The sequence below is a fragment of the Aureimonas populi genome (genome assembly GCF_017815515.1).
Classification (GTDB): Bacteria; Pseudomonadota; Alphaproteobacteria; order Rhizobiales; family Rhizobiaceae; genus Aureimonas; species Aureimonas populi.
The window spans coordinates 169,635-224,806 of the sequence record NZ_CP072611.1 but is presented as its reverse complement, the minus strand read 5'-3'; the positions used below and the strand labels follow the sequence as shown (position 1 = coordinate 224,806).

Sequence of the window (55,172 nt, the reverse complement as noted above, 5' to 3'; positions counted from 1 at the left end):
GGCCGGGGCCATCCGTCATTGATTTCGATCAAGGGCCGGGCGCCCGATGGTCTAGCGCCACTGCTCGCTGAGCGCCTTGAGCACGTCCGTGCGGCTGATCTGGCCGACGAGGCGCCCGCCGCGCATCACGGGAAAGCGGCGATAGGAACTGGCGACGAAGCGCTCGGCGGCGGCCACGATGTCGAGGCCGGCATCCAGCGTTTCGAGCTGCGTGCTCATATAGTCGGCGACCGTCCCGCCCCACTGCTTGTAGTAGGAGGCGTTCAGCGCCGCCTTCAGGCAGTCGCGCTTGGACAGGACGCCCACCAGCTCGCCCGACGCGTCGAGCACGCAGGCGCCCGACACGGCGTTGCGCATCAGCACCGAGACGGCGTGGACGATCTCCATGTCGTCGGTCAGCGTCACGAGGTCGACGCGCATATGCTCCCCGACGGTGGCCAGAGTGCTCATCGGCCCCGGCCCTTGCGCTCGCAGGAGCCGCAGGCCCCGCCGCAGGCCAGCCCCCCGCAGGAGCCCTTGAGGGCGGGGCGGCCGAAGAAGAGGCCGAGGCCCAGCGCCAGCATGGCGAGGGCGACAAGAAGCGTGGCGGCGAGGATCGTCTGCATGGGGGGCTCCGTCAGGCGATGAGGCGCGCGAGGAAGAGGCCGTTGGCGGCCTCGCGCAGGCCCCCTTCCTCGCGCAGGAGGAAGAAGGCGGGAATGGCGTTGGCATCGGCGAAGGCGAGGCCCTTTTGCGGGCCCATCACCATCAGGGCGGTGGCCAGCGCGTCCGCGCGCATCGCGTCCGGCGCGATCACCGAGACCGAGGCGACGGCGTTCAGCACGGGCTCGCCCGTGGCGGGGTCGATCGTGTGGCTGTAGCGCCGGCCGTTCAGCTCATAGGCATGGATGGCGTCGCCGGAGGTCGCGAGCGCCTCGCCGGCCAGCTCCACCTTGCGCCGCGCACCGCCCGCCAGCGGGTCCTCGATGCCGAGCCGCCAGGCGCGGCCGTGCGGCCCGCGCCCGGCCGCGCGCATGTCGCCGCCGATATCGACGAGGAAGTCGCCATGGCCACGCGCGGCGAGATGGGCGGCGAGGCGATCCACCGCGTGGCCCTTTGCGATGCCGCAAAGGTCGAGCGAGAGGCCGGCCTCGGACTTGCTCAAGGCCGCCTCGCCAGCCTCGATGCCGCGATAGGAGCCGGTCATGGCGCCCTGCACCGGGCCGAAGCCGAAGCGGTGGACGGCTGGGCCGACGCTCGGGTCGAAGGCGCCGCCGGTGAGCCGTGCGATGTCGAGCGCGGCGCCCGCCACGTCGCACATGCCCGGCGATGCCTGCCGCCAGCCGGTGGCGCCGGAGCGGTTGAAGCGGGTGATCTCGCTGTCGGCCCGGAAGGGGCTCATTGAGGCGTCGACCTCCGCCAGAAGGGCGGACAGCTCGCCCGCCAGGGCGTCGTCCGCGCCTCGCGGCAGCGTCACGCGCCAGCGCGTGCCGAAGGCGCGGCCGGACAGAAGGCGCGGCTCGGCGGCCATGGCTGGCAGGGCGGCCATGGCGAGGGCCGCGCCCGCGCCGGCCAGGAATTGGCGTCTCGTGACCATGGCGTCAGATCCCGAAATCGTCGTTGAAGATGCTGGCCGGCTCCACGCCGCACTCGTCGAGCATGGCATAGACCGCCTCGATCATCAGCGGCGGGCCGCAGAGATAATATTCGCAAGTCTCGGGCGCCGGATGGTCCTTCAGATAGGCCCGGAAGGCCACATCGTGCACGAAGCCGGTCTCGCCCGTCCATTCGTCGCCGCGCGCGGGCTCCGAGAGGGCCGGCACCCAGCGGAAGTTCTCGTGGGCGGCGGCGAGCGCGTCGAACTCCTCCACGTAGAACAGCTCCATGCGGCTGCGCGCGCCGTACCAGAAGCTGATCGGGCGCCTGGTGCCGAGCCGCTCGAGCTGGTCGAAGATCATGGCGCGCAGGGGCGCCATGCCGACGCCGCCGCCGATGAACACCATTTCCTTGCCGGTCTCCTGCGCGCCGAAATGGCCGTAGGGGCCGGCGATCTCGACCTCGTCCCCCGCCTTCAGGCCGAAGAGCCAGGAGGAGACGATGCCGGGCGCGGCGTCCTTCACCGCCGGGGGCGGCACCGCGAGGCGGATGTTGAGCACGACCTTGCCCACATCGGCCGGGCGGCTCGCCACCGAATAGGCGCGAGAGACCGGCTCGTCGCTCTGCGCCACGAGGGAGCGCAGCTTCAGCTTCCGCCATTCGTCCTCGAAGGCGGCGCCGACCTCGATCTGCGCATAGGGCAGGCGGTAGGCGGGCGCCGTGACCTGAACGAAATTGCCGGCGCGGAAGTCGAAATCCGCATCCGCGGGCAGGTCGAGCACGATCTCCTTGATGAGCGGCGTCACGCTGATCGTGGAGGAGACGGTGGCGCGCATGGTCTTCACGCCCAGAACGTCGCCCGGCACGGTGACGCCGAGGTCGCCGCGCACCACCACCTGGCAGGCGAGGCGGACGCCGCCGCGCACATCGGCCGGCGAGAGGCGGGCCAGCTCCGTGGGCAGCGGCTCGCCCGCCCCTTGCACGCCCTCCACCCGGCAGAGCCCGCAGGTGCCCGCGCCCGCGCAGCCCGAGGGCACGGCCACGCCGCCCGCGTTCAATATGTCGAGAAGCTTGAAATTGGCCGCGCCGGCCACCTCGCGCTCCCCATTGACCGTGATGGTGACGGGGCGCGCGGGCAGGAGATACTCGCGCACGGCATGGAGCAGGACGGCGAGCGCGACGAGCAGGACGGTGACGAAGAGAAGCGCGAGCAGGATGTCCGTCATAGGACGCGCACTCCCACGAAGGCCGAGAAGCCCATGGACATCAGCCCCGTGACGATGAAGGCCAGCCCCAGGCCCTCCAGCCCCTTCGGCACGTCGGCATAGCGCAGCCGCTCGCGGATGGCGGCCAGCGTGACGATGGCCAGCGCCCAGCCGACGCCCGTGCCCAGGCCGAACACCGCGCTTTCCCGGAAGTCGAACTGGCGCTCCACCATGAAGAGGCTGCCGCCGATGATGGCGCAGTTGATGGCGAGCAGCGGCAGGTAGATGCCGAGCGCCCGGTAGAGGGCCGGAACGTAGCGGTCGAGCAGCATCTCGATGATCTGCACCATGGCCGCCACGATGCCGATGAAGGTGATGAGGCGCATGAAGCCGAGATCGACATCCGGCAGGCCGAGCCACGCCAGCGCGCCGGCGCTCAGGACATAGGCGTGCAGGAGATAGTTCAGCGGCACGCTGAGGCTTTGCACCACGATGAGCGCGAGGCCTACGCCGAGCGCCGTGTCCACGCGCTTGGAGACGGCCAGGAAGGTGCACATGCCCAGGAAGAAGGAGAGCGCGAGATTCTCCTCGAAGACGGAGCGCTGGAAGAGGTCGATCATGTGCGCGCCTCCCGTACCTTGTGCCGCAGCTCGAACTCGCGCGCCTCGACCTGGCGGGGGCGCCAGCTCCGCACACCCCAGACGAGCAGGCCGAGGATGATGAAGGCGCTGGGGGCGAGCAGCATCAGCCGCAGCGGCTGGTACCAGCCCCCGTCCGCCACCAGCGGCAGGATGGAGACGCCGAAGAGGCTGCCCGCGCCGAACAGCTCCCGCAGGGCGGCGACGAGCAGGAGGACGAGGCTGTAGCCCAGGCCGTTGCCCACGCCGTCCACCATGGAGGGCAGCGGCGGGTTCTTCAGCGCGAAGGCCTCGGTGCGGCCCAGCACGATGCAGTTGGTGGCGATGAGCGAGACGAAGACCGAGAGGCGCTGGCTCATTTCGTAGGCATAGGCCTGCAGGACCTGATCCGCCACGATCACCAGCGAGGCGATGATGGTGATCTGCAGGATGATGCGGATGGAGGAGGGGATTTGGTGGCGGATGAGGCTGATGATCCCCGCCGACAGCGCCAGAACCACGGTGAGGGCGATGGACATCGTCAGCGCCGTGGACATGGAGGTCGTGACCGCCAGCGCCGAGCAGATGCCGAGGATGTGGACGGTGACGGGGTTCTTGTCGACCAGCGGGTCCGACAGGGTTCGCAGCGCGGCGCTCATCGGATGCCTTCTTCGCGCAGGGTTTGCAGGAAGGGGGCAAAGCCGCGCTCGCCCATCCAGAAAAGCAGCATGTCGGAGACCGCATAGCCGGTGACGGTGGCGCCGGAGATGCCGTCCACCTCGTGCGGGCCGCTGGCGCCCGAGGGCACCACGTCGATCATCACCTCGCCCTCGTCGTAGATGCGCTTGCCGGGCCATTGCGCCTGCCAGCCCGCTTCCGCGATGCGCGCGCCGAGGCCGGGCGTTTCGCCCTGCTCGTAGACGGTGAAGGCGGCGACCGTTTCAAGGTCCGCCTCCAGCGCGAGATAGGCGCGGATGGTGGACTGGTAGCCCGCGCCGCGCACGGGCAGCACGACGAGCGCCAGCTCGCCACCCTCGCGCAGCACGTGGACGAGGGCGTGGTTCTCGCGCCGCCCGATGCCCGCCAGATCCTCCGCGCGCGAGAGCTGGGTGCTGGCTTCCGGGTCGGCGGCCGCGGCCTGCTGGTCGAAGGTCGCCGCGTCGATCTCCGGCGCGAGCGCGCCCGTATCGAGATCGACCACCAGCGTTTCCACGGAGGCGCGCTCCAGCATCTCCCCGATGCCGGGCACCCCTTCCAGCATGGCCAGCATGGTGGCGGCGCGCTGGGCCTCGATATTGGCCTGCTGCACCGGGCGCAGGGCGACGGCGGCGGTGGAGACGAGCACGCCGCAGCCCAGCGCGACGAGGAAGGCCATGCCCACCGTCTTCACGCGGTCGTCGTTCGGACGGGCGAGGAAACGCGTCCAGAGATTGTCAGCCATGCCGCTTCTCCCGCCAGCGCATGTGAAGGGCGATCGCGATCTGGTCGAGCGCCGGGGCGAAGATCGAGGCCATGAGCACGGCGAAGACCACCGAGCCGAAGGCCGGGCCCGCCTGCGCGAAGAGGCCCGCCAGAAGGCCGGCCAGCGCGCCATAGGCCCAGCGGCCCGCATTGGTGGAGGCCGAGGCCACCGGATCGGCGCAGAGGAACAGGAGCGCCACCAGCACGCTGCCCGAGGAGAGGATGGCGAGCGGATCGCCCGCCTCGCGCAGCGAGACGACGGCTGCCAGGACCGCGACGGCGGCCAGCAGGATGCGCCAGGAGGCCTGCCCGCCGAGGAGAAGGAGGATGGCGGCCGGGGCCACCGCGAGCGCCGGGATGCCTGGGTCCTGCCGATAGTCGGGGCTGGCGAAGGAGAACATCAGGAAGGTGAGCGCGACCACGGCGGGATGAACGAAACCGCGCCCGCGCCCGCCGAATACCTCGCCGCCGATGACCACGCCGAAGGTGGTGGCGAGGATGAGCTGCCAGTAGGGCGCCTCGGCCGGCACCAGAAGCGCGATCAGCGCGGCGGTGACGATGCCGCTGGGCTCCAGCCCGCGCTTGCGGATGCCGGCGAAGGCCACCTGCCAGCCGAGGGTGACGAGAAGGACGAGGGCGAGCCGCGCGGGCAGGGTCCAGCCTTCCATCAGGCCGGCGGCGAACAGCGGCACGGCCAGCGCCGCGAGCGCCAGCGGCGTGCCGCCGCCCGCCATGGCGCGATGGCGCAAGGCCGCGAGAGGGGGAATGGCCGGCGCGATCATTGCTGCGCCTCCAGCTCGTCGAGCACCCGGCGCAGGAGATCGCCGTAATCGACGCCGTCCAGATGGGAGAGAAGCGCCATGTCCTCCTCCAGAAGTTCGAGCGCGCCGAGCCGCAGGGCCGTCTGCGCATCGCCGATGCCAAGGGCCCGCAGGAAGGGCACCGGCAGGATGCGCGCGGGCGCGGCCTGTTCGTGCGCCGCGTTGGGGATGACCGCCGGCACGTCCCGGCGCAGGAAGGAATGAAGCCGGCGGAGCGGGCCGCCCCGCGCTTCTGCCGGCGGATGGTGCGGCATGGCCGAGACCTGGCAATGCCAGCGGCTCAGGAAATGTTCCTGGCGCCCGTCCAGCGGGGAACCGGACAGAAGCCGGACGCCGCCCGGCTCCAGCCGCCCGGCGCAAAGCTCGCGAAGGCTGGCGCCGGGGCGGGTGAGGACGAGGCCGGGCTTGACCATGCCCGGGCCGGCCAGCGCGACGACGCGCTCGCTCCAGATGCGGCCGGTCTCCAGGAGATGCCCGATGGCGATGACGTCCTGATAGGAGATCTGCCAGACGGTGACCCCGGGGCCGACGGGGTGGAGATGGTGGATATGCGTGCCCGCCAGGCCGGCGGGATGCGGGCCGGAAAAGGCGCTGGCCTCCACGCCGGACGGCACCGGCAGGACGGCCCCGCGCGCCTGCGCCAGATGCACCTTGCCGTCCGTCAGCAGCCGCAGGGCCTCGGCGCCCCTGGCGAACCGGTCCGCATAGGCGGCGATGACGACGGCGGGGTCGGGGCTGAGCGGGGCGGTGTCGATGGCGGTGATGAAGATCGCGGCCGGAACGGCGCCGGGCGCGGGGATGCGGCCGAAGGGGCGCGTGCGCAACGAGAGCCACTGCCCGCTGCGCAACAGAAGCGTCGTCAGGCTCTGCCGGTCGGGCGAGGCGGGCGAGGGGAAGGTTTCGCCCTCCTGCGCATCCACGGCGATGACGAGGGTGTCGAGGCTGCGACGGCGGCCGCGCGACAATTCGACGATCGTGCCGGAAACGGGCGCCACATGGGCGATCTCCGGCTGGCGGCGGTCGGAAAAGAGAAGCTGGCCGGCGCGCACCTTGTCTCCGGCCGCGACGGCCAGGGCCGGGCGCAGGCCGGGAAAGTCGCTGCCCAGAAGCGCCGCGCTCGCCACATGCGAGCCCGCCTCGATGGTCTGGTCCGGTGCGCCGGCAAAGCGCAGATCGATGCCGCTTCTGATCCTGATGTCCCGCATGTCCCCGTCAGGTCGCTTGGGCCGGGAAGCCGGCCGAATCCTTTTGGAAAGGATCGACCCTCAGGGTGAACGGTTCATTGATCCAGAACAAGGGCGGATCGTTTTCCACCCCTGCAAGAGCTTCCGGGCGGCCTTTCGTCCGCGCGGCTCAGCCGACGATCTCGCGCACCGCCTCGAAGGTGACGTCGGGATGATTCGTCGCCGCGTGGCGCAGATCCCATTCGGTTCGCGGCAGGAAGACCGGGCTTTCGTCGCGGTCGAAGGCGATGTCCAGCTTGTTCTCGCGCACGAATTTGGCGGCCGCCGCCGGATCGTCCGAGCGGATCCAGCGCGCCATCGCGTAGGGCGCGGGCTCGAAGGACACCTCCACCTTGTATTCGGCGGCCACGCGCGAGGCGAGCACGTCGAGCTGGAGCGGGCCGACGACGCCCACGATCCAGTTGGACCCGACGACGGGGCGGAAGACCTGCGTGAGGCCTTCCTCGGCCAGGTCCTCCAACGCGCGGCGAAGCTGCTTCACCTTCATCGAATCCTCCAGCCGCACGCGGCGCAGGATTTCCGGGGCGAAGGAGGGCAGGCCCGTGAAGCGGAAGCGCTCGCCCTCCGTCAGCGTGTCGCCGACGCGCAGCGTGCCGTGGTTGGGAATGCCGATCACGTCGCCGGCGAACGCCTCCTCCGTCAGCGCGCGTTCCTGCGCGAAGAAGTAGATGGGATTGGCGACCGCGATGGGCTTTCCCGAACGCACATGGTCGAGCTTCATGCCGCGCCGGAAATGGCCTGAGCAGAACCGCACGAAGGCCACGCGGTCGCGGTGCTTGGGGTCCATGTTGGCCTGCACCTTGAAGACGAAGGCCGAGACCTTCTCGCGCGCCGGGTCGATCGGCCCGGCATCGCTCGGCTGCGGGCGCGGGGAGGGGGCATGGCTGGCGATGAGCGACAGGAGCTGGTCGACGCCGAAGCTGCGCAGCGCGCTGCCGAAGACGACCGGCGTCATATGGCCGGCCCGGTACTCCGCGGCATCGAAGGTCGCGTAGCCCTCGCTGGCGAGCGCCACCTGGTCGCGGAAGTCGGAGAGGATCGCGGCGGGCACCTGCGCGTCGAGCGCCGCGTCGTTGGGGCCGCTCATGGCGCGGGCCGTGTCGCAGGCGCCGTTGCGACCCTGCGCGCTGGTGAGGTGCTCGTTCGCCTGGAGGTCGAACAGGCCGTGGAAGGTGGAGCCCTGCCCGACGGGCCAGACAACGGGGGCGACGGGAAGCGCAAGCTTCTCCTCGATCTCGTCCAGCACCTCGAACGGGTCGCGCCCCTCGCGGTCCACCTTGTTGACGAAGGTGATGATGGGGATGTCGCGCAGGCGGCAGATCTCGAAGAGCTTCAGCGTCTGCGCTTCGATGCCCTTGGCCGCGTCGATCACCATGATGGCCGAATCGACGGCGGTCAGCGTGCGGTAGGTATCCTCCGAGAAGTCGCTGTGGCCCGGCGTGTCGAGAAGGTTGAAGGTGATGCCGTCCCGCTCGAAGGTCATGACCGAGGAGGTGACGGAGATGCCGCGATTCTGCTCGATCTCCATCCAGTCCGACTTGGCGCGCCGCGTCTCGCCCTTGGCGCGCACCGCCCCGGCCATGGAGATGGCGCCGCCCGCCAGCAGCAGCTTCTCGGTCAGCGTCGTCTTGCCGGCATCCGGGTGGGAGATGATGGCGAAGGTGCGCCGGGACAGATGCGGGTGGGCGGTGCCGTCCGGCCTCGTTGCCGCCTCGCCGCTCATCGTGCCGCCTCCGCGCCGCCGGACGCCGCGGAACGAATGGCCCCGCCTGGCGCCGGCCTGCCCGCGGCGGGGCGCATGGAATGTCCTGTCACTCGATTTCCTTACGATGTCTGGCGAGGGCACGAGGGCGGGGCGCATCGCGCCTGCGGGCGCTGCGCGGGCTCCGATTGCCGGTTCGCAACGCCTATACGCGTGTCCGCCCGCCTTGTGTAGGGGCCGCCCAGGGACGCGGCTTCATGCAAGGGGCGAACTTCCCCCGCGTCCGCCATCATGCGACCATGCGAGGGCATGGAAGCAGTCAGGCCGAGGGGAGACATGTCGGAGACGGATTACCGCTATTGCATCGTGGGCGGGGGCATCGTGGGGCTGGCCTGCGCGCTGGAGATTTCCGAGCGCGAGCCGCAGGCCGGCATCGTGCTGTTGGAGAAGGAGGATGAGTTCGGCCTTCACCAGACCGGGCACAATAGCGGGGTCATCCACGCCGGCATCTACTACCAGCCCGGCTCGCTGAAGGCGCGGCTGTGCCGCGAGGGGGCAGAGGCCACGAAGCGGTTCTGCGCGGGGAACGCGATACCGTTCGAAACCTGCGGCAAGCTGCTCGTGGCCACCGACGAGGCGGAGATGGAGCGCATGGCCGCGCTGGAGGCGCGCGCCCGCGACAACGACATCGCCTACGAGCCCGTCTCGGCCGAGCGGCTGCGCCGGATCGAGCCCAATATCGCAGGCAGGGGCGCGCTCCTCATCAAGGCGACGGGCATCGTGGACTACCGGCGCATCTGCCTGGCCATGGCCGAGCGCCTGCGCGAGCGCGGGGCGCGGCTGGCCCTGCGCACGCCCGTGACCTTCATCGCCGAGGAGGACAGGCGGGTCGTGGTGGGCACGGGCGGCGGCGAGCGTTTCAGCGCCGACAGGCTGATCGCCTGCGCGGGCCTGCAATCGGACCGGATCGCCCGGCTGGCCGGGCTCGAGGCCCGCCACCGGATCGTCCCGTTCCGGGGCGAGTACTATACGCTCCCGGCGAGCAAGCGGGACATCGTCCGGCACCTGATCTACCCCATTCCCGACCCGGACCTGCCTTTCCTCGGCATCCATCTGACCCGCATGATCGACGGGCGCGTGACGGTGGGCCCCAACGCCGTGCTCGGCTTTTCGCGCGAGGGCTATGCCAAGGGCAGCGTGCGCCCGGCGGACGTGGCCTCGATGGCCGGCTTCAGGGGCTTCTGGGCCATGGCGCGCCGCAACTGGCGCTCGGGGGCGAGCGAGTTCGCCAATTCGATGTCGCGCGCCCGCTATCTGGAACAATGCCGCAAATACTGCCCGAGCCTGACGCTGGGCGACCTCGGCGCGCCCGGCGCGGGCATTCGCGCCCAGGCGATCCTCCCGGACGGCACGCTGGTCCACGATTTCCTGTTCCTGGAGAGCGAGCGAATGCTGCATGTGTGCAACGCCCCGTCGCCCGCCGCCACCTCCGCCATGCCCATCGCCGCCATGATCGTGAACAAGCTCGCAACGCTCCCGACAGCGCCCGGGTCGTCCACGTGAAGCCCAGCGTGGCCTTCTGCTTGCGATAGCGCTGAAGTTCGATCCACCAGACCGCACGCGATACAAGGCGCGGTGAGGTGCTGAGAAATTGTTCCCGCTCGCGGCGGGCCGGGCGCAATGTGTTCCGGTTCGGGGCGCGGGCGTGGGAAAATCTCTCAAGCATCAGGCGGTGCGGGGCGCTATGGTGCGTGGCGACGATCGTTTCCGATGGAGTCTGGACATGCGTTTTCGGGCAGTCACCCTCGTTTTGGCAGGCGCCTTCTGTGTGCCCGGCCCCGCCTTCGCCCACGAGATCACGCCGCTGGTCAGCGCGCAGTGGCTGGCGCAGCGTGCCGGGGACGAGGACATCGTCGTGCTCGACGTGCGCGACAATATCGAGGGCACCGATCTGGGCGACCGGCCCTATATCGCCAACTCCGTCGTCGCCCCCTATGCCTCGGCCGGCTGGCGCGTGGAGGTGGACGGCGTTCCGGCGCAGATTCCGCCTGCCGAGGAGATCGCCGCGCTGATCGGCGGGCTGGGCATCGACAGCGACGACCATGTGGTCATCGTGCCCTGGGGCACCGATTCCTCCGAGTTCGGCGGCGCGACGCGCGTGTACTGGACGTTCAAGTATCTCGGCCACGACGCCGTCTCCATCCTGGACGGCGGGTGGCGGCAGTACGACGCTGCGGGCGGAGAGCGGGCGGCCGAGCCGCTGGCGCCGGAGCCTGTAGAGTTCACCTACGAGATCCGCGATGAATTGCGCGCGACCACGGAGGATGTCGTCGCTGCGCTCGACAGCGGCGTGACGCTGGTCGACGGACGCCCGCGCGACCAGTATGAGGGCCATTCCAAGAGCCCGGTCGTGCGAACGGAAGGCACCATTCCGGGCGCGGTCAATATCGAGCATTCCGCCCTCTACAGCGCCGAATATGCCAGCTTCGCCCGGCCCGAGACCATCGCCGCGCTGGCGGAAGGCGTGGGGCTGGCGCATGATGAGCGCAACATCGCCTTCTGCAATACGGGCCATTGGGCCTCGATCGCATGGTTCGGCCTTTCGGAGGTTCTCGGCAACAAGAACACGACCATGTACGATGGATCGATGGCCGAATGGGCGGCCGATCCCGACCGGCCGATCCAGGTCCAGTAACCCCCGCGCGAAAACGCGCCGAACGCGTTCGGGACGAGCCTTGGGGGTTGCGCAGGGGTGCGCGGCCATCCAAGGCTCGTCCCGCTTCTGGAATCATAGTCGAACGGTCGATCATGAGCGCCCTTGCACCAACCGCCACGAGTTTCCTGCCCGATGCCAAGGCCGACAGGGGGCCGCTCCTCGTGGCGGGCGCCATGCTGCTGGCCGGGTTCCTGATGATCTGGAACCTGGTCGATCTGCGCCAGGGCGGCCTGTTCCTGATCGGCGGCGCGCTGGGCGCCACGCTCTATCACGGCTCCTTCGGCTTCACCGGGGGCTGGCGGCGCATGGTGGTGGAGCGGCGCGGGCGCGCCATGCGCGCGCAAATGCTGATGATCGCGGTGGCGGCGCTGGCCATGCTGCCGCTGCTGGCGGCCGGCAGCATCGGCAGCCAGCCGCTCGTCGGGGCGCTCGCGCCGGTGGGCGTCTCCGTGCTCGTGGGCGCGGCCCTGTTCGGCTTCGGCATGCAACTGGGCGGGGGCTGTGGCTCGGGAACGCTCTTCACCGTGGGCGGCGGGTCGGCGCGGATGCTGGTGACGCTGGCCTTCTTCATCATCGGCGCCGTGATCGGCACGGCGCACCTGCCCTTCTGGCTCGAGCTTCCCAGCCTTCCGCCCATGAGCATCGCGGCCGAGCTGGGGCTTGCCGGGGGGATCGCGGCGACGCTCGCGGCCCTCGGCCTCGTGGCTCTCGTCACGGCCGTGATCGAGAAACGCGCCCATGGGACGCTGGAGCGTGACGCCGGGCCGGCTCGGCCGGGCTGGAACTGGGTCTGGCGCGGTCCCTGGCCGCTCGTTGGAGCGGGGCTGATGCTGGCCGTCCTCAACGTCGCGACGCTGCTGCTCGCCGGCCATCCATGGTCCATCACCTACGGTTTCGGGCTCTGGGGCGCCAAGATCGCGCAGGCGCTGGGCATCGACGTGGGGGCCTGGGAGTTCTGGAGCTGGCCGGCGCAGGCGGCGGCCCTCAACTCGTCCGTGCTCGCCGATACGGTCTCCGTCATGGATTTCGGGCTGGTGCTCGGCGCCGCGCTGGCCGCGGCCGTCGCCGGCAAGTTCGCGCCTAGGGCGAGGCTTCCCCTCGGCTCGCTCGTGGCCGCCATCATCGGTGGGCTGCTGATGGGCTACGGCGCGCGCCTCTCCTTCGGCTGCAATATCGGCGCGCTCTTCTCGGGGATCGCCACCGGCAGCCTGCATGGCTGGCTCTGGTTCGCGGCGGCCTTCGCCGGCTCCTTCGCCGGCATCTGGGCACGCCCGGTCTTCGGCCTCGACGGGCTGGCCCGCAAATGAGCGCGCGCAACACGCTTCTGTTCGGCGCGGCGCTGGCCGCGACCACGGCCGCCATCGCCGTCGACCACCTTTCCCATCCCGTGCCCGAGCGCCCGACCGCGCAAGGCTCGGCCGCCGGCGGCAGTTCGCCCTGCGCGGCCGCCGCGCCCTGCTCGGCAGGCGCACCGCCGGCGCCCGCATCTCCCTGCGCGGCGGGGGCGCCGGGCCTTGCGCCCCCGCCCCCGCCGCCTGCGCCCGCCCCGTGCGCGGCCGGAGCGCTCGCACCGCCGCCCCCGCCGCCGGCCCGCCCGCCCGAGGCCGGGCCGGGGCTGGCGCCCCCACCCCCGCCGCCGCTTCCCCTGCCGCCGGGGCAGGAGGCGCCGGACCTCATGGTCGGAGGCGCCTCTTGAGCGAGGCGCGCGAGCACGCGCTGAGGGAGATCGCCTTCTGCGAGGCCGTTCTGGCCAAGGGCGGGCTCAACATATTGAGCGAGACCTTTGCCGGCGTTGCCTCGATCACCGCCTGGGAGCACTACCCGCCCGGAGACGTGTACGATCCGCAGAGCGGCGCGCAATGGTTCTACCATTGCCATCCGGCGACGGACGGTTCGGGCGAGCACGGCCATTTCCACTGCTTCCTGCGCCCTGCCGGGCGCGAGGGACCGGTGCATCACCTCGCCGCCATCGGCGTCGATTCCAGCGGCCGGCCCCTGCGCATCTTCACCGTCAACCAATGGGTGGTGGGGGACGACTGGGCGGATGCGGAAGCGACGGTGCCGCTTTTGTCGCGCTTCGACCTGCACATGCCGCGACCGTCCTATCTGGTGAACCGGTGGCTGACGGCGATGTTCGTGGCCCATGAGCCGCGCATCGCCGAACTGGTGCGCGAGCGGGACCGCGTTCTGGCCGCCCACACCCCGCCGCAAGGAACCGCCGTTCACCAGGACCGGGGGCTCGAGGTCGCATCCGAGCTGAGCCTGGCCGGGGCACCTTCCGCCGCCCGAGGGGCCTGAGACAGCCGCTCCCGATGCGGGCCGGAAGGGTTTCCATCGCGGACAATTGCCTTAATCTCTGCTCGTTGCCAGGCCGGCAACGTGCTTGGCAGAAGGGAGAGGGCATGTCGGTAAAAGGCTGGAAGACCGCATTCGCGCTGGCTGCAAGCTTCGCCATGACGGTTCCGGCGGCGGCGCAAACGCCGCCCGGCGTCCTCGTCGTCGGGCAGATCGCCGAGCCACAGTCGCTCGACCCGCAGCAGGTGACGGCGGCGAACGATTTCCGCATCACGACGAACATCTACGAAGGGCTGGTGCGCTATGCGACCGGCACGCTCGACCTCGAACCGGCGCTGGCCACCGCCTGGGAGATTTCGCAGGACGGGCTGACCTATACGTTCGATCTGCGGCCGGACGTGACCTTCCACGACGGCTCGCCCTTCGATGCCGAGGCGGTGAAGTTCACCTTCGACAGGATGCTGGACGAGGCCCATCCCTTCCACGAGACAGGGCCTTTCCCGCTCGCCTTCCAGTTCTCGACGGTGGAGGAGGTGAGGGTGGTGGACCCGATGACGGTCGAGTTCCGCCTGGAGGAGCCCTATGCGCCGTTCCTGAACAATCTGGCGCTGCCCGTGGGCGCCATCGTCTCGCCCGCCGGCGTGGAGGCGGCGGGGGAAGGCTTCGGCCGCCAGCCCTCCGGCACGGGCCCCTTCCGCTTCGCCGAATGGATCGCCAACCAGCGCGTGGTGCTGGCCGCCAACCCCGATTACTGGGGCGGCGCCCCGGCGCTGGAGGCGGTGGTCTTCCGGCCCGTGGCGGACGCCAACACGCGCGTTGCCGAAATGCTGTCGGGCGGCATCGACGTGCTCGTGGAGACCCCGCCCGACAACATCACGCTGTTTGCGGACGACCCGGCTTTCGAACTGCACGAGGCGGTGGGGCCGCATGTCTGGTTCCTGATCCTCAACACCCGCGAGGGCCCCTTCGCCGACCCGCGCGTACGCCAGGTGGTGAATCTGGCCGTGGACAAGCAGAGCCTCGTGGACAACGTCCTGCAGGGAACGGCATCGGTGGCGGCGGGGCCCATCCCGCCCGCCTTCGACTGGGCCTACAACCCGGATGTCGCACCCTGGCCGCACGACCCGGAGCGGGCGCGCCAGTTGCTGGCGGAGGCCGGCGCGGAGGGCGCGAGCCTGCGCTTCCTCGTCACCGAGGGGGGCTCGGGGATGCTCGACCCGGTGCCGATGGCGACGGCGATCCAGGCCGATCTGGCCGCCGTGGGGCTGAACGTCTCGATCGAAACCTATGAGTGGAACGCCTATCTCGCGCGCGTGAACGCGGGGCTGGCGGGGCAGGGCGACATGGCGCAGATGGCCTGGATGACCAACGACCCCGACACGCTTCCCTCCCTCACGCTCCATTCCGACGCGCTGCCGGAGGAGGGCGGGTTCAATTCGGGATACTACGCCAACCCGCAGCTCGACGAACTGCTGGACCGGGCGCGCGTCGTCACCGCGGAGGCGGAGCGCGGCGAGATCTATCGGCAGGTGCAGGCGCTGGTGCATGAGGAGGCGCCGTGGCTTTTCGGCGCGCACTGGCGCCAGAACGCGGTGACGAGCAGCCGCGTGTCCGGCCTCGTCCTCCAGCCGGACTTCACCCTGCAGCTTCGCTCGGTCGCCAAGAACTGACGGGCCGGCATGGTCGCCTACGCCGCCAAGCGCCTTCTCGCCGCCATCCCGGTGCTCGTCGGGCTGTCCGTGATCGTCTTTGCGATCATGGCGATGATACCGGGCGACACGGCGCTTGCGATCCTCGGCTCCTACGCCACGCCCGAGAACGTGGCGCGCCTCAACGCCGATCTCGGGCTCGACCGGTCGCTGCCCGAGCAATATCTCGCCTGGGCCGGGAATCTCGTGCAGGGCGATCTCGGCCGCTCCTATGCGCTGAACCGCCCGGTGCTGGACGAGGTGTCGGAGCGCTTCGCCGCGACGCTGATCCTCGCCGGCACCTCGCTGGTGCTGGCCTCCATCCTCGGGCTTCTGGCCGGCATCGTCTCGGCCGCGCGGCAGTTCGGCTGGGCGGACCGGATCGTCACCTTCCTCGTGCTCGTCGGCATCTCCACGCCCGCCTTCCTGCTCGGGCTCATTCTCATCCTGCTCTTCGCCGTTCGCTGGCGCCTGTTTCCCGCCTCGGGCATGTATGCGGTGTATGGCGGCGGCGACCTGGCCGACCTCCTGCACCATCTGGTCCTTCCCTCCATCACGCTCGCGGTGATCGCCGCGGGCATTATCGCGCGCCTGACGCGCGGGGCCATGCTGGAAGTGCTGAGGCAGGATTTCGTGCGCACGGCCAGGGCCAAGGGGCTGTCGGAGCGCGCCGTCATCGGCCGCCACGCGCTTCGCGCCGCGCTCGTCCAGGTGATTCCGGTGATCGGCCTTCAGGCCGGCTTCGTGCTCGGCGGCGCAGTCTATGTGGAGACGGTGTTCCAGTGGCCCGGGATCGGCGCCATGCTCGTCAACGCCGTGGCGCAGCGCGACATCCTGCTGGTGCAGGGCGGCGTGCTCGTCGTCGCCGCCTCCTATGTGCTGGTGAACCTTCTGGCGGACGTGGCGCAGGCGAGCCTCGACCCGAGGCTGAAATCGTGACGGCGCTCAGCCACCCCGCGCAGGCGGCCGCCGCGCCGCCGCGCCCCGGCTCTCTGCGGCTGCTTCTGGCCAATCGCCTGTCGGCGCTCGGTCTGCTGGTTTTCGTCCTCTTCGCCGGGGCCGCGCTCCTCGCCCCGCTGCTGCCCCTGCCGCACCCGGACGCGACGGCGCCGGCCAACCGCCTCCAGCCGCTCTTCTCGGCTGGCCATCCGCTCGGCACCGATCATCTCGGGCGCGACATGCTGGCGCGGCTTCTCCACGGCACGCGCGTCTCGCTGGCGGTCGGCATCGGGGCGACGCTTGTGGCGGCCCTTTTCGGTTCGCTGATCGGGCTTCTGGCAGGCTTTGCGGGCCGGTGGACGGACAGCGTGCTGATGCGCCTCGTCGACATGCTGATGGCGTTTCCCTACATCCTTCTCGCGCTCGCCATCGTGGCGGTGCTCGGGCCCGGCCTCGTCAACGCGCTCTACGCCATCGCCATCGTCAACATCCCCTTCTTCGCGCGGAACATCCGCGGCGCGGTGATCGGGCTGTCGCGCCAGCCTTTCGTGGATGCGGCGCGCCTGTCCGGCAAGGGGCCGGTCGCCGTGCTCTTCACCGAGATCCTGCCGGGCGTCCTGCCGGTCATCGTGGTGGCCATGTCGTCCACCGTCGGGTGGATGATCCTGGAGACGGCGGGCCTTTCCTTTCTCGGGCTCGGCGCGCAGCCGCCCGCCGCCGATCTCGGGTCGATGCTGGGCAGGCGCGGGCGCAGCTCTTCGTCGCTCCTCATGTGGCGCTGGTGCCGGGCCTTGCCATTTTCGCGCTCGTCATGAGCATCAACCTCCTGGGCGACGGCATCCGCGACGTGCTCGATCCGCGCCTGCGCTCCGGCGCGCTGACGCGCCCGCAGGCCACGACGCAGGTGCGGCGCGAGGGCGCGGTGCCGGAGGCGAAGGCGCGCGACGCGCTCCTGGACGTTGCGGGGCTTTCCGTCGGGTTCCGCTCCGGCAGGCACGTCTCGCCCGCGGTGCGGGGCGTCTCCTTCGAGCTGCGGCCGGGCGAATGCCTTGGGCTGATCGGCGAATCCGGCTCGGGCAAGAGCGTGACGGCCCTGTCGCTCGCCGGGCTCGTCGCCTCGCCGCCGGCGCTCGTCACAGGCGGCGCCGTTCGGCTGGACGGCCAGGACCTTCTCGCTTCGCCCACGCTGACGAAGGCCGTTCGCGGGCGGCGCATCGCCTATGTCTTCCAGGATCCGCTGACGACGCTGCACCCGCAGATGCCGGTCGGCCGCCAGGTGGCGGAGGCGGTGCGTCTCCACGCGGGCGGGGGCGAGAGCGCGCGGCAAAGGGCGGTGGAGCTGATGGAGCGGGTCGGCATAAGCGGCGCGGCTGATCGCTTCGACGCCTATCCGCACGAGCTTTCGGGCGGCCAGCGCCAGCGGATCGGCATCGCCATGGCGCTGGCGGGCGAGCCGGACATCCTCGTCGCCGACGAGCCCACCACCGCGCTGGACGTGACCGTGCAGGCGAAGATCCTCGACCTTCTGACGGCGCTGCGGCGCGAGCGCGATCTCGCCCTGCTTCTGATCACCCATGATTTCGGCGTGGTCGCGGGCATGTGCGACCGGGTGGCCGTGATGCGCGGCGGCGAGATCGTGGAGGCCGGCGAGACGGAGACGGTTTTGCGGACCCCCTCGCACGCCTATACGCGCCGCCTGATCGCCGCGGTGCCCCGGCTCGGCGAGGGCCGCGCCTTTCTAGACCGGGTGCGCCGGCAGCACGGAGCGCCTTCATGAACGAGCCGGGGAGGGCCATTCCCGCGATCCTCGTGGAGGACGCGCGCAAGACGTATCCGGGCAGCGGCGGCTTCCTGTCTCGCCGGCGCCCGCCGGTGGAAGCGGTGGCCGGCGTGTCGCTTACGGTCGAGCGGGGCGAGACGCTGGCGATCGTCGGCGAGTCGGGCTCGGGTAAGTCGACGCTGGCGCGCATGCTGGTGGGGCTCGTGGAGCCGACCGGCGGGCGCTTCGAGATCGAGGGGCGCGATGCTGCAAGCCTGCGCGCGGCCGGACCGCGCGCCTACGGGCGGGCGATCCAGTACGTCTTCCAGGACCCGATCGCCTCCCTGAACCCGCGCAAAACCATCCGCCGCATCCTCGGCGGTGTCCTGAAACGGGTCGCGGGGCTGGCGGAAGAGGGCGCCCGGGCCGAACGGATGGCCGAGCTGATGCGCGCGGTGGACATGGACCCGGCGGCGCTCGACCGGTTCGCGCACGAGTTCTCCGGCGGCCAGGCGCAGCGCATCGCCATCGCGCGGGCGCTGGCGGCCGAAGCCGCGGTCGTCGTCCTCGACGAGCCGGTGTCCGCGCTCGACGTCTCCGTCCAGGCGCAGGTTCTGGTTCTGCTGGACGACCTCAAGAGACGCTTCTCGCTGACCTATCTCTTCATCAGCCACGACCTCGCCGTGGTGGAGGCCGTGGCCGACCGCGTGGCGGTGATGCGGGCCGGGCGGATCGTCGAGGTGGAGGACGGCGCGACCCTCTTCCGGGCGCCGCGCGAGGCCTATACGCGTGAACTGCTCGCCAGCGCGCGGCGGCTCGACGGGTAGGCGCTCCCTCGTGGCCCGCCCTCACGGCGGGCCGAACGAGCCGCTAGTTTCCCTCGCCGCCGGGCAGCGCATAGGCGATGACGGAATCGCCCCGCCTGGTGCCGAGCGAGCCGTGCCCCCCGGCCACCACCAGCAGATACTGCCGCCCGTCGGCCCCGCTATAGGTCATGGGCGTCGACTGGCCGCCCGCCGGCAGGCGATGCTGCCAGAGCTGCTCGCCGTTCGAGACATCGTAGGCGCGGACATAGTAGTCGATCGTGCCGGAGAGGAAGGCGACGCCCCCGGCCGTGACCAGTGGGCCGCCGAGGCTGGGAACGCCCATGCGGAAGGGCAGGGGCAGCGGCGAGGCATCGCGCACGGTGCCGTTCCTGTGCATCCAGACGATCTCGCCCGTGGTGAGATCCGCCCCCGCGACATAGCCCCATGGGGGAGACTGGCACGGCAGGCCGAGCGGGGAGAGGAGCGGTCCCATCTCCACCGCGAAGGGCGCCCCGAAATTCTCGTTCAGCGCCGGGAGCGCTCCCTGCGGCGGTTCCCGGTTGGCGACGAGCGAGGTGTCGTCCTCGCGCGGGATGAGCCGCGAGGTGAAGGCGAGATAGGCCGGCGTGGTGAAGGCCATCTGCCGGACCGGGTCGATCGCCACCGAGCCCCAGTTGAAGACGCCGAAATTGCCGGGATAGATGATGGAGCCTTCTTCGGAGGGCGGCGTGTAGCGGCCTTCGTATCGATAGGAGTGGAAGGCGATGCGGCAGGCGAGCTGGTCGAACAAGGTCGCGCCCCACATGTCCTTCTCGCGAAGCGGCGGCGGGTCGAAGGAGAGTGCGGAGACGGGCTGCGTGGCGGCGGTGAAATCGCCCTCTGCCGCGCCCTGCGGCGCGGGCCTTTCGGTGACGGGAAGAATGGGCTCGCCGGTGCGCCGGTCCAGCACATAGAGCTCGCCCTGCTTGGTGGGCTGGACGAGCGCGGGAACGGTTTCTCCGCCGATCGTCAGGTCCACCAGCGAGGGCTGCGAGGGCACGTCGTAGTCCCACAGATCGTGATGCACGGTCTGGAACGCCCAGCGCGCCTCGCCTGTGGCGATGTCGAGCGCGACCACGGCGGAGGAATAGCGCTCGACGCTCTCGGAGCGGTTGCCGCCCCACTGGTCCGGCGGCTGGTTGCCCAGCGGCACGTAGACGAGGCCGAGCGTCTCGTCCACGCTCGAGATGGACCAGGAATTGGGCGAGTTCGGCGTATAGGTCTCCCCGGCCGCGAGCGGCGCGGTGGCTTCCGGATTGCCGGAGTCCCAATTCCAGACGAGGTCGCCGGTATCGATGTCGAAGGCGCGGATGACACCGGACGCCTCGTTGGTCGAGACGTTGTCGAGCACGGTTCCGCCCACGATGATGACGTTCGCGGTGACGACGACCGGAGAGGTGGAGTAATACGAGCCCGGATTGACCACCGGCATGTTCGCCCACAGGTCGATCTGGCCGTCGCCGCCGCCGAAATCGGAGCAGACAGCCCCGGCCTCGGGATCGAGCGCGATCACGCGCCCATCGGCGGTCGGCATGAAGAGCCTGCCATTGGCACAAGTGGCGAGGGCTGTCCCGCCCTGGCTGGCGACGGGCATGTCGGGCACGGGGCGCGCCAGGGTGCCGGCAACCGTCTCCGCCGGATCGGCGGCTTGCGTCTGGCCATCGGCTGCATCGGACGCGCCGTCGGGCGAGCCTTCGAACGTGGAGGGCTGCTCGCCGTTCACCGTTCCACGGGTGATCTGCGAGCCGGCGGGAGGCACGGGGACCGCCCCCGCCTCGCTCGCGCCGGGGAGGGCGGGCTGCGCGGGCGCGCTGGTGCGCTCCACGCCCGGCGCCTGGTAGGACAGGCCCCGGCACGTCAGGTGCTGGAGCGCCAGTTCGCCGCGAATCTGCGGGTCGTAGCGCCAGATTTCCTCGCCCGTCACGGCATCGAGCGCGATCACGGACTGGTGCGGCGTGCACAGGAACAGCCGCTCGCCGATCTTGAGCGGCGTGACCTGGAACGTGGTCTCCTCGGGATCGCCGGGCTCGCTGACATCGCCGGTGTGGAACTGCCAGGCGACCTCCAGGCCATCGACATTCGCCGGGGTGATCTGGGCGAGCGGGGAGTAGCGCTGTCCGTCGGACGTTCGCCCATAGGCGTGCCATTCGCCGTCCGGCACGCCGCGGGCATCGGGTGCGGCGCCCTCTGCCGCCTCGAAGCGGCCCTCCACCCGGTGCTGGTCGGAGAGCGCCGAGGCGATGGCCACGACCGCCGCCAGACCGAGCGCGCAGGCAAGAGCCAGTCCGCCGCCGCTGCGGGCGGTGGCATGGACCTTTCGCCCGTCCACGGCATCACGCAGGTCCTGGACGCCGAGGCGGCGCGTCACGACAGGCAGGAGAAGGATCGCGCCCAGCACGACCAGGAAGCCGCCGCGAGCGGCGAGCGCCCACCAGTCGAAGCCGACCTCCCACAGCGCCCACAGGAGGGTGGCGAGGAGGAAGAGCGCATAGACGAGAAGCGCCGCCTTCATGCGCCGGATGATGAGAATGCCGGTTGCGAGAAGGGCAAGGCCGGCGAGGACGTAGTAGAACGAGCCTCCGACTACGGCGAGCCAGGCCCCCGCGCCGCCAAGGCCGATGCCGAGAAGGGCGACCAGCCCGCCAAGGATGGTGGTGACCCTCCGGTGCTCGATCGACCGCATCGCCCTCATCCTTCTGCCCCGCAAAGCTCGTCATCAAGCTTTCCTGCCGCAGCATAGATAGCGCGCATCTCAACGAGAACCACCCAACCCGCCGCCCCACGGCGACCTGATTCAACCCCTCGATTCTCAACCGCCCGACGCCCTCGTCGTGGCCTTCGATTCCTTCGAACAATGAGTCCCGAGCCTGGACGCCCAGCTTGCTTCATCACAGCATCTCAGGCCGGAACAGCGAGCGTCGGCTGATGACCTGGCCGGACACCATGAAGACGCCGTCGCCGGTATAATGCAGCGTCTCGGGATGCTTCGGCGATGGCGCGACATGCGCCTTCACCACCTCGAAGATGAAGAAGTTGTAGCGCTCGACCAGTGCATCCTCGTGCAGCCGGCACTCGAAGCTCGCATGGCATTCTCCGATCAGTGGCGCATCGACCTCGGAGGCCTCTTCGGCCGTCAGCCCGAATCTCTCGAACTTGTCGATCGCCGCGCCGCTGATGTTGCCGATGCCGACCACCGTGTCGGTCAGCTTGGTCGTCGGCAGGTTGATGACGCATTCGCGGCTTTCGCGGATCATTTGGTGGCTGTGATTGCCGGCTGAGATCATCAGCCCGACGAGCGACGGAGAGAACTCCAACACCGTGTGCCAGCCCAGCGTCATGATGTTGGTCTTGTCCTGCCAGCGCGACGAGACCAGTACGATCGGGCCGGGTTCCAGATAGCGGCGAACCTGGCTGACCGGAAAGTCGCTTTTGCTGATGCGCGCCATCATGGCCTCCATTTCCTGTCCAAGATCGCTCGGCGATCGTTTGCGCAGTCGCTTTGCTGCTCTCCTGCCTCAGACGGCGGGCCCGCCGGAAGCCAGGCTATCGATGAGCAATGTCACCACCCGGCGCGCCTTCCCGGCATCACCGTCGCTCGCCTTCGTGATATCGCATCCCGCGCTTACCACGGCGAGCATTCGATCCGCGCACCGTGGGGCAACTTGACGGCCGGCTCGCCGGCGCCGAGGTCACGCTTAACGATGAATTGCGGGATGGGGTCGACGAGATCGTGCCGCCGGGTGTCGATGTGGCTCCGCTCGATGGATCGGCAATCTCGTCGGGATCGAGGTAAAGGCGAGCACAACGGTGAAGGCTTGGGATTTCGATGGTTTTGGAGCGTGGGTCGAGGCCTGCGGTGATCGGTTCGCTTTTGGGTTTGCGCTCTGTGGCAGCACCCGTGCTGTTCCATTCGGTGAGCCCCTGGCGACCGACCCGTTGTCCTTCCTGGGGGATATAAGCCATCAGCAACCTGGCGAACTGGGCGGGCAGGCTGTTGCCGCTAAGCGTGTCCTTGCGGTTGCGCCTTGGCGGTGCGTAGCGCAGCGAAGCGTATGGCGGCGGGCACGGGTTCGATCAAAGCCACGCCGAGCGTCGGGGCAAGAGCACGGGCGGCGGGTGCAAGCGGTCCCCCGCCGATCACGATGGCCTGCGCGTCGCCTTGCCGGATGGCGGCCTTGCAGGCCGCCTCCAGCGCATTCACGAGCGCGTACGGTTCGGCCATGAGCGCGACGGGATCGCCTTCGGTGAGGAACGTGCCGGCGAACAGCGCCGCATGACCGTATCGCGAGGCAGCCTTTTCGATGACACCGATCAGGCCCGGCGTCGTCGTGACCACCGCGAAGCGCCGGCCTCCAGCCGCCGCCGCCGCCATGCCGGCCTCCGCAATGCCCGTTACAGGAACGTCAAGAATGTCACGCAGGCGCGAGAGACCCGGATCGCCGAAGGCGGCGACGATCACGCCATCGCATGGAGTGCGGCGCAGCCTTGGAGCGAGCGACAAGACCGCGCGCGCGGCCTCGTCCAGGGCGTCTTCGTCGGTGATTAGTGGCGCGCCGAAGGGGGCGGTCACGCCTTCGATCGAAAGATCGCGTTCCCCGGTCTGGCGTCCGATCGCCACCATCGCATCCGTGGAAGCCTGGCTGGTGTTCGGGTTGACGAGAACGAGGCGGGTCATCGCGCGAAACCCTCCGGGACAGGGCGTGGCCGCCATCGCGGCAGGCCAAGTCCGTCGCGCCAGTGATGGGCGATCTCGTCGCGCCGTGCGAACCAGACGCCTCCGCGCTTCAGCGCATGGTCGAGAAAGAGCTCCAGCCCCCGCAGGCGCGCCGGACGACCGATGATGCGCAGATGCAGGCCCACCGACATCATCCGCGGCGCTTCGGCGCCTTCCGCATGGAGGCGCTCGAAGGCCTCGATGCAGTAGCGGGAGAAATCCTCCGCGAACACGAAACCACCGCCGTTCAGGAAACGCATGTCGTTGGTGTCGAAAGCGTAGGGGAGCACGACATGCTCGTGGCCGCCGACCTCCACCAGATAGGGCAGATCGTCGTTATAGGCGTTGGAATCGTACAGAAACCCGCCATGCTCTGCGAGAAGGTCGCGCGTGCGAACCGATGTGGCCGAGCGCGTGTGCCAGCCTATGGGGGCGCTTCCACCCGCCGCTTCTATGGCCGCCACCGCCCGGGCGATGGCGAGGCGCTCCTCCTTTTCGCTCATATGCACATGGCGCTCCCAGCGCCAGCCATGCGCGGCGATCTCGTGGCCGTCCGCCACCGCTTCCTCGGCGATCCAGGGCGAGAGGGCGAGCGCGCGCCCGTTGGCGTTCAACGTCGCTTTCACGCCTCGCTCGGCCAGCGCCTTGCGGATGCGGGGCCAGCCGGCGCGCGTGCCGTATTCGAAATGGCTTTCCATGCAAAGGTCGGGCGCGCCGTCGACGGACTCGACAGCCTCGTAGATGCTCTCGTTGCGCTCGTCGCCCATGGAGAGGGACAACTCGGCGCCCTCCTCTACGTTCACCACGATGGAAACGGCGACACGCGCGCCTTCCGGCCAGCGGATCGAGGGCGTTGCACCTCGGTAGCCCGCGAAGTCGCGGTGCGTCACGGGGGAGGGACTCTCAGGCGACGTGTTCACTTGCGCCTCCCTTTCGGCGCTGCGAACGCGGAGCGGCGGCGGGTAAGCCTTTCGCCGGCGCGGCCGCGCCCGAGCGCCGGATCTCCGTCCTCACCAACGTCTCGATGTCGATGGCCTCGCAGCGCGGACGCGTGCGAAGGCGCGTTTCCACCTGGGAGAGGTGGGAACACATCGCCTCGCGCGCGCGCATCGGCTCACGCGTCGAGAGCGCCTCGACGATGCCGCGATGCTCACGGCAGGAACACGCCGGGCCGTCGCTGGGGCCGAAGAAGAGGAGCAGCGTCGAGGTGCGGTCCACCAAAGTCCTCAGCGTCCCGACCAGAACCGGATTGTCGATGAGTTCGGCAAGGCGCATGTGCAACGCTCCGCCAAGCTCAAGAGCGCGTTCCGGATGGCCCTCGGCGATGGCGTCGCGCTCCGCGTCCTGATGGGCGAAGAGCGCATCGATCTCGGGCGTGGTGATGCGCTCGGCAAGGCTCAGCGCGATACCCCCTTCGAGGACACGCCGGGCATCATAGACGATGCGGGCGTCCGCTAGCCCGGGGTCGATGGTGCGTGCGCCCCGATTGGGCACAAGTTCAAGCTTGCCCTCGTAGCCGAGCCGCTGAAGCACACGGCGCATCCGGTCGCGTGAAATAGAGAAAATATCGGCCAGATGCTGCTCGCCGAGCTTGGAACCGGGCGCGGCGATCCCGGATGCGAGAACCCGCGTCAGGATTTGGTGGACCTGTGCTTCTTCCATCGGCCTGCGTCTTCGTGTCCCTGCGCCGATTATAGGCGGCGCATCAATCCGGGAGCCAGACGATGGGTGGAGTCTTTTTGTGCACAATCCGTATTTTTTGTGCTCATTTTCTTCTCCAAGGGCTCGTCGCTTGAGCGGAAAGCCCTTCTGGCAAAGGGTTTTGGGAGTTGGCACGCGGCTTGCAAATGTGTCCACCGAACGCCTGCAACCGGAGCCCGCAACCATGACGAAAACCATCATCATGCCCAATCGCCGCCAATTCCTCGCCGGCTCTGCCGCGGCGGCTGGAACGCTTGCCATGCCTTCCATCCTGCGCGCCCAGACGCGCGAACTGGTGGTGGGCGGTGCCGCCAGCCATCGCGAATGGGTCGAGACCATCGTGATCCCGAATTTCGAGGCCAAGTACGACGCGCGCATCCTTTATGAGGGCACCCGCTCCCTGGTGAACCTCGAGAAGATGCAGCAGAACCAGGCGCAGCAATATCTCTCCGTCGTCCAGATGGACGATCCGGTGATGATCCTCGCGCATGAGGCCGGGCTTCTGGAGCCGCTCAGCGCCGAGACCGTGCCCAACATGGCGAAACTGAAGGACGGGGCGGTCCATCTGGACGGGGCGTGGGTCAATTACCTCCAGCCCTTCCAGGCCATCGCCTACAATGAGGAGGCTTTGCCGAACGGCATCGAGTCCTGGGAAGAGCTCTGGGACGATTCCATGGCGGGCCGCGTTGTCATTCCGTCGTTGCAGAACACCGAGGGGGTCTTCCCGCTCTTCATGGCGGCCGCGCTGGAAACCGGTAAGCCGGTGGCGGAGGCGCAGTACGATATCGAAGCCGGTTTCCGGAAGATGCAGGCCCTCAAGCCCAATCTCCTGACGATCTACACGCAGATGCCGCAGGCCTTCAATCTCCTGGAGACGGGGGAAGCCTGGGCGATCGCGGGCGCGCTGTCCTCCTTCACCATGCCGCGCCGGGCGGAGGGGTCGCCGGTCAATCTGGCCGTGCCGCGCGAGGGCGCCTTCGCCGCGCCGTCCGGCGTCTGCGTGGTGCGCGGCGGCCCGAACCAGGATCTTGCCATGGCCTATGTGAACGAGCTTCTGAGTGTGGAGCTCCAGAACCAGCTCACCGCGCCCACCTTCTCCCTTCCCACGAATGTGGAGGCCGCGACGCCGTCCGACCTGCCCGAGAACATCGAGGTCCTGTCGGTGGACTGGGCCAATGTCGCAAACAACCGCGCCGACTGGGTCCAGCGCTGGGACCGCGAGATGGCGATCTGATCGATGGTGCAGATGCAAGCAGCCGGCACAGGTCCGTTTCTCGACATCGCGGGTGCGGGCAAGGTTTTCGGAACCGTCACCGTTCTCGAGGGGGTCGATCTTGGTATCGGGAGGGGCGAGTTCATCTCGCTCCTCGGCCCCTCGGGCTGTGGCAAGACGACCCTTCTTCGCATCGTGGCGGGATTGCTGGCGCCGGATGCCGGAAGGATCCGCCTCGACGGGCAGGAGATCACGCGCGTGCCGCCGCACAAGCGGGATGTCGGCGTGGTGTTCCAGAACTACGCCCTGTTTCCGCATCTGACCGTTGCCGAGAATATCGGCTTCGGCCTGAAGGCGAAGAGAGCGCCGCGCGCCGAGATCGAGGAGGCCGTGAAGCGCCTTCTCTCCCTCGTCGGGCTGGGCGCCATGGCGGATCGCTCCGTGCGGGGATTGTCCGGCGGCCAGCAGCAGCGCGTCGCGGTGGCGCGCGCTCTCGCCACCGGTCCCAAGCTCATGCTCCTCGACGAGCCCTTCTCGGCACTCGACCGCAAGCTGCGCGAGACGATGCAGATCGAATTGCGGCGCATCCTGCGCGATGTCGGCACCACGGCGATCTTCGTCACGCACGATCAGGACGAGGCGCTCGTCATGTCCGACCGCATCGCGGTGATGAATGCCGGGCGCATCGAGCACCTTGATGCACCGGAGGCCATCTATCGCCGGCCCGCGACACCCTTCACGCTGGATTTCGTCGGTCTTTCCACACGCCTCGAGGGCACGGTGCGGGGGATGGAAGGCGAGGTGGCCCTGATCGAGACCCGTTTTGGAACGGTGCGCGCGCCGGCCTCCTTCCTGCCCGGCTCGCCCGTGACGCTCGGCGTGCGGCCCGAGCGTGTCACGCCGGGCTCGGGCGGCGAGAACCGCCTTCGCGCACGGCTGGCGGACGTGATCTTCCAAGGGGCGAAGGCGCAGCTCCACTTCGCCGCCGAAGGGGACGAGCGTATCCTTGTCGAAACGCTCGACGTGCCGGAGGGCGCGCGCAAGGGCGAGGAAATGGACCTGTCCTTCGCAGTCTCCGACACGCTGGTCTATCCGCGCGAAGGCAGGGCGGCATGAGCGTCGCCCGCCGCTTCGCCGCCAATCCGGCCGTGCTCCTGCTCGCCCCGGCGCTTCTGTACCTCACCGTCTTCTATCTCGTGCCGCTGAGCTTCCTTCTCGGCCGCAGCTTCATCGGGCAGGCCGGCCTTTCGCTCCAGCCCTATGCGGCGCTGCTGGGGGACGGCTTCACCTGGCAGGTGATCGGCAACACGCTGCGCATCGCCTCGCTCGTCACCCTGTGCGCCTTCCTGATCGGCTATCCGGCGGCCATCGCGCTCTCAAGGGCGCGGGGCGCGTTGCAGATCGTGCTCCTCGTCAGCATCATCCTGCCGCTCTCGGTCGGCATCGTGGTGAAGGCCTTCGCGTGGCAGATCGTCCTGGGGAGGGGAGGCGTGGTGGGCCAGTTTCTCGTCGCCACCGGCCTCTTCGAGGAAGCACCGCGCCTGCTCTTCACCGAGTTCGGCCTCGTTCTCGGGGCGGCGAACGTCTTCCTGCCCTTCATGATCCTTCCCATCTATTCGGTGCTCAATCTCATGGACCCGCGCCTGCCGGAGGCGGCCGCCACGCTCGGCGCCTCGCCCGTCTACCGCTTCACCCGCGTCACGCTTCCCCTGACACTGCCCGGCATCATCGCGGGCTGCGCCTTCGTCTTCTCCATGTCCGTTTCGATGTACGTGATCCCGAGCCTTCTGATCGGCGACCGTTTCCAGACGCTGGCGACGCTCACGGGCCGCTCCTTCCTGTTCCTGCGCGACGAGCAGCTGGGCTCCACGACCGCGGTCGTCCTTCTTGTCCTCTCGGTGGCGATCATCCTGTCGGCAAGTGCGCTCGCCCGCCGGTTCGGAGGCGTTCGATGACCCTGATCGAACGGGCGTGCAACGCTCTTATCCTTCTCGTCGCCGCCTTCGCGGTCGTGTTCCTCCTGACGCCGCTGGTGGTGACGGTCGCTGCCTCCTTCGGTTCCTCGCCGGTCTTCACCCTGCCGCCGCCCGAATGGTCCACGCGCTGGTACGAGCGCCTGGCGACGCTGCGCGGTCTTGCCCCCGCCCTCTTCACGTCGCTCCAGATCGCAACGCTCTCCACCGCCATCGCGCTCGTTCTGGGCACGATGTGCGCCATCGCCCTGACGCGGGGCCGTGTGCCGGGTTCGGAAGGGATCATCTCCTTCCTGATCTCGCCCCTGATGCTGCCGGCGCTGGTCATCGGCATCGCGCTTTTGCAGTTCTTCCGCGAACTGGGCCTGCGCGATGCATGGACGAGCCTTCTGCTGGCCCATGTGGTGATCACGCTCCCATACGTGGCGCGCACGGTGATCGGCGCACTTTCGCTCTTCGATTACACCTTGATCGATGCGGCGCGAACGCTCGGCTGCTCCTATCCAGCGGCCGTCCGCAAGGTGCTGGTGCCCAATCTCGCCCCGGCCTTCCTGACGTCCGGCATGTTCGCTTTCCTCGCCTCGATGGACAATTATCCGATCTCGATCTTCTTCTCGGATGCCTGGACGAAGACCCTGCCGATCCAGATGCTCCAATTCGTCGAGGAGCGTCCCGATCCCACCATCGCGGCGATCTCCACGGGCCTCATTCTCCTGGCCACCCTCGCCATGATCATCGGCGACCGGCTGGTCGGCATCCGCCGCATGGCGCAGTTCTGACGAGGCAGGCCCGGTGAGAATTCTGCTCCTCAATCCCAACACCTCGGCCAGTGTCACGCAGCGCCTCGAGACGGTGGCCGCGCAGGCCGCCGCGCCCGGCACTTCCATCACCGCGCTCACCGCGCCGCGCGGCGTTCCCTACATCTCGGGGCGCGCGGAGGCGCAGATCGCAGGCGCCCTCGTTCTGGAGATGCTGGCCGAGCATCTGCCCGGGCACGACGCGGCGATCATCGCGGCCTTCGGCGATCCGGGGCTTGCGGCCGCGCGAGAATTGTTCGACCAGCCGATCGTCGGCATGGCGGAGGCAGCGATGCTCACCGCCGCGATGCTGGGGCCGCGCTTCTCCATCGTCACCTTCGCGCCGGCCTTGGGAAGCTGGTATCGCGATTGCGTGGAGGCGAGCGGCATGGGCCATCGCCTCGCCGCGATCCGCTCCGGCGACGGGCGTTTCAGCGCCATCGACACGGTCGCGAGCGAGAAGGAGGAAGCCCTCGCGACGCTCTGCAGGCGAACGGTGGAGGACGACGGCGCGGATGTCGTGATCCTGGGCGGGGCGCCGCTTGCCGGGCTGGCCGCCCGGATCGCCGGCGATGTTTGCGTGCCGCTGGTGGAGCAGGCGGCGGCGGCGCTGCTTCAGGCCGAGACGCTGGTGCGCCTCGGCACGGCGCCGGCGCGGGCCGGAGCGTTCGCCCGCCCTTCGCCGAAGCCCGCCACCGGGCTGGCTCCGAAGCTGACGGCAAGGATCTCGGGCACGGACGCCTGACGCCGACGCCCTTCAGCGCGCGTTGGGGCGGGTGTGCGGGGGCGGGAAGGGCGCGTCGAGATATCCCTCGTAGAAGGTCCGCACGTGCGGAAGGACGGCCCGTGCGAGGCTGCGTCGTTCCTCCTCCTCGGCCGTGTCGGGTCGTCCCATCGTCCGCGCGATCTCCTCCAGCGTCGCGCCGCGGTCCACGCGCGTAAAGAGGCCGTCGCGGTAGATCACCTCGCCCGCCACCATCACCGTCTCGACGCATTCGCGTCGGGCGCGGTGGACGAGAATGTCCGCGAGGGCGATGTCGGGATTCTGATAGGGGTAGGTCACGCGCTCCCAGTCGAGAAGCACGAGGTCAGCCGCCGCGCCGGGGGACAGATGCCCGATCCGCCGGCCGAACGGCGTCGTGCCCGCTCCATGCTCGGTGGCCATTTGCAGGATCTGCGCCGGCGTCGGGGCAGGACTTTCGATCCCCGGCTCGCGATGAACATGCAGCGCCAGGCGCATTTCCTGGAGCATGTCGCGATCGTCGTTGATGCCCGCCTCGTCGATGCCGAGCGCGACGGGAATGCCCTCGGCCATGAAGCGGTTGACCGGGGCGATGCCGCTCTTCAGCCGGAAGTTGGACGAGCAGTTGTGGCAGATGCGGGTGCCGGTATGTGCGCAGAGCTCGATATCGGCCTCGCTCATCCAGACGCCGTGGCCGATGGTGAGCCCCGGTCCTGCAAGGCCGAGGCTGTGGATGTATTCCAAGGCCGAGCCGCCGGTGCGCTTTTCCGCGTAAGCGCGCTGGTAGGGCGTCTCCAGAAGGTGCATGTGCATCGGCGCGCCCGTCTCGTCGGCCATCTGGGCGGCACTGGCGAGAGCGGCGTCGGAAAGCCAGTGAAGGTTCGAGGGCGCGATCTGCACCGCGATACGCTCCTCGTCCCTCGTGCGTCGGTAAAGTTCGTGGAAGACCGCCACCTGCTCACCCAGCGGCAGGGCGAAACGGGCGAAATAGGCTGCCATCGCCGGGCGAAGCCCGGCCGGGAGCCGCTGGAGAAACGCCTCGTCGGCCTCGTAGACCAGCCGGTTCTGGTCGCGGAGCGCGAAGGAGTAGGAGGCGCGCATGCCGATCTCGCGATAGGCGTCGAGCACCGCGCCCGCCGTTCGCAGCACGGCATCGCCGTCGCCCGGTGCGCGGGAGTGAAGATGCTGCACGGTGGTGACGCCCGAGGCCACCATCTCGAACGCCGAGTAGAGCGTGTCGAGGCGCGGAGGGACGTCGCGCAGGGCGAGGCGGCTGGCGAACCATAATTCCAGCGGGTGATCGGCAGAGCCGAGCTGAAAGGGTGTGAGCCCGACATGGTGATGCGCGTTGACGAGGCCTGGAATGACGACCTTGCCCCGGCCGCCGAGGTGCGGAATCTCCCGGTGCTCCCGTAGCATCGCGCGTCGCTCGCCGACCTCGCGCACCGTGCCGTCCTCGACGAGCAGCGCGGCGTCCGGGCGAATATCGGGCTCGCCGTCGGCGGCAAAACCGAGAAGGATGTGATCGGCCTCGACGAGAACAGTGTTCATGGAACTGTCCGGCAGGTGTGCGCCATCGGCCCTAGCACGGCACAGCCCTTGCGAAAGCGCGGGCGATGTCGATGCGTCGGGCGATCCACAGCCGGTCGCGTCGGCGCGTCAGCTCGTCGAGAATGGCCTGAAACGCCTTGAAGCGCCCTGGCCGGCCGATGATGCGCAGATGAAAGCCGATGTTGAGAAGGCGCGCATGGCCTCGGGCCGCTTCCGCTTCGAGCACGTCCAGCGCATCGCGCACATAGTCCACCATCTCGACCGCGCGTACGAAGCCGTTCGGATGGAAGAACTTCATGTCGTTGGTGTCGAGCGCGTAGGGAATCACGAGCAGTCCGGTCCCGGCATCGCGATAGGGAAGGTCGTCGTCGAATCCGTTGGCAGTGTAGAGATAGCCGCGCTCGGCGAGAAGGCGCCGCGTCCAGGCGCTTTCGGCGCCCCGGCAGAAAAAGCCGAGCGGCCTTTCTCCGGTCGCCGCCTCGATGGCCGCGCTCGCGCGGTCGAGATCGGCGGCCTCCCGTGCCCCGTCGTCGTAGTCAGCATGGGGGCGCCAGCGCCAGCCGTGGCAGGCCGCCTCGTGCCCGCGTTCCACCAGCATGCGGGCAAGTCGCGGCGAGCGCTCCGCCGCCCGGCCGCAGAAGAAGATCGTGGCGGGCAGGGCGGCGCGCTCGAGCGCGTCGGCCGTGCGCCACAGGCCGGCGCGCAGCCCATAGGCGAAGATCTGCTCCTGTCCGCGATCGCGGCGTCCCGGATCCACCACCGAGATCACCTCGCCGATGCGCTCGGAGTGCGCGTCGCCATCGCCCGCCTGCTCCTCGGCACCCTCCTCGAAGTTCACCACGAGGGAGACGGCAAGGCGCGCGCCGTTGGGCCAGACGATCTCCGGCCATTCGCCGCCGTAGCCGAGAAGGTCGCGCTCAGCCATTGACCCGGTCGAGCCCGATGGTGCGGGAGATCGCGAGCAGCGCCAGAAGCGCGAGCAGGATCTGCACACCGGATACGGCCGCCACGAGCGGCGTGTTCGTGGTCGATACCAGCGCGATCAGTTCGACCGGAAGAGGGCGATCGCGAAAGCCGTGGGTGAAGATCGCGACCGAGACGTTGTCGAAGCCTTCCACGAAGGTGAAGACCGAGCCGGCGAGGACGGCCGGCAGGAGCAGCGGAAAGGTGACCGTGCGCAGCGCCTGCCAGGGCGTCGCCCCCAGATTGGCGGCCGCTTCCTCCAGCTTGGGATCGAGCCTCTGGAGGCGGCTCGTCACGGTGCGAACCATGACGGCCATGACGAACGCGGTGATGGCGATGGATTGCAGCCACACGGAGGGGCCGATGCCCATATCCGCTCCCGCAAACAGCACCGCGACGCCGAGGACGATGCCCGGCACCATATGCGGCACAAGAATGAAGAGGGAGAGGGCGCCCACGCCCCGGAATTGCCCGCGCGCGCAAACGAGAGCGGTCGGAACGCCGAGAAGAATGCAGAGCCCCGTCACCGTGAGGCCGACCCGAAGGCTGACCACCATCCCGTCGACCAGCGCATCCTGCTGGAAGACCTGCCGATACCAGTCCAGCGTGAAGCCCTGCGGCGGAAAGCTCACGAAGCTGCGCGTGTCGAACGAGATCATCACCACGATCACGGCCGGCAGCAAAAGGATCAGAAGCGAGAAGACGGCGAGGGCGTAGATGATCCCGCGCCCGAGCAGGTCCGCGCCGGCGTTGTTCGCGAACCGTCTCATCGCTGCGCCTCCCTCGTCCAGCGGCAGAACAGGTTGGTGAGGATGGCGATCGTGCTCAACACCACGAGGCACGACAGCATGAGAAGCAGCGCGGAAACCGCTGCCCTGTTCCACTCCAGCGAATAGACGACCTGCTCGTAGATCATCGTCGCCGCATTGAGGTAGTTGCCGCCTCCCAGGAGCTGCGGCACCACGAAGGTCGTGTAGCTCAAAACGAAGACGAGGCCCGCGCCGGCGCCGATGGCGGGAACGCTCAGTGGCAGGATCACGTGCCACAGGGTGGCCAGCTTGCTCGCGCCGAGATTCTCGGAGGCCTCGTCGAGATACCGGTCGTAGCGGCTCATCACGGCGATCAGCGGCAGGATCATCACCGGCAGATGGATCTGCACCATGCCGATCAGCACCGCCCAATGAGTGTTCATGATCCGCAAGGGGCGGTCGATGACGCCGAGCGACAGGAGGGCCGTGTTGACGATACCGCGCGCGCCGAGGATGACCATCCAGGCATAGGTCCGCACGATGCCGCTCGTCAAAAGCGGGACGATGGTGAGGAAGAGGATCAGCTTGCGGATGCGTGGGCCGCCGGTGAGATAGAGATAGGCCACGGGGTAGCCGAGGACCACGCAGAGCGTCATGGTCGACAAAGCGAGCGTCAGCGAGCGCTGGAACGTGACGTGGTACAGCGGGTCCGCAAGGGCCGAGGTCACGAAGCCGAGGGAGAAGCTGCGCTCCACGATCCGCCCCTGCGCGACGCGGAAGTCGGCGAAGCCCAGGGAAAGGAGCAGGAAGAACGGGATCACCGCCACGACGATCAGGACGACGATGGCGGGCACCGCCGGCCAGAGCCCCTGGCCCGAGAGGAGCTTGTCGAGAATCGAGCCCCATCGGCTTCGCGGCGTGGGCAGAGGGAAGGACGAGGCCGAGACGTTCATTCTCCGGCTCCGTAGATGGGACAAAAGGCGGGGTCGATGACGCGCAGGCTCACCGCGCTGCCCTCGCTCAGCCCTGCGGCCGCTCCGATGCGCATGGATACGACCCGCAACTCGCCGCCGCCGAAACTGGCGACCGCATATTCCGTGACCGACCCGACATGCCGGCTGTGGCGGATGGTGCCCTGCCATCCGCCGGCCTCCGGGGTCGCGCCCAGTGCGATATTGTGAGGGCGCACCATGACGCGCACGGCTCCCTCCCGCTTGCTCGGCACGCACTGGCCGTCCGGCAGCACGACGCGGCCGTCGCGCGCTTCGAGGTCAAGGATGTTCGAGGCCCCGACGAAGTCGGCGACATATTCGTTGGCGGGATGGTCGTAGACCTCCTGCGGGGTGTCGACCTGTTCGATCCGGCCCCGGCGCATCACCGCGATCCGGTCGCTCAGCGTCAGCGCCTCCTCCTGATCGTGGGTCACGAAGATCGCGGTCATGCCGAGGCGCTTGATGAGTTCGCGCAATTCCATCTGCATGGAGGTGCGAAGCTTGGCGTCCAGCGCACTGAACGGCTCGTCCAGAAGCAGGATGCGCGGTTCGAGGACGAGAACCCGCGCCACGGCCACGCGCTGCTGCTGCCCGCCGGACAGATGCGCCGGATAGCGGCCGGCAAGGCTGTCGAGCGAGACGATCTGCAATGCCGCCGCCACACGGCGGTCAATCCCGGCCCTGTCCGTCCCGCGCATGCGAAGGCCGTATCCGACATTGCCGGCCACGGTCAGGTGGGGGAACAGGGCATAGCTCTGGAACACCACGCCCACGGGCCGCCGGTTGACCGGCATGGGAACGGTGTCGCGCTCGTCGATCAGGATGCGGCCCTTGTCCGGGGCGGCGAAGCCGGCGATGCACCGCAGGAGCGTGGTCTTTCCGCATCCTGATGGCCCCAGAAGCGTCAGGATCTCCCCCTCCGATACCGAGAGGGAGCATCTGTCCAGGACCGTCAGGGCGCCGAAGATCTTGGAGACGTTCTCGATCTCCAGAACCGCGCGCCCTACCCGGCCGCCGTCTTTGCCGAAAGCCATCAGCCTTACATGCCGAACATGCGATCGAAATCCTCGACCATTCGCGCTCGCAAGGGCGCGAGGGTCGGCCAATCGAGCGACTGGAGTTGCCCCAGCTCCTGAGCGTCGGGCACAAAGGGAGCGGCTTCGGGCGGCGATTCCACGCCCTCGACCACGGGTCCGAAGAAGAAGGGCGCCGCGGCCGAGAACGCCTGGCTCTCCGGAGTCAGGAGGATGTCCGCAAACTCGTGGACGAGCTCGCTGTGCCCGTTGTTGACGAACTGCACGATGTTGGTGGGCAGCATCAGAGGCCCCGGCTCGCGGGCCTTGGCGTAGGCGAAGGGAAGCCCGGTGCTGGCGGCAATCGCCGTGTTCTGGTGCCAGAGCACGCACAGGTCGATCTCGCCCCGCTCCAGCATCTGCTGCAGGAGGGGAGGGCTGCGGCCCACCAGCGGATCGAGTTCGTGCCATTTCTCGAGGCCGACCTGCATGGCGTCCTGCGAGCCGCCGTGAATCTGCGCTGCGACCGCCACGGCCGCCAGTCCCAGATTGGAGCTGGGACGAGGCATTCCGATGCGCCCGGCATATTCGGGCTTCCACAGGTCGGCCCAGGTCTGCGGGGGCGTTTCCACCGTCTCGGTGTTGTAGGCGATGCCGATGCCGTCATAGCTGACCGGCACCCCGACGTCGTAACCGAAGGGAAGAAAGGCGGGAATGATGTTCGCCGCGTTGGGAATGAGATCAAGATCGAGAGGCTCCAGAACGTCCTCATCGAGAGCGTTGAGGATCGCGGGCGAGCCCATCACGGCCAGATGATAGGGCGAATTGCCCTGTGTCGCCTTGATCTGCGCCAGCGCCTCGGAGGAGAGGCCGCCGATGACGCGCAGGGAAACGCCCGGATGGCGCCGCGCCAGCTCCTCTCCGGCGCGGATGAGCGGCTGGTCCTGAACCGTTCCGTAGCCGATCATGACGAGCTCGCGCGCCTGCGCCCTGGCGACGAAGGGCATGGAAAGCGCCCCTGTAGCGGCCATTCCGCCGAGAACGGTTCTGCGTGTGATGTCCATGTGCTGGTCCTGCCTTTCTTCGAAACGGGTCGACTGCCGGCATGCGCGCAGCGCACGGCGCCGCGTCAGGGAAATCCCTTGACTTTCACAATCTGCATTTTCGAAAATATACGCAAGACGGTAAGGTGATTTTTTTGCATGCCCGAAATTTATGCGATCACGACATCGAGCCCGGCCTCCTGAAGCGCCTCCAGGGGTGCGCCACTGACGCTTGCATCGGTGATGAGGGCAGACACTTCCGCCAGACGCGCGATCCGAACCACTCCGATATGGCCAAGCTTGCTGCCGTCGGCGAGCATGACCGTCCGGCGGGCGGCGGCCATCATCGCCTGCTTCATCTCGGTTTCCTCGATATTGGCGTTGGTGAAGCCGCGTCGCGCGTCGATCCCGGCGCAGCAGAGGAAGGCGATGTCGGCGCTGATCTTTTCAAGAAGCAGCGTGCCCATCGGCGCCACCATCGTGCGTGTGGAATTGCGTGAACTGGTGCGCATCCGTCCTCCCGTCACGAAGACGTCAACGCCGGAGTGGGGGTCGAGCGCGATGGCGATGTCGATGCTGTTCGTGACGGCGACAACGTCATGCAACGTCTTCGGCAGAGCGCGTGCGAGGGCGAGTGTCGTGGTGCCGCTGTCGAGGATGATGGTATCGCCGGACTTGATCATCGCCGCCGCCGCAAGGCCGATCCGCTCCTTCTCGTTCGCGAAGGTCTCGATCGACACCTCCTGCGGGGGTTCGAAGCGCGCAGGGCGTGCGATTCTCGCGCCGCCGCGGACGCGTCGCAGCAGTCTGCGCGCCTCCAGATCCGAAAGGTCCGAGCGGATCGTGACCTCCGAGACGCCGAGTTCCCCGGCCAGTCGCGCCACGGCCGCCTCGCCGTCGGCTTCCAGGATACGAAGGATGCTCCGGTGACGCGGTGCAAGGGCGGATTTCGCTTCGCTCATTCGTCGTCTCTTGCGTTTTTCATATAAATGAAGAATATCGAAAACAGATGCTTCCGGCCATGGCCCTGGGCCAGCGGCGCGCAGGCCTCGTTTCATAGGAGTTTCGTACATGGATTTGGAAGCCAGGCTGCATGAGATCCGACGGGAGACTTCGTCCGACGCGCCCGGCGACCCCGAACGCTTCCGTCGGGTGGAACTGACCAATCAGGAAATGATGGCGCAGGGCGCGGCGATCCGGGAGACTCTTGCCGGCAACGCGGAGCCCCTCGCGCGTATCGGCGCGGACCTCGCCGGTCGCGACATCCGGCGTGTCGTGATGGTCGGATGCGGCGATTCCTGGATTTCCGGCTTCGGCGTGCGCACCGCTCTCGAGCGCGTGCTCAAGGTGCCCTGCGAGCCCTACGAGGCCTTCGACTTCCAGCACTACGGCACTGGCGCGATCGACGAGCACTGCGTCGTGATCGGCCTGAGCTCCAGCGGGCGCACGGTGCCCGTGATGGAGGGCCTGAAGAAGTCGGCCGAGAAGGGCGCCTACACGATCGGCATGTCGAACACGGCCGGCTCTCCGCTCATGGTGGAGTTTCCCGGCGCTCTCCTGATCAAGGCGACGCGCGGCGGATGGCCGACCCAGTCCAGCACGGCGGCCATGGCGCTGAAGATCGCCATCGCGGTGGCTGTGGCGAAGGCGAAAGACGGCGGCGTAGAGATCGACGCGCTGGAGGAGGCGCTGGATCGCTTGCCGGAACAGGTCGATGCCGTTGCCCGGTCCTTCTACGGGAAGGCCAAGGCGCTCGGTGCCGAACTGGCGCGCGCCGATTTCCTGATGCTGGCGGGTGCCGGTCCGCACTACGCGGCCGCCGCCTTCGGCGCCGCCAAGCTCAAGGAACTCGCGCCCATCCACGCCGTCGCCTTTCCTCTCGAAGAGTACCACCATTATCGCACGCAAAAGGCCGGCGACTGCATCTTCCTTGTCGTCCCTGACAAGGCCAGCCACGCGCGCGCGGTGGAAACGGCGATCTCCAGCCGAGGAGCCCAGGGGCGTTGCATCGCCCTGGTGCCGGAAGGCGAGACCGAAATCGCCGAGATTGCGGATACGGCTTGGCACCTGCCGCCGGTGCGCGACGATCTCGCCGCGATCCTCTACAGCGTCCCGCTGCATCTTTTCGGCTACCACGTGACGGTGGCGCGCGATGCGCTGGGCCTCGGCGCGCCCAATCTAGGCGGCTGAGGGCCGGGCCATGGCTCCCGACCTCGTCACCGTAGGCGGGCTGACGATCGATCATGTGATCTCGGCGAGCGGCGCGTACGCCCTGTCGCAGCCGGGAGGCAACGGCGCCTACTCGGCGGTCGGGGCTCTGATGTGGTGCGAGCGCGTCGGTCTCGTGAGCCGCGCGGTCGCCACCTATCCGGCCGAGGTCCTCGAGCGGCTGGAGGCCGCGGGCATCGACATGCGCGGCGTGCATCGCTCCCCGGAGAGGCTGAGCGCCGGCAACTGGTTCGTCTATGATGATGAAGGGCACCGCAACGATCGCTATCGCAGTGTTCCCGAGGCGCTGGCGCAAGCCGGTTTCTCCGGTGGGAGGATGACCCCCGGCGAGGTCGCGCAATGGCTGGACATCCTCGCCCGGCGCGCGGCACCGGACGAGATTTCCTATTCGGAGTTCCGGCACCGTCATCCGCTGATCTCCTCGCAGGTGCCGGCCGACTATCTCTCGGCGAAGGGCGTGCATCTGGCCCCCAGCCGCATCGACGTCCTTCGCGACATGGTGGCGCTCTTTGCCCCCGCCGGCATGACGATCACGATGGACGCCGGATGGCAGTTCGCGGATCTTGCGCCTGAGGCGCTGGCCCCGCTGCTTGCGCATGTGGACGCGTTTCTGCCGAGCAGGGTGGAACTCGAAGCCCTCTATCCCGGCGCCGGCCTTGCAGATGCGCTCGCTCTCCTCGCGCCCCTCTGCCGTGGAACGGCAGCGGTCAAGCTCGGACCCCAGGGCGTCCTCGTGTGGGACCGGTGCGGTGGCCGTGCCGTGCAGGTGCCGGCGATCCCAACCGAGGCGCTCGACCCGACCGGGGCGGGCGATTCCTTCTGCGGCGGCTTTCTCGCCGGCCTCGTGGAGACGGGCGACGCCGTGGAAGCGGCCCGGTTTGGCGTGATCTCGGCCAGCCGGATCGTCGCCTGCTTCGGCGCGCAGGGCACGCTCCCCGTCGACCGCGAGGCCACGCGAGCCTCACTCGCCGATGCACACGCCGCAATCCTGAAGTCTCTTCGTTGACAACCCGGAAAAATACGATGCCCAGCCAGAAGCTCTTTCAAGAGACGCCGCAGGTGATCGCGGCGCTCCATCTCCCGGACTTCGCCCAGAACAGGCACCGCAGCCTTTCCTGGTACGAGGACTATGTCGTGGCCAATGCGACGATCTTCGCCAAGGCTGGAATCCCTTGGCTCAAGCTTCAGGATACGACACGCACGGCCGGCGGAGCGAGCCCCGAGACACTCGCCATGACGGCCGCCCTCGGTCGCCTCCTGCGCCGGGAAGTCCCGCAGATCGGCATGGGGATCATCGTGGATGCGCACGACCCCCTCGCCGCGCTCGCGATCGCTCATGCCGCAGGCGCCGACTTCGTGCGCCTTAAGGTGTTCGTCGGCGGGGCGATGACCGCCCAGGGGCCGCGCTACGGCCTCGGCGCGGAAGCCGTGCAGTATCGTGCCGTGCTGGAGCGAACCGACATAGCCATCCTGGCCGATGTCCATGACCGTACGGCGGTGCCGATGTCCTCGGAGAGCCAGGTCTTCGCGGCCGAGTGGGCCTGCAAGAGCGGCGCGGACGGGCTGATCATCACGGGCGATTCATTTCCCGATTCACTTCACCGCATCGCCGCGGTCCGGGATCGCGGTCTCGCGCGCCCGATCCTGATCGGGGGAAGCGTGACGGCGCACAATGTCGCGGAGGCGCTGACGGTCGCGGACGGCGCCATCGTCAGTACGGCGCTGATGCGCCGCGACGCCGGGGAGGGCGAGATCGTGAAGTGGGATCTCGATCTTTGCCACCGCTTCATGGAGGCAGCGAGAGGCGCTTCCAGCACCGAGAGGAAGCCTTTCCGCGCGACCGCCTGATGAAAGCGGGCGCCCTTGCCTTGCCCGATCCGTTCTGCCGTGCGGCCTTGATCGGCGGGGGCGGAAAGGCGGCGAAAGACGCTATAGGCACAGCAAGGACAGGAGGAGCTCTCGTGGTTTGTATTTCCCCGCGCCCTTTTGGCCGAGGAGTGCGCCGTCCTCGACCATGACGGGGCTGCCGAGGATGACGGTGGTGGGCCGGCCCGTTACCGCCAGTCCCTCATGGGGACTGTAGTCGGAACCGTCATGGATGCCGGGGGCCGTCTTGCGTTTTCCCGCTGCCATGGACACATCGCCTTTCACCGCGAATGTCCCGGACGTGTGGAAAGGCAGAGCCTGATCTCGCTAGCCCATTGAAAAGATTGGTGCACCCGACAGGATTCGAACCTGTGACCTCTGCCTTCGGAGGGCAGCGCTCTATCCAGCTGAGCTACGGGTGCCGGGCTGCATGAAGCATGCAGTTTTTCCGAGAGGGGCTGGGCCCTGCCGGAAGGCCGCTTCTTCCTAGCCGATCCGTTCGCGGTGGGCAAGATGAGCTTCGGCATGGCGTGGCCATGAAAAAGCCCGCGGCCATTTTGGCCGCGGGCTTTATGCTTTGCTTGCCTGGAAGCGCGAGGGCTTATTCGCCTTCGCGGTTCTTCAGGGCCGCGCTCAGGATGTCTCCGAGCGAAGCGCCGCTGTCGGTCGAGCCGTACTGGGCGACGGCCTCCTTCTCTTCCGCGATCTGCAGCGCCTTGATCGACACGCCGACGCGGTGCGCCTTCTTGTCGAACTGCGTGATGCGCGCGTCGACCTTCTGGCCGACCGAGAACTTCTCGGGGCGCTGATCGTCGCGGTCGCGGGCAAGGTCCGCGCGGCGGATGAAGGAGGTAAGGTCGGTATCGACGATCTTCACTTCCAGGCCGCCATCCGTGACGCCCGTCACCTCGCACGTGACGATCGCGCCCCGGCGAAGCTCGCCCGCCTCGGCCGCGTTGACGAACGGGTCGCCGCCCACCTGCTTCATGCCAAGCGAGATGCGCTCCTTCTCGACATCCACGTCGAGAACCTGCGCCTTGACGAGGTCGCCCTTGTTGAACTCCTCGATCACCTGCTCGCCCGGACGGTTCCAGTCGAGATCGGAGAGGTGGACCATGCCGTCCACATCGCCGTCGAGGCCGATGAACAGGCCGAACTCGGTCTTGTTCTTGACCTCGCCCTCGACCACCGAGCCCACGGGGAACTGGTCGCGGAAGGCTTCCCACGGGTTCTGGAGCGTCTGCTTGAGGCCCAGCGAGATGCGGCGCTTGACCGGATCGACCTCGAGCACGACCACTTCGACTTCCTGGGAGGTCGAGAGGATCTTGCCCGGATGGACGTTCTTCTTGGTCCAGCTCATCTCCGAGACGTGGATCAGGCCCTCGATGCCCGGCTCCAGCTCCACGAAGGCGCCGTAGTCGGTGATGTTGGTGACGCGGCCCGTGACCTTGACGCCCATCGGGTACTTGACGCCGATGCCTTCCCAGGGATCGGCCTCGAGCTGCTTCATGCCCAGCGAGATGCGGTGCGTCTCCTGGTTGATGCGGATGATCTGCACCTTCACCGTCTGGCCGATCTGGAGAATCTCGGTCGGATGGTTGACGCGGCGCCAGGCCATGTCCGTCACGTGCAGCAGGCCGTCGATGCCGCCCAGGTCCACGAAGGCGCCGTAGTCGGTGATGTTCTTGACGATGCCGTCGACGACCTGACCCTCCTCGAGGTTCTGGACGATCTCGGAGCGCTGCTCGGCCCGGCTCTCTTCCAGAACCGTGCGGCGCGAGACGACGATGTTGCCGCGGCGCTTGTCCATCTTCAGGATCTGGAAGGGCTGCGGCGTGTTCATCAGCGGGCCGACGTCGCGGATCGGACGAATGTCGACCTGGCTGCGCGGCAGGAAGGCCACGGCGCCGTCGAGGTCGACCGTGAAGCCGCCCTTGACCTGGTTGAAGATCTGGCCCTCGACCTTCTCGCCGGCGTTGAACTTGACCTCGAGCTTGACCCAGCTCTCCTCGCGGCGCGCCTTGTCGCGCGAGAGGACGGCTTCGCCGAGCGCGTTCTCGATCCGCTCGACATAGATGTCGACGACATCGCCGACCTTCAGCTCGCCGGCCGCGCCCTTGGCGCCGAATTCCTTGAGGGCGACGCGGCCCTCGACCTTCAGGCCGGCGTCGATGACGGCCATGTCCTTCTCGATCGCGACGACCGTGCCCTTGACCACGGCGCCTTCGGCGACATCGTGCTCATGGAAGGACGCCTCGAGAAGCGCGGCGAAATCGTCGCGGGTAACTGCTGCGTTGGACATTCGTTCTCCTTGGGTGCCCTTCCGCGAAGGGCGGCGCCGGTCTTGTCTTGTTGGCGTTTCGGGCTGCCGAGGGCGGTCCCGTCCCAACGCCTCGAAAAGCGATGGGACGACGGGGCGGTCATCCCGCTCCGTCCCGGCGCGGCAAGGCCCGCCGACGGCAGAAACTGTTTCAGGCATTCGCCGTGCGCAGCGCCGCGGATGGATTTCCGAGAGGGCAGGGCCCTTTCGGAGACGCGCGCGTCAGGCTCGGCGCTCCGCATCGAGGGCGCGATCGACGAGATCGCAGGCCGCACGGAACGCCGTCTCTATATCCATTTCGCTCGTATCCAGCAAGGCCGCGTCGCTTGCCGGCTTCAGCGGCGCTTCCAGGCGGCCCGCATCGCGCGCGTCACGCTCCCGCACCTCGGCGAGGATGCGCTCGTAATCCACCGCGCGCCCCTTGGCTGAAAGCTCCTCCGTGCGCCGCCGCGCGCGCACCTGCGGCGAGGCGGTGACGAAGATCTTCACCCGCGCCTGCGGGCAGATGACCGTGCCGATGTCGCGCCCGTCCAACACCGCGCCGCGCGGATCGGCCGCGAAGGCCTTCTGGAACGCCACCAGGGCCGCGCGCACCGGCGGGTGCGCGGCCACGCGCGAGGCCAGTTCGCCCGCCTCGCGCCCGCGCAGGGACGCCTCGTCGATCTCGCCCGCGTCCAGCGCGCGGGCCACCTCGCCCGTCGCCTGCGGGTCGTCCAGGTCGATGCCGCGTTCGGCGGCGCGCCGCCCTACCGCGCGATAGAGCAGGCCCGTGTCGAGGTAAGGCAGAGCGTAGTGGGCCGCCAGGCGCTTGGCCAGCGTGCCCTTGCCGGCCGCGGCCGGACCGTCGATCGCGATGGTGAGGGGCGCCATGGTGTTCCTTTCGACTGCCGGGGCTTCCTCGCCCGAGGCCACGCCGAATCGCAAGGGGTTTGCGCCCGCGTTCTGAAAATATCCCCCGAGCGCGGCGGCGACGGCAAACAGGCGGCCGAGGACGAAGGGGATTGTCAGGAAGAAGAAGATGGCGGCGAGCGAGCCGATGACATGCGCCGTGGAGAGGATGAAGGCGAGCACCGGATTCTCGCCCGCACCCCCAAGGAAGACGGCCAGCGCATAGGGGTCCGCCAGCCGCACGGCGAGGCACAGCACGAGGAGGAGGGGCAGCACCAGCCGCGAGAGGCCCACCGCCAGGCGCGCGCGGCCGGTTCTCTGCGCTTGTGCATGAATGCGCCCCGCCGCCACGCGCCCGTAGATGAAGGCGAGCGGGGAGAAGAAGAGGATCGCCAGGGCGGCGGCCAGCATCAGGCCTCCGCGCTCTCCAGCGTTCCGCCAAGGCGCTCGATCAGCCCGGTGAACTCCGGGAAGCTGGTGGAGATCATCGTGGCGTCGTCCACCGTCACGGGCGCCTCGCAGGCAAGGCCCAGCACCAGGAAGCTCATGGCGATGCGGTGGTCGAGATGGGTGGCGACCGTGCCGCCGCCGATGCCGCGCCCGTCCGGCCGCCCGGTGACGCTCAGCCAGTCCTCGCCCTCGCGGTGCTCCACCCCGTTGGCGGAAAGGCCGGCGGCGACGGCCGACAGCCGGTCGCTTTCCTTCACGCGCAACTCGTCCAGCCCCTGCATCCGCGTCGTGCCCTCGGCGAAGGCGGCCGCGACCGCGAGGATCGGATATTCGTCGATCATGGAGGGCGCGCGGTCGGCCGGTACGTCCACGCCCTTCAGCGCGCTGTGACGCACGCGCAGGTCGGCCACGGACTCGCCGCCGGAGCTGCGCTCGTTCAGCACCTCGATCGAGGCGCCCATCTCGGCCAGCGTTTCGAGAAGCCCGGTGCGGGTCGGGTTCATCAGGACGTTCTCGATGGTGACGTCCGAATCGGGCGTCACCAGTGCGGCGACGACGAGGAAGGCGGCGGAGGAAGGGTCGCCCGGCACGGCGAAGTCGGCCACGCCCTTCAGTTCGCCCTGTCCCTCCAGCCGGATGGTGCGCACGCCGTGCGCGTCCTGCTCCACCTCGATCGCGGCGCCGAAGCCCTCCAGCATCTTCTCGGTGTGGTCGCGCGTCATCACCGGTTCGATCACGGTGGTGATGCCGGGCGCGTTGAGGGCGGCGAGCAGCACGGCGGACTTCACCTGGGCGGAGGCCATGGGCACCCGGTAGGAGATGGGGGCGGCCACGCGCGGCCCGCGCAGCGAAAGGGGCAGCCTGTCGCGCGAGCGCGCCAGCACCTGCGTGCCCATCAGCCGCAGCGGGTCGAGCACGCGGCCCATGGGCCGGGCCGAGAGGGACGCGTCGCCGAGGTAGGTGGTGGTGAAGTCGTAGGTGCCGGCAAGGCCCATGGTCAGGCGCGAGCCTGTGCCCGCATTGCCGAAGTCCAGGACGCCGGCCGGCTCCAGAAGGCAGCCATTGCCGACGCCATCCACCAGGAAAGCCTCGCCGTCGCGCTCGATCCGCGCGCCCATGGCCCGCATGGCGCGGCCGGTGGCCAGCACGTCCTCGCCCTCCAGAAGGCCGGTGACGCGGGTTCGCCCGCTGGCCAGACCCCCGAAGAGGAACGCCCGGTGAGAGATCGACTTGTCGCCCGGAACGCGGACGCGGCCGGCCAAGGCGCGGCCCGCTTTTGCCCGCAGGGGCTTGAGAGCCCCGGAATGCACGCCCATCTCCTGCGTCGTCCTCTTTTCTTTCCCTTGCCCGGCGCCCGCGTTATCACGCTCGCGGCGGGCGCGACACCCTCGCGAGAGGGAAGGGGCGTAAACGCTTTGACAAGGCCCCGGTCCACGCCGTAAGGGACCACCGATTTTTCGCGCGGCGCAATGGCGATCCCGCCGCCCCTGCCGCCCCGCATATCTCAATGTCTTCGAGAGGCAATTCATGGCCAAGCCCGAACTCGGCACCAAGCGCGTCTGCCCCGAAACGGGCCGCAAGTTCTACGATCTGAACAAGGATCCGATCGTCTCGCCCTTCACGGGAAAGGAGTATCCGCTCTCCTTCTTCGAGACGATCAAGGCCGCCCCCGGCCGGCCCCGCGCCGAAAAGGTGGAGCCGGAGGAAGTCGAGGTCGTGGAAGAGGCCGAGACCGAGGACACGGTCTCCCTCTCCGAGGTGGAGGATGACGAGAACGACGACGCCAAGTCCGACCTGCCCGATGTGGACGGCGAGGACGACGAGGTCGAGATCGACGATGACGCCGACGACACCTTCCTCGAGGAGGAGGAAGACGAGGACGACGACATGGCCGACATCATCGGCGGCGGTCGCGACGACGAGGACGACGTCTAGGCTCGCCGCCGGCCTCGTTCCGGTCTCGCCCGTTTCTTTCGGGCAGCGGCTTCGAGGCGCTTGATCTCTTCGGCGGTTTGGACTACCAAGCCGCCAACGAGATCGGACCCGCCCCACACGGGTCTCCGGGGCGCTGCAAAGAGCCCTCTATCGAGTTCCGCCGGCCAAGGCCGGCGTCGGGGCCATAGCTCAGTTGGGAGAGCGCTTGAATGGCATTCAAGAGGTCGTCGGTTCGATCCCGATTGGCTCCACCAGTTTGAAACCCATGTTCGCAAGGGTTCGAAGGCCTCCCTCTCGGGGAGGCCTTTTTCGTTTCGCGCCTTCGCCGATCCTTTGGACACCGCGTGATTCGGCCGTGGCATGATGGCCCGTCGCTTTCGGGCGGGGGATTGCGACCGGCGAACGCGGGCGTGTTCAGACACACGAATCGGAAGGGACCGGGCGCTTCCGCTCGCCTGTGCGGAGAGGGTCGATCGTCGAGGAGAGGCGAATCGGGGGGGCACGGCGGTGGGGGCTGGATACCCCCGTGGCGTCAGGCGCCTTCCGCGAAGAGGCGCCAGCGCCGGGGGCGCACGTTCAGGGCGGTGCCGGGCTCGCCGCCCGCTTCGGCGGGCAGCTCCAGCTCGATCCGCTCTCCCCGGCCGGGAACGGCGAATTCGGCAAAGCGCGAGCCGCCCGAGCGCCGCGCCAGCGAGACGGTGCCGGAGATGCCCGGTACGTCGGCCGGCACCACCTCAAGGTCGTGCGGGCGCACGAACATCTGCCAGCGCCCGTCCGGCTCCTCGGTTCGGCCGAGGACCGTGCCCTCATAGGCGATCTCGCCGCCGCGCACGGTGACGGGCAGGCGGTTCGACTGGCCGATGAAGGAGAAGACGAAGGGGCTTTCGGGCCGGTCGTAGATATCATCGGCCGAGCCTACCTGCTCGATGCGGCCCTGGCTCATCACCACGACGCGGTCGGCCAGCTCCACCGCCTCCTCCTGGTCGTGTGTGACGAAGACGGTGGTGTGGCCGGTGCGCTCGTGCAGCTCGCGCAGCCAGCGGCGCAGGTCCTTGCGCACCTTGGCGTCGAGCGCGCCGAAGGGTTCGTCCAGCAATAGCACCCTCGGCTCGATGGCCAGCGCGCGCGCCAGCGCCACGCGCTGGCGCTGGCCGCCCGAGAGCTGTTGCGGGTAGCGCTTGCCGAGGCCGGGGAGCTGCACCAGCTCCAGAAGCTCCTCGGCCCGGCGCGCGATCTCCGCCCGGGACGGTCGCCCCTTCCTGCGCACCCGCAGGCCGAAGCCGATATTGTCGGAAACGCTCATGTGCTTGAACAGGGCGTAATGCTGGAAGACGAAGCCGACATTGCGCTCCTGCACGCTCTTCGTCGAGGCGTCCTCGTCGCCGAAGAGAATCTGGCCGCTGGTGGGGAATTCGAGCCCGGCGATGAGGCGCAGGAGCGTGGTCTTGCCGGAGCCCGAGGGCCCCAGAAGCGCGATCAGCTCGCCCGAGCGGATGTCGAGCGAAACGTCGTGGAGCGCTGGGTAGCGGTCGAATTCCTTGCGGACGTTGCGGGCGCGGATTTCCATGGGGACGCTCTTTCGTTCTCAATGTCCGTTGCGCGTGGCGGCGATGTCGCCGGCAAAGCGCCATTCGAGCAGGGTCTTGATGCCGAGGGTGAGGAGCGCCAGGATCGCCAGCAGCGTGGAGACGGCGAAGGCGGCCGAGAAGGCGTATTCGTTGTAGAGAATCTCCACATGCAGCGGCATGGTGTTGGTCTCGCCCCGGATCTTGCCGGAGATGACGGCGACCGCGCCGAATTCGCCCATGGCCCGCGCGTTGCACAGGAGCACGCCGTAGAGCAGGGCCCATTTCACGTTGGGCAGCGTCACCAGCCAGAAGGTCCTGAAGCCGCCTGCGCCCAGAGAGATGGCCGCCTCCTCGTCGCCCGTGCCCTGCTCCTGCATCAGCGGGATCAGCTCGCGCGCCACGAAGGGCAGGGTGACGAAGATGGTGGCGAGCACGATGCCCGGCAGCGCGAAGACGATCTGCAGCCCGGCCGATTGCACGACGGGCAGGAAATAGCCCTGTGCCCCGAACAGCAGGATGAAGACGAAGCCGGCGATGACCGGCGAGACGGAGAAGGGCAGGTCGATGAGCGTGATGAGCAGCGCCTTGCCCTTGAACTCGAACTTGGCGATGGCCCAGGCCGCCGCGATGCCGAAGACGAGGTTGAGAGGCACCGCGATGGCCGCCACCGTCAGCGTCAGGCGGATCGCGGCCAGCGCGTCCGGCTCGGTGATCGCCGCCAGATAGGCCGAGGCTCCGTTGCGCAGCGCTTCGATGAAGACCGCGACGAGCGGCAGGAAGAGGAAGAAGCCCAGGAAGGCGACCGCGATGGCGATCAGCGTCCATTTGACGGTCGAGCTTTCCGTCGTGACGGAGCGCGGGGCGCGGGGCAGACCGGACTCAGGCGCCATGGCCGTACCTCCTGCGGCTCCAGGCCTGGATGAGATTGATGACGAGCAGCATGGCGAAGGAGAGGAGGAGCATGAGGGCGGCGACGGCCGTCGCGCCCGCATAGTTGAACTCCTCCAGCCGGATGACGATCAGGAGCGGGGCGATCTCGGAGACATAGGGGATGTTGCCGGCGATGAAGATGACCGAGCCGTATTCCCCGATGGAGCGGGCCAGCGCCAGCGCGAAGCCCGTGAGCAGTGCCGGGAACACGCTCGGCAGGATCACCTGGAAAATGGTCTGGAAGCGGTTCGCGCCCAGCGTCGCGGCCGCCTGCTCCATCTCCGAATCGATCTCCTCCAGCACCGGCTGCACCGTGCGCACCACGAAGGGCAGGGAGATGAAGATGAGCGCGATGACGATGCCGATGGGCGTGTAGGCGATGCGGATGCCCTGGGGGCCGAAGAACTGGCCGATGAAGCCCGAGCCCGCGAAGGCCTGCCCGATCCAGCCGTTCGGTGCGTAGAGGGCCGTCAGCGCGATGCCGGCCACGGCCGTGGGCAGGGCGAAGGGCAGGTCGATGACGGCGTCGATGGCTCGGCGCCCGGGAAAGCGGTAGCGCACCAGCACCCAGGCGATGAGCAGCCCGAAGAAGGCGTTGATCAGCGCCGCGACGAAGGAGGCACCGAAGGAGAGGCGCAGCGCCGAGAGCACGCGCCGGTCGCTGGCCAGCGCCCAGAACTCGCCCCAGCCCAGGCCCGCGCTGCGCAGAAGCAGCGCCGCGAGCGGGATGAGCACGACGAAGCCGAGATAGGTGAGCGTGAAGCCGAGAGCGAGCCCGAAGCCGGGAATGACGCTCGGCGCGCGGAAGGAGAAGCGCGGTTTGGCGGCGATGGCGGCCATCGAGGAACCTTGTGCTGGGCCCCGTGCAAGACCGCGCCCGGCGCGATCTGGAACGGCTGCGTCCTGTCGGTCGACGCGCCGGAGTGTAGACCGGAACTCTCCCGGCGTCACACGACGAACGTCATGAAACCGGCCCTTGCCCGGACGGGCAGGGCCGGCGCAGGCTCTGCTGCCTTCAGTTGGCGGGCACGTAGATCTGGTCGAAGATGCCGCCTTCGCCGAAATGCTCGGGCTGGGCCCTCGCCCAGCCGCCGAACTGCTCGTCGTCGATGGTCACGAGCTCGACGGCCGGGAAGCGCTCGAGCTCGGCCGGGTCGGTAACGAGTTCCGGGCTGGCCGGGCGGTAATAGTGGCGGGCCGCGATGGTCTGCCCCTCGGGCGAGTAGAGATATTCCAGATAGGCCCTGGCCAAGTCCGCCGTGCCCTTGGCCTCGGCATTGGCCTGCACGACGGCAACGGGCGGCTCGGCCAGGATCGAGACGGACGGGACGATGATCTCGAACTGGTCGGGGCCCAGCTCCTCGATGGCGAGGAAGGCCTCGTTCTCCCAGGCCAGCAACACGTCGCCTATACCGCGCTGGACGAAAGTGGTGGTGGCGCCGCGCGCCGCCGTGTCCAGCACCGGAACGTTCAGGTAGATGTCCCGCACGAATTCGCGCGTCTTCTCTTGGTCGTTGCCGAAGGCCTTGTTGGCGTAGGCCCAGGCGGCCAGGTAGTTCCAGCGTGCGCCGCCGGAGGATTTCGGATTGGGCGTGATGACCTCCACATCGTCGCGGATCAGGTCGTCCCAGTCCTCGATCCCCTTGGGATTTCCGGTGCGCACCAGGAAGACGATGGTGGAGGTGTAGGGTGAGGAATTGTGCGGCAGGAGCGTGCGCCAGTTCTCCGGAATCTTGCCCGTGGCCTCGACGATGGCGTTGATGTCCGCCTCCAGCGCCAGGGTCACGACATCGGCGTCGATCCCGTCGATGACGGTGCGGGCCTGTGCCCCCGAGCCGCCATGCGACTGGCGGACCGTCACCCGTTCGTGGCCCTCTGCCTGACGGTGCGCGCTGAACGCCGCGTTGAACTCGCGATAAAGCTCGCGGGTCGGATCGTAGGAGACGTTGAGCAGTGTCTGGGACGAGGCGGGTATCGCCCAGAGGACGGCGGCGGCGAGGAAGGCGGCGCTGGCACTTTGCCGGATCATCTCGAGCTCCTATGATACAGAATTGATAGACTTATCCTTTCCGCCGCCCCCGGGGCCTGTCAATCGAGCGCCGGCGGAAAGCAAATTTATTGTCTTGCGGAGGAATTCCTTGGAACGGCCGTGTTGGAGATATGAACGCGGCATCGCTTCCATGCCCGGGATCGCCCCGGCCGGGGCGGTGGCGGAACGGCGCTCCGCCGCCCGATCGCCATGGGCAGGGGCGCCGGCAAGGGAGCCGGCAGCGCGACCATGTTGACGATGAAGGGCAAATACGGCCTGAAGGCGATGCTGCATCTGGCCGATGCCCCGGCCGGACGGCTGACCCTTTCGGCCGAGATCGCGCGGGCGCATTCCATTCCCAAGAAGTTCCTGGACGCGATCCTCGGCGAGCTGCGCCATGCCGGCTTCATCCATGCCCGCAAGGGCCGGGGCGGGGGATACGCGCTTGCGCGCGCGCCGCAAGATATTCGCGTCGGCCACGTCCTGCGCGTTCTCGACGGCCCTCTGGCGCCGATCCCCTGCGCCAGCCGCACCGCCTACCGGCGATGCGACGACTGCCGCACCGAGGAGAGCTGCCAGGTGCGCCTCGTCATGCTGGAGGTGCGCAACGCCATATCGGCCGTGCTCGACGAGAAGACGCTTGCCGAGCTTTCGCGGATGCCGGGCGAGGCTGAGCCGCTCGGCCAACTCATGCCGACCGGCTGACCGGCTGACCGGCTGACCGGGGGCAAGGGGACAGACGTTCCCCGCGCTCCGGCAAGTTCAGTATATTTTCCTTTCCGCCCCGCGCCGTTGCTTCCTACTCTTCCTGGCAGAAATCTTCGCGATGGAGCTTTGGCGATGATCGAGACCCTGATCCTGCCCGGCCTCGGCGGTTCCGGCGCGGGCCACTGGCAGAGGGAGTGGGCCAGCCGCGACGCGGCGGCGCTGGTGGTCGAGCAGGAGGACTGGCACCGGCCGGTGCTGGCCGAATGGCTCCACGAGCTGGAGGCGCAACTCATCGCCGCGCCGGGCGCGGTGCTCGTCGCCCACAGCCTCGGCTGCGCGCTCGTCGCCGCGCTGGCGGGCCGTCCTGCCGCATCGCACGTGGCCGGCGCGCTTCTGGTCGCCCCTGCCGATGTCGCCCCGCTCGCCCGGAGCCATGCCGATGTCCGGGGATTTCCCGAAGGGCCGGGCGAGCGCCTGCCCTTCCCCTCCATCCTCGTGGCCAGCCGCAACGACCCGTTCATGAGCTTCCGGCGCGCCGAGGACCATGCGCGCGCCTGGGGCTCGGCCCTCGTCGATATCGGCGAGGCCGGGCACGTCAATATCGACAGCGGCTTCGGACACTGGCCCGACGCCGTGACGCTTGCCACCGGCCTGCGGGGGCGCGAGGCGGCGCCCGGCGGCCTTTCGGCCCACCGGGAGGCCGCGCGCCGCTGGTGGACGGCCGTGCCCGGCGCGCCCGGCCCGGTCCACGACGCAGGCTTCGGCTGAGCGGGAGGCGCGGCCGGACGATTATTCCGGTTGCAACGCCCGGCGTGGAACGGGCGTTGCCGCAATGCCCGGACGGCGCACGCGCCGACCTCGCAAAGCGGGGCGCGACGGGCGACACTGGCGACACGAATTCCAGCTTTCAGGACCTTTTCCGCTTATGAAACGATCCGCACTCCTGGGCGCCGCGCTCGCCGCCCTGATCGCCACGCCGGCCCTCGCGCAGGCGCCGACCTCCATCCTGAACGCCTCCTACGACATCGCGCGCGAGCTGTTCGCGGCGGTGAACCCGGCCTTCATCGAGGCCTACCGGGCCGAGACCGGGCAGATCGTGACGGTGGACCAGAGCCATGCCGGCTCCTCGCGGCAGGCCCGTTCCATCGCGGAAGGGCTGGAGGCCGACGTCGTCACCTTCAACCAGGTGACGGATATCGATTTCCTGGAACGGAACGGCTTCATCGAGCCGGGCTGGCAAGAGGCGTTCGGCAACAACGCCTCGCCCTACTACTCGCTGCCGGCCTTCCTCGTTCGCGAGGGCAACCCCAAGGCCATCGCCAACTGGGACGATCTGGTGCGCGACGACGTGGAGGTGATCTTTCCGAACCCCAAGACCTCGGGCAATGCGCGCTACACCTATCTGGCTGCGCGCGCCTACGCGCTGGAGGCTTTCGACGGCGACGAGGCGCAGGCCGACGCGTTCATCGAGAAGCTGTTTGACAACGTGCCTGTCTTCGATACGGGCGGGCGCGGGGCGACCACGACCTTCGTGGAGCGCGAGATCGGCGACGTGCTGATCACCTTCGAGGCGGAGACGCAGGGCATCGCCCGCGAGTTCGGCGAGGACCGCTTCGACACGGTGATCCCCGAGGTGAGCCTTCTGGCCGAGTTCCCGGTCGCGGTGGTGGACCGCGTGGTGGACCGGCGCGGCTCGCGCGAGATCGCCACCGCCTATCTGGAGTTCCTCTACTCCGAGGCCGGGCAGCGCATCCTTGCCGAGAACGGCAACCGGGTGAACGACGAGACGGTGGCGGCCGAGTTTTCCGGCAGCTTCCCGCCGGTGCGGCTCCTGACCGTGGAGGACGTCTTCGGCGGTTGGGATGAGGTGCAGGCAGAGCATTTCGCTTCCGGCGCCAAGCTGGACCAGCTTTACGGCCAGCGCTGAGCGCTCTAGTTCCCTCAGCGGAACAGGGCCGGCGCGCGCGCCGGCCTTCTCGCATCCGAGAAGGGGAAGCCGTGTCGCGCCGCGTCCTGCCGGGCCTGCCTCTCACGCTCGGCATCACACTCGTCTATCTGTCGATCATCGTCTGCCTGCCGCTCGGCGCGCTTCTGTGGAAGGCGGCGAGCCTTGGGCCGGAGGCCTATTGGGCCATCGTCTCATCGCCACGCGCGGTGGCGAGCTATCGCGTCACCATGCTCTCCGCGCTGGCGGCCACGGCGGTCAACGTCGTCTTCGGCCTGGCGCTGGCCTGGGTGCTCACGCGCTACCGCTTTCCCGGCCGGCGGCTGCTCGATGCCATCGTGGACCTGCCCTTCGCCCTGCCGACGGCGGTGGCCGGCATCGCGCTCACCTCGCTGTTTGCGGCCAATGGCTGGCTCGGCGGGCCGCTCGCCGATCTCGGCATCCGCGTCGCCTACACGCCGCTCGGCATCATGGTGGCGATGACGTTCACCTCCATTCCCTTCGTGGTGCGCACCGTGCAGCCGGTGCTGGAGGACCTCGACCCCGCCCTGGAGGAAGCCGCGCTCTCGCTCGGCGCGAAGGAGGGGCGCATCTTCCGGAAGGTCATCTTGCCGCTGCTGGCGCCGTCGCTGCTTGCGGGCACCTCGCTCTCCTTCGCCCGCTCGCTGGGCGAGTTCGGCGCGGTCATCTTCATCGCCGGCAACCAGCCCTTCTCCACCGAGATCACGGCGCTGCTTACCTATATCCGGGTGGAGGAGTATGATTACGCCGCCGCCGCCGCCATCGCCTCCGTCATCCTCCTTTCGGCCTTCGTCATGCTGGCGGTGACGAACCTCCTCCAGGCCCGCGCGCTCCGCTACAAGGGAGGCGCGTGATGGCCGGCCGCACCCCGCCTCGCATCGGGGAGCGCGCGCTCTTCCGGCGCGTGCTCATCACGCTCACCCTCCTGGCCGCCGCGATCCTCATCCTCGCGCCGCTGGCGCTGATCTTCGCGCAGGCCTTCTCGCTCGGGATCGGCTATTTCGCGCAGGTCATCTCCGCCGCCGACACGCGCCATGCGATCTTCCTCACCCTGGTGACGGCGCTGATCGCGGTGCCGGTCAACACGGCCTTCGGCGTGGCGGCGGCCTGGGCGGTCACGAAGTTCGACTTCCCGGGCAAGCGGCTGCTCATCGTCGTCATCGAGATTCCCTTCTCGATCTCGCCCATCGTGGCGGGCGTGGCCTATCTCTTCGTCTACGGCCTGCAGGGGCTGTTCGGGCAGGCGCTGCAGGATGCGGAGATTCGCGTTCTCTTCGCGCTTCCCGGCATCGTGCTGGCCTCCATGTTCGTCACCGCGCCCTTCGTGGCGCGCGAGCTGATTCCGCTGATGCAGGCGCAGGGGCGCGATCTGGAGGAGGCGGCCACCTCGCTCGGCGCCAGCGGCTGGCGCACCTTCTTCAAGGTGACGCTGCCCAACGTGAAATGGGCGCTCCTCTACGGGGTGGTGCTGTGCAACGCCCGCGTGATGGGCGAGTTCGGCGCCGTCTCGGTCGTGTCCGGCAATGTGCGCGGCCAGACCAACACGCTGCCGCTCCAGATCGAGCTTCTCTACAACGATTACAACACGGTCGGCGCCTTCGCCGCCGCGTCCATCCTCACGGTCCTGGCGGTCCTGACCCTTTGCGTGAAGGTCTGGCTCGAGGGCAGGGGCGCGGGGCGCAAGGTGCCGGCCGAAACCGTCCTGCCGCCCGGAGGGCTCGCCCGATGAAGATTTCCCTGCAAGCCGTGACCAAGACGTTCGAGACCTTCCGCGCGGTCCACGACGTTTCGCTGGACATCGAATCGGGGCGCCTCGTCGCGCTGCTCGGGCCCTCCGGCTCGGGCAAGACCACGATCCTGCGCATGGTGGCCGGGCTGGAGTTTCCCGACCGGGGCCGCATCTTCTTCGGCCGGGAGGACGCCACCGACATCGCCATCCGCGACCGTGGCGTCGGCTTCGTGTTC

At 68.7% G+C, this 55,172-nt stretch carries 52 protein-coding genes, 2 tRNA genes and 1 pseudogene (1 of these 55 only partly in view); 25 read left to right on the top strand and 30 right to left on the bottom strand.

From position 1 onward, the window contains the following. Nucleotides 1–51 precede the first annotated feature (51 nt). From J7654_RS01060 to J7654_RS01015, 10 genes are all read right to left on the bottom strand, one after another. Nucleotides 52–450 (bottom strand): CBS domain-containing protein, encoded by a 399-nt coding sequence (locus J7654_RS01060; protein ID WP_209737453.1) that lies wholly within the window; start codon nt 448–450, stop codon nt 52–54. Continuing rightward, on the bottom strand, nt 447–605 hold the full coding sequence (locus J7654_RS01055) for a hypothetical protein (RefSeq protein WP_209737451.1): 159 nt from the start codon (nt 603–605) through the stop codon (nt 447–449). The genes J7654_RS01060 and J7654_RS01055 overlap by 4 nt, the downstream gene beginning before the upstream one ends. A gap of 11 nt (nt 606–616) precedes the next feature. Continuing rightward, complete coding sequence (locus J7654_RS01050; RefSeq protein WP_209737450.1) at nt 617–1,576, bottom strand: FAD:protein FMN transferase; 960 nt, start codon at nt 1,574–1,576, stop codon at nt 617–619. Nucleotides 1,577–1,580: 4 nt separating this feature from the next. Next, nucleotides 1,581–2,801, bottom strand: coding sequence for an NADH:ubiquinone reductase (Na(+)-transporting) subunit F (gene nqrF, locus J7654_RS01045; RefSeq protein ID WP_209737448.1), 1,221 nt, complete (start codon nt 2,799–2,801; stop codon nt 1,581–1,583). Continuing rightward, nucleotides 2,798–3,400 (bottom strand): NADH:ubiquinone reductase (Na(+)-transporting) subunit E, encoded by a 603-nt coding sequence (gene nqrE / locus J7654_RS01040; protein ID WP_209737446.1) that lies wholly within the window; start codon nt 3,398–3,400, stop codon nt 2,798–2,800. The genes nqrF and nqrE overlap by 4 nt, the downstream gene beginning before the upstream one ends. Then, nucleotides 3,397–4,056 (bottom strand): NADH:ubiquinone reductase (Na(+)-transporting) subunit D, encoded by a 660-nt coding sequence (locus J7654_RS01035; RefSeq protein ID WP_209737444.1) that lies wholly within the window; start codon nt 4,054–4,056, stop codon nt 3,397–3,399. Before J7654_RS01035 ends, nqrE begins: the two co-directional genes overlap by 4 nt. Next, nucleotides 4,053–4,838 carry an NADH:ubiquinone reductase (Na(+)-transporting) subunit C gene (nqrC, locus tag J7654_RS01030; protein WP_209737442.1) on the bottom strand — a complete coding sequence of 262 codons (786 nt, stop codon included), beginning with the start codon at nt 4,836–4,838 and terminating at the stop codon, nt 4,053–4,055. Before nqrC ends, J7654_RS01035 begins: the two co-directional genes overlap by 4 nt. Further along, a complete protein-coding gene (locus tag J7654_RS01025; protein WP_209737440.1) occupies nt 4,831–5,640 on the bottom strand; it encodes an RnfABCDGE type electron transport complex subunit D in 810 nt (269 codons plus the stop codon). The genes nqrC and J7654_RS01025 overlap by 8 nt, the downstream gene beginning before the upstream one ends. Continuing rightward, nucleotides 5,637–6,884, bottom strand: a complete 1,248-nt coding sequence (locus tag J7654_RS01020) for an NADH:ubiquinone reductase (Na(+)-transporting) subunit A (RefSeq protein WP_209737438.1) — start codon at nt 6,882–6,884, stop codon at nt 5,637–5,639. The genes J7654_RS01025 and J7654_RS01020 overlap by 4 nt, the downstream gene beginning before the upstream one ends. A gap of 148 nt (nt 6,885–7,032) precedes the next feature. Then, nucleotides 7,033–8,646: a peptide chain release factor 3 gene (locus tag J7654_RS01015; RefSeq protein ID WP_209737436.1), complete on the bottom strand. Its 1,614-nt coding sequence runs from the start codon at nt 8,644–8,646 to the stop codon at nt 7,033–7,035. A gap of 315 nt (nt 8,647–8,961) precedes the next feature. On the opposite strand from J7654_RS01015, the gene lhgO reads away from it, so the two are divergent. The 9 genes and pseudogenes from lhgO to J7654_RS00970 all read left to right on the top strand — a co-directional run bounded on the left by lhgO (nt 8,962) and on the right by J7654_RS00970 (nt 18,849). Then, the gene (gene lhgO / locus J7654_RS01010; protein ID WP_209737434.1) at nt 8,962–10,188 is read left to right on the top strand and encodes an L-2-hydroxyglutarate oxidase; all 1,227 of its coding nucleotides are present in this window, start codon (nt 8,962–8,964) and stop codon (nt 10,186–10,188) included. Nucleotides 10,189–10,408: 220 nt separating this feature from the next. After that, nucleotides 10,409–11,320, top strand: coding sequence for a sulfurtransferase (locus J7654_RS01005; RefSeq protein ID WP_209737432.1), 912 nt, complete (start codon nt 10,409–10,411; stop codon nt 11,318–11,320). A gap of 113 nt (nt 11,321–11,433) precedes the next feature. Further along, nucleotides 11,434–12,648 carry a YeeE/YedE family protein gene (locus tag J7654_RS01000; protein WP_209737430.1) on the top strand — a complete coding sequence of 405 codons (1,215 nt, stop codon included), beginning with the start codon at nt 11,434–11,436 and terminating at the stop codon, nt 12,646–12,648. Then, the gene (locus tag J7654_RS00995; protein ID WP_209737428.1) at nt 12,645–13,037 is read left to right on the top strand and encodes a hypothetical protein; all 393 of its coding nucleotides are present in this window, start codon (nt 12,645–12,647) and stop codon (nt 13,035–13,037) included. The genes J7654_RS01000 and J7654_RS00995 overlap by 4 nt, the downstream gene beginning before the upstream one ends. After that, nucleotides 13,034–13,639 carry a DUF6969 family protein gene (locus J7654_RS00990; protein ID WP_209737426.1) on the top strand — a complete coding sequence of 202 codons (606 nt, stop codon included), beginning with the start codon at nt 13,034–13,036 and terminating at the stop codon, nt 13,637–13,639. Before J7654_RS00995 ends, J7654_RS00990 begins: the two co-directional genes overlap by 4 nt. Nucleotides 13,640–13,743: 104 nt before the next feature. Then, the gene (locus J7654_RS00985; RefSeq protein ID WP_209737424.1) at nt 13,744–15,306 is read left to right on the top strand and encodes an ABC transporter substrate-binding protein; all 1,563 of its coding nucleotides are present in this window, start codon (nt 13,744–13,746) and stop codon (nt 15,304–15,306) included. A 9-nt stretch (nt 15,307–15,315) separates the two neighbouring features. Continuing rightward, complete coding sequence (locus tag J7654_RS00980; protein WP_209737422.1) at nt 15,316–16,263, top strand: ABC transporter permease; 948 nt, start codon at nt 15,316–15,318, stop codon at nt 16,261–16,263. After that, nucleotides 16,260–18,040, top strand: a pseudogene (locus J7654_RS00975) (dipeptide/oligopeptide/nickel ABC transporter permease/ATP-binding protein). Before J7654_RS00980 ends, J7654_RS00975 begins: the two are co-directional and overlap by 4 nt. Further along, the gene (locus tag J7654_RS00970; RefSeq protein ID WP_209737420.1) at nt 18,037–18,849 is read left to right on the top strand and encodes an ATP-binding cassette domain-containing protein; all 813 of its coding nucleotides are present in this window, start codon (nt 18,037–18,039) and stop codon (nt 18,847–18,849) included. The pseudogene J7654_RS00975 and the gene J7654_RS00970 overlap by 4 nt, the downstream one beginning before the upstream one ends. 43 nt (nt 18,850–18,892) lie before the next feature. On the opposite strand, the gene J7654_RS00965 is transcribed toward J7654_RS00970, so the two are convergent. The 5 genes from J7654_RS00965 to J7654_RS00945 form a co-directional block, all read right to left on the bottom strand. After that, nucleotides 18,893–21,550: a PQQ-binding-like beta-propeller repeat protein gene (locus J7654_RS00965; protein ID WP_209737418.1), complete on the bottom strand. Its 2,658-nt coding sequence runs from the start codon at nt 21,548–21,550 to the stop codon at nt 18,893–18,895. Nucleotides 21,551–21,755: 205 nt separating this feature from the next. Beyond that, the gene (locus J7654_RS00960) at nt 21,756–22,313 is read right to left on the bottom strand and encodes a flavin reductase family protein (protein ID WP_209740091.1); all 558 of its coding nucleotides are present in this window, start codon (nt 22,311–22,313) and stop codon (nt 21,756–21,758) included. 554 nt (nt 22,314–22,867) lie between these two features. Then, complete coding sequence (locus J7654_RS00955) at nt 22,868–23,542, bottom strand: aspartate/glutamate racemase family protein (RefSeq protein WP_209737416.1); 675 nt, start codon at nt 23,540–23,542, stop codon at nt 22,868–22,870. After that, a complete protein-coding gene (locus tag J7654_RS00950; RefSeq protein WP_245195582.1) occupies nt 23,539–24,501 on the bottom strand; it encodes a polysaccharide deacetylase family protein in 963 nt (320 codons plus the stop codon). The genes J7654_RS00955 and J7654_RS00950 overlap by 4 nt, the downstream gene beginning before the upstream one ends. Next, nucleotides 24,485–25,486, bottom strand: a complete 1,002-nt coding sequence (locus J7654_RS00945) for a GntR family transcriptional regulator (RefSeq protein ID WP_209737414.1) — start codon at nt 25,484–25,486, stop codon at nt 24,485–24,487. The genes J7654_RS00950 and J7654_RS00945 overlap by 17 nt, the downstream gene beginning before the upstream one ends. Between J7654_RS00945 and J7654_RS00940 the strand changes: the two genes are divergently transcribed. Genes J7654_RS00940 through J7654_RS00920 form a run of 5 tightly spaced genes read left to right on the top strand, consistent with a single transcriptional unit; the run spans nt 25,467 to nt 30,010 of the window. Then, nucleotides 25,467–26,516 carry a substrate-binding domain-containing protein gene (locus J7654_RS00940; RefSeq protein ID WP_209737412.1) on the top strand — a complete coding sequence of 350 codons (1,050 nt, stop codon included), beginning with the start codon at nt 25,467–25,469 and terminating at the stop codon, nt 26,514–26,516. The genes J7654_RS00945 and J7654_RS00940 overlap by 20 nt on opposite strands. 3 nt (nt 26,517–26,519) lie before the next feature. Next, nucleotides 26,520–27,611, top strand: a complete 1,092-nt coding sequence (locus tag J7654_RS00935) for an ABC transporter ATP-binding protein (protein WP_245195581.1) — start codon at nt 26,520–26,522, stop codon at nt 27,609–27,611. Further along, nucleotides 27,608–28,450, top strand: coding sequence for an ABC transporter permease (locus J7654_RS00930; protein ID WP_209737410.1), 843 nt, complete (start codon nt 27,608–27,610; stop codon nt 28,448–28,450). The genes J7654_RS00935 and J7654_RS00930 overlap by 4 nt, the downstream gene beginning before the upstream one ends. Continuing rightward, nucleotides 28,447–29,247 (top strand): ABC transporter permease, encoded by an 801-nt coding sequence (locus J7654_RS00925; protein ID WP_209737408.1) that lies wholly within the window; start codon nt 28,447–28,449, stop codon nt 29,245–29,247. Before J7654_RS00930 ends, J7654_RS00925 begins: the two co-directional genes overlap by 4 nt. 13 nt (nt 29,248–29,260) lie before the next feature. Continuing rightward, the gene (locus tag J7654_RS00920) at nt 29,261–30,010 is read left to right on the top strand and encodes an aspartate/glutamate racemase family protein (RefSeq protein WP_209737406.1); all 750 of its coding nucleotides are present in this window, start codon (nt 29,261–29,263) and stop codon (nt 30,008–30,010) included. Between the two features lie 12 nt (nt 30,011–30,022). Here J7654_RS00920 and J7654_RS00915 read toward each other — a convergent pair whose 3' ends face one another. The 7 genes from J7654_RS00915 to J7654_RS00885 all read right to left on the bottom strand — a co-directional run bounded on the left by J7654_RS00915 (nt 30,023) and on the right by J7654_RS00885 (nt 37,280). Then, on the bottom strand, nt 30,023–31,558 hold the full coding sequence (locus tag J7654_RS00915) for an amidohydrolase family protein (protein ID WP_209737404.1): 1,536 nt from the start codon (nt 31,556–31,558) through the stop codon (nt 30,023–30,025). 31 nt (nt 31,559–31,589) lie between these two features. Further along, entirely contained in the window at nt 31,590–32,483 is an 894-nt protein-coding gene (locus J7654_RS00910) for a polysaccharide deacetylase family protein (protein WP_209737402.1), read from the bottom strand. Continuing rightward, entirely contained in the window at nt 32,476–33,291 is an 816-nt protein-coding gene (locus tag J7654_RS00905; protein WP_209737400.1) for an ABC transporter permease, read from the bottom strand. Before J7654_RS00905 ends, J7654_RS00910 begins: the two co-directional genes overlap by 8 nt. After that, entirely contained in the window at nt 33,288–34,223 is a 936-nt protein-coding gene (locus tag J7654_RS00900; protein WP_209737399.1) for an ABC transporter permease, read from the bottom strand. The genes J7654_RS00905 and J7654_RS00900 overlap by 4 nt, the downstream gene beginning before the upstream one ends. Beyond that, entirely contained in the window at nt 34,220–35,296 is a 1,077-nt protein-coding gene (locus tag J7654_RS00895; protein WP_209737397.1) for an ABC transporter ATP-binding protein, read from the bottom strand. Before J7654_RS00895 ends, J7654_RS00900 begins: the two co-directional genes overlap by 4 nt. 5 nt (nt 35,297–35,301) lie before the next feature. Continuing rightward, a complete protein-coding gene (locus tag J7654_RS00890; protein WP_209737395.1) occupies nt 35,302–36,339 on the bottom strand; it encodes an ABC transporter substrate-binding protein in 1,038 nt (345 codons plus the stop codon). Between the two features lie 149 nt (nt 36,340–36,488). Then, nucleotides 36,489–37,280 carry a DeoR/GlpR family DNA-binding transcription regulator gene (locus J7654_RS00885; RefSeq protein WP_209737393.1) on the bottom strand — a complete coding sequence of 264 codons (792 nt, stop codon included), beginning with the start codon at nt 37,278–37,280 and terminating at the stop codon, nt 36,489–36,491. A gap of 109 nt (nt 37,281–37,389) precedes the next feature. On the opposite strand from J7654_RS00885, the gene J7654_RS00880 reads away from it, so the two are divergent. From J7654_RS00880 to J7654_RS00870, 3 genes are read left to right on the top strand one after another with little or no spacing between them, the layout of a single operon-like run. Continuing rightward, nucleotides 37,390–38,508: an SIS domain-containing protein gene (locus J7654_RS00880; RefSeq protein WP_209737392.1), complete on the top strand. Its 1,119-nt coding sequence runs from the start codon at nt 37,390–37,392 to the stop codon at nt 38,506–38,508. A gap of 10 nt (nt 38,509–38,518) precedes the next feature. Beyond that, entirely contained in the window at nt 38,519–39,553 is a 1,035-nt protein-coding gene (locus J7654_RS00875) for a carbohydrate kinase family protein (protein WP_209737391.1), read from the top strand. Between the two features lie 17 nt (nt 39,554–39,570). Beyond that, nucleotides 39,571–40,395, top strand: a complete 825-nt coding sequence (locus J7654_RS00870) for a BtpA/SgcQ family protein (RefSeq protein ID WP_209737390.1) — start codon at nt 39,571–39,573, stop codon at nt 40,393–40,395. Nucleotides 40,396–40,758: 363 nt separating this feature from the next. Here J7654_RS00870 and J7654_RS00865 read toward each other — a convergent pair. The 4 genes from J7654_RS00865 to aroA form a co-directional block, all read right to left on the bottom strand. Beyond that, nucleotides 40,759–40,835 (bottom strand) — tRNA-Arg (locus tag J7654_RS00865). 179 nt (nt 40,836–41,014) lie between these two features. Beyond that, nucleotides 41,015–42,715, bottom strand: a complete 1,701-nt coding sequence (gene rpsA / locus J7654_RS00860) for a 30S ribosomal protein S1 (RefSeq protein WP_209737389.1) — start codon at nt 42,713–42,715, stop codon at nt 41,015–41,017. A gap of 240 nt (nt 42,716–42,955) precedes the next feature. Further along, nucleotides 42,956–43,603, bottom strand: coding sequence for a (d)CMP kinase (cmk, locus tag J7654_RS00855; protein ID WP_209740085.1), 648 nt, complete (start codon nt 43,601–43,603; stop codon nt 42,956–42,958). 428 nt (nt 43,604–44,031) lie between these two features. Next, nucleotides 44,032–45,387 carry a 3-phosphoshikimate 1-carboxyvinyltransferase gene (gene aroA / locus J7654_RS00850; RefSeq protein ID WP_209737388.1) on the bottom strand — a complete coding sequence of 452 codons (1,356 nt, stop codon included), beginning with the start codon at nt 45,385–45,387 and terminating at the stop codon, nt 44,032–44,034. Between the two features lie 211 nt (nt 45,388–45,598). On the opposite strand from aroA, the gene J7654_RS00845 reads away from it, so the two are divergent. Both J7654_RS00845 and J7654_RS00840 read left to right on the top strand, forming a co-directional pair. Beyond that, the gene (locus J7654_RS00845; RefSeq protein ID WP_209737387.1) at nt 45,599–46,006 is read left to right on the top strand and encodes a TIGR02300 family protein; all 408 of its coding nucleotides are present in this window, start codon (nt 45,599–45,601) and stop codon (nt 46,004–46,006) included. Nucleotides 46,007–46,184: 178 nt separating this feature from the next. Continuing rightward, a tRNA-Ala gene (locus tag J7654_RS00840) sits at nt 46,185–46,260 on the top strand. A 278-nt stretch (nt 46,261–46,538) separates the two neighbouring features. Here J7654_RS00840 and J7654_RS00835 read toward each other — a convergent pair. The 4 genes from J7654_RS00835 to J7654_RS00820 form a co-directional block, all read right to left on the bottom strand. Further along, on the bottom strand, nt 46,539–47,573 hold the full coding sequence (locus tag J7654_RS00835; RefSeq protein ID WP_209737386.1) for a sulfate/molybdate ABC transporter ATP-binding protein: 1,035 nt from the start codon (nt 47,571–47,573) through the stop codon (nt 46,539–46,541). Between the two features lie 18 nt (nt 47,574–47,591). Then, nucleotides 47,592–48,464 (bottom strand): sulfate ABC transporter permease subunit CysW, encoded by an 873-nt coding sequence (gene cysW, locus J7654_RS00830; protein WP_209737385.1) that lies wholly within the window; start codon nt 48,462–48,464, stop codon nt 47,592–47,594. Continuing rightward, entirely contained in the window at nt 48,454–49,344 is an 891-nt protein-coding gene (gene cysT, locus J7654_RS00825) for a sulfate ABC transporter permease subunit CysT (RefSeq protein WP_209737384.1), read from the bottom strand. Before cysT (J7654_RS00825) ends, cysW (J7654_RS00830) begins: the two co-directional genes overlap by 11 nt. Nucleotides 49,345–49,519: 175 nt before the next feature. Further along, nucleotides 49,520–50,533, bottom strand: coding sequence for a sulfate ABC transporter substrate-binding protein (locus J7654_RS00820; protein WP_209737383.1), 1,014 nt, complete (start codon nt 50,531–50,533; stop codon nt 49,520–49,522). A gap of 249 nt (nt 50,534–50,782) precedes the next feature. On the opposite strand from J7654_RS00820, the gene J7654_RS00815 reads away from it, so the two are divergent. The 6 genes from J7654_RS00815 to J7654_RS00790 all read left to right on the top strand — a co-directional run. Continuing rightward, nucleotides 50,783–51,238, top strand: a complete 456-nt coding sequence (locus J7654_RS00815) for an RrF2 family transcriptional regulator (protein ID WP_209740084.1) — start codon at nt 50,783–50,785, stop codon at nt 51,236–51,238. Nucleotides 51,239–51,373: 135 nt separating this feature from the next. Next, nucleotides 51,374–52,009: an RBBP9/YdeN family alpha/beta hydrolase gene (locus tag J7654_RS00810; RefSeq protein ID WP_209737382.1), complete on the top strand. Its 636-nt coding sequence runs from the start codon at nt 51,374–51,376 to the stop codon at nt 52,007–52,009. 157 nt (nt 52,010–52,166) lie between these two features. Continuing rightward, nucleotides 52,167–53,168, top strand: a complete 1,002-nt coding sequence (locus J7654_RS00805; RefSeq protein WP_209737381.1) for a sulfate ABC transporter substrate-binding protein — start codon at nt 52,167–52,169, stop codon at nt 53,166–53,168. Between the two features lie 71 nt (nt 53,169–53,239). Further along, a complete protein-coding gene (gene cysT, locus J7654_RS00800; protein ID WP_209737380.1) occupies nt 53,240–54,061 on the top strand; it encodes a sulfate ABC transporter permease subunit CysT in 822 nt (273 codons plus the stop codon). Further along, on the top strand, nt 54,061–54,936 hold the full coding sequence (gene cysW, locus J7654_RS00795) for a sulfate ABC transporter permease subunit CysW (protein ID WP_209737379.1): 876 nt from the start codon (nt 54,061–54,063) through the stop codon (nt 54,934–54,936). The genes cysT (J7654_RS00800) and cysW (J7654_RS00795) overlap by 1 nt, the downstream gene beginning before the upstream one ends. After that, nucleotides 54,933–55,172 carry the beginning of a sulfate/molybdate ABC transporter ATP-binding protein gene (locus J7654_RS00790; protein ID WP_209737378.1) on the top strand. 777 nt of this gene lie beyond the right edge of the window, so the window shows 240 of its 1,017 coding nt (coding positions 1–240); the start codon lies at nt 54,933–54,935; its stop codon lies off the right edge, out of view. Before cysW (J7654_RS00795) ends, J7654_RS00790 begins: the two co-directional genes overlap by 4 nt.

Excerpts from the sequence above, each read along its gene's own strand:
- J7654_RS01060 (WP_209737453.1), bottom strand. The coding sequence starts at position 450 with ATGAGCACTCTGGCCACCGTCGGGGAGCATATGCGCGTCGACCTCGTG.
- J7654_RS01055 (WP_209737451.1), bottom strand. The coding sequence starts at position 605 with ATGCAGACGATCCTCGCCGCCACGCTTCTTGTCGCCCTCGCCATGCTG.
- J7654_RS01050 (WP_209737450.1), bottom strand. The coding sequence starts at position 1,576 with ATGGTCACGAGACGCCAATTCCTGGCCGGCGCGGGCGCGGCCCTCGCC.
- nqrF (WP_209737448.1), bottom strand. The coding sequence starts at position 2,801 with ATGACGGACATCCTGCTCGCGCTTCTCTTCGTCACCGTCCTGCTCGTC.
- nqrE (WP_209737446.1), bottom strand. The coding sequence starts at position 3,400 with ATGATCGACCTCTTCCAGCGCTCCGTCTTCGAGGAGAATCTCGCGCTC.
- J7654_RS01035 (WP_209737444.1), bottom strand. The coding sequence starts at position 4,056 with ATGAGCGCCGCGCTGCGAACCCTGTCGGACCCGCTGGTCGACAAGAAC.
- nqrC (WP_209737442.1), bottom strand. The coding sequence starts at position 4,838 with ATGGCTGACAATCTCTGGACGCGTTTCCTCGCCCGTCCGAACGACGAC.
- J7654_RS01025 (WP_209737440.1), bottom strand. The coding sequence starts at position 5,640 with ATGATCGCGCCGGCCATTCCCCCTCTCGCGGCCTTGCGCCATCGCGCC.
- J7654_RS01020 (WP_209737438.1), bottom strand. The coding sequence starts at position 6,884 with ATGCGGGACATCAGGATCAGAAGCGGCATCGATCTGCGCTTTGCCGGC.
- J7654_RS01015 (WP_209737436.1), bottom strand. The coding sequence starts at position 8,646 with ATGAGCGGCGAGGCGGCAACGAGGCCGGACGGCACCGCCCACCCGCAT.
- lhgO (WP_209737434.1), top strand. The coding sequence starts at position 8,962 with ATGTCGGAGACGGATTACCGCTATTGCATCGTGGGCGGGGGCATCGTG.
- J7654_RS01005 (WP_209737432.1), top strand. The coding sequence starts at position 10,409 with ATGCGTTTTCGGGCAGTCACCCTCGTTTTGGCAGGCGCCTTCTGTGTG.
- J7654_RS01000 (WP_209737430.1), top strand. The coding sequence starts at position 11,434 with ATGAGCGCCCTTGCACCAACCGCCACGAGTTTCCTGCCCGATGCCAAG.
- J7654_RS00995 (WP_209737428.1), top strand. The coding sequence starts at position 12,645 with ATGAGCGCGCGCAACACGCTTCTGTTCGGCGCGGCGCTGGCCGCGACC.
- J7654_RS00985 (WP_209737424.1), top strand. The coding sequence starts at position 13,744 with ATGTCGGTAAAAGGCTGGAAGACCGCATTCGCGCTGGCTGCAAGCTTC.
- J7654_RS00980 (WP_209737422.1), top strand. The coding sequence starts at position 15,316 with ATGGTCGCCTACGCCGCCAAGCGCCTTCTCGCCGCCATCCCGGTGCTC.
- J7654_RS00970 (WP_209737420.1), top strand. The coding sequence starts at position 18,037 with ATGAACGAGCCGGGGAGGGCCATTCCCGCGATCCTCGTGGAGGACGCG.
- J7654_RS00965 (WP_209737418.1), bottom strand. The coding sequence starts at position 21,550 with ATGCGGTCGATCGAGCACCGGAGGGTCACCACCATCCTTGGCGGGCTG.
- J7654_RS00960 (WP_209740091.1), bottom strand. The coding sequence starts at position 22,313 with ATGGCGCGCATCAGCAAAAGCGACTTTCCGGTCAGCCAGGTTCGCCGC.
- J7654_RS00955 (WP_209737416.1), bottom strand. The coding sequence starts at position 23,542 with ATGACCCGCCTCGTTCTCGTCAACCCGAACACCAGCCAGGCTTCCACG.
- J7654_RS00940 (WP_209737412.1), top strand. The coding sequence starts at position 25,467 with ATGACGAAAACCATCATCATGCCCAATCGCCGCCAATTCCTCGCCGGC.
- J7654_RS00945 (WP_209737414.1), bottom strand. The coding sequence starts at position 25,486 with ATGATGATGGTTTTCGTCATGGTTGCGGGCTCCGGTTGCAGGCGTTCG.
- J7654_RS00935 (WP_245195581.1), top strand. The coding sequence starts at position 26,520 with ATGGTGCAGATGCAAGCAGCCGGCACAGGTCCGTTTCTCGACATCGCG.
- J7654_RS00930 (WP_209737410.1), top strand. The coding sequence starts at position 27,608 with ATGAGCGTCGCCCGCCGCTTCGCCGCCAATCCGGCCGTGCTCCTGCTC.
- J7654_RS00925 (WP_209737408.1), top strand. The coding sequence starts at position 28,447 with ATGACCCTGATCGAACGGGCGTGCAACGCTCTTATCCTTCTCGTCGCC.
- J7654_RS00915 (WP_209737404.1), bottom strand. The coding sequence starts at position 31,558 with ATGAACACTGTTCTCGTCGAGGCCGATCACATCCTTCTCGGTTTTGCC.
- J7654_RS00910 (WP_209737402.1), bottom strand. The coding sequence starts at position 32,483 with ATGGCTGAGCGCGACCTTCTCGGCTACGGCGGCGAATGGCCGGAGATC.
- J7654_RS00905 (WP_209737400.1), bottom strand. The coding sequence starts at position 33,291 with ATGAGACGGTTCGCGAACAACGCCGGCGCGGACCTGCTCGGGCGCGGG.
- J7654_RS00900 (WP_209737399.1), bottom strand. The coding sequence starts at position 34,223 with ATGAACGTCTCGGCCTCGTCCTTCCCTCTGCCCACGCCGCGAAGCCGA.
- J7654_RS00895 (WP_209737397.1), bottom strand. The coding sequence starts at position 35,296 with ATGGCTTTCGGCAAAGACGGCGGCCGGGTAGGGCGCGCGGTTCTGGAG.
- J7654_RS00890 (WP_209737395.1), bottom strand. The coding sequence starts at position 36,339 with ATGGACATCACACGCAGAACCGTTCTCGGCGGAATGGCCGCTACAGGG.
- J7654_RS00885 (WP_209737393.1), bottom strand. The coding sequence starts at position 37,280 with ATGAGCGAAGCGAAATCCGCCCTTGCACCGCGTCACCGGAGCATCCTT.
- J7654_RS00880 (WP_209737392.1), top strand. The coding sequence starts at position 37,390 with ATGGATTTGGAAGCCAGGCTGCATGAGATCCGACGGGAGACTTCGTCC.
- J7654_RS00875 (WP_209737391.1), top strand. The coding sequence starts at position 38,519 with ATGGCTCCCGACCTCGTCACCGTAGGCGGGCTGACGATCGATCATGTG.
- J7654_RS00870 (WP_209737390.1), top strand. The coding sequence starts at position 39,571 with ATGCCCAGCCAGAAGCTCTTTCAAGAGACGCCGCAGGTGATCGCGGCG.
- rpsA (WP_209737389.1), bottom strand. The coding sequence starts at position 42,715 with ATGTCCAACGCAGCAGTTACCCGCGACGATTTCGCCGCGCTTCTCGAG.
- cmk (WP_209740085.1), bottom strand. The coding sequence starts at position 43,603 with ATGGCGCCCCTCACCATCGCGATCGACGGTCCGGCCGCGGCCGGCAAG.
- aroA (WP_209737388.1), bottom strand. The coding sequence starts at position 45,387 with ATGGGCGTGCATTCCGGGGCTCTCAAGCCCCTGCGGGCAAAAGCGGGC.
- J7654_RS00845 (WP_209737387.1), top strand. The coding sequence starts at position 45,599 with ATGGCCAAGCCCGAACTCGGCACCAAGCGCGTCTGCCCCGAAACGGGC.
- J7654_RS00835 (WP_209737386.1), bottom strand. The coding sequence starts at position 47,573 with ATGGAAATCCGCGCCCGCAACGTCCGCAAGGAATTCGACCGCTACCCA.
- cysW (WP_209737385.1), bottom strand. The coding sequence starts at position 48,464 with ATGGCGCCTGAGTCCGGTCTGCCCCGCGCCCCGCGCTCCGTCACGACG.
- cysT (WP_209737384.1), bottom strand. The coding sequence starts at position 49,344 with ATGGCCGCCATCGCCGCCAAACCGCGCTTCTCCTTCCGCGCGCCGAGC.
- J7654_RS00820 (WP_209737383.1), bottom strand. The coding sequence starts at position 50,533 with ATGATCCGGCAAAGTGCCAGCGCCGCCTTCCTCGCCGCCGCCGTCCTC.
- J7654_RS00815 (WP_209740084.1), top strand. The coding sequence starts at position 50,783 with ATGTTGACGATGAAGGGCAAATACGGCCTGAAGGCGATGCTGCATCTG.
- J7654_RS00810 (WP_209737382.1), top strand. The coding sequence starts at position 51,374 with ATGATCGAGACCCTGATCCTGCCCGGCCTCGGCGGTTCCGGCGCGGGC.
- J7654_RS00805 (WP_209737381.1), top strand. The coding sequence starts at position 52,167 with ATGAAACGATCCGCACTCCTGGGCGCCGCGCTCGCCGCCCTGATCGCC.
- cysW (WP_209737379.1), top strand. The coding sequence starts at position 54,061 with ATGGCCGGCCGCACCCCGCCTCGCATCGGGGAGCGCGCGCTCTTCCGG.